The sequence below is a fragment of the Streptomyces sp. NBC_00647 genome (genome assembly GCF_045207245.1).
Taxonomy (GTDB): Bacteria; Actinomycetota; Actinomycetes; order Streptomycetales; family Streptomycetaceae; genus Streptomyces.
In genome coordinates this window covers 2865944-2922920 of sequence record NZ_CP109040.1, presented here as the reverse complement: position 1 = coordinate 2922920, position 56977 = coordinate 2865944, and the positions used below count along the sequence as shown (strand labels likewise).

The 56977-nt window shown below is 71.2% G+C and carries 53 protein-coding genes (2 of these 53 cut by a window edge); 33 read left to right on the top strand and 20 right to left on the bottom strand.

Features of this window, described 5'->3' with window-relative positions; all coding sequences use genetic code 11:
- The 6 genes from OG788_RS12900 to OG788_RS12875 all read right to left on the bottom strand — a co-directional run.
- Positions 1-126, bottom strand: partial view of a zinc-dependent alcohol dehydrogenase family protein gene (locus tag OG788_RS12900; protein ID WP_406370835.1) — the 5' end (the start) only. Its footprint begins 864 nt before the window's first position; the window shows 126 of its 990 coding nt (coding positions 1-126); its start codon is at positions 124-126; its stop codon lies off the left edge, out of view.
- A complete protein-coding gene (locus tag OG788_RS12895) occupies positions 123-974 on the bottom strand; it encodes a carbohydrate ABC transporter permease (RefSeq protein ID WP_406370834.1) in 852 nt (283 codons plus the stop codon). Before OG788_RS12895 ends, OG788_RS12900 begins: the two co-directional genes overlap by 4 nt.
- Entirely contained in the window at positions 974-1909 is a 936-nt protein-coding gene (locus OG788_RS12890) for a sugar ABC transporter permease (protein WP_351546217.1), read from the bottom strand. The genes OG788_RS12895 and OG788_RS12890 overlap by 1 nt, the downstream gene beginning before the upstream one ends.
- Positions 1906-3276, bottom strand: coding sequence for an ABC transporter substrate-binding protein (locus tag OG788_RS12885; RefSeq protein WP_406370832.1), 1371 nt, complete (start codon positions 3274-3276; stop codon positions 1906-1908). The genes OG788_RS12890 and OG788_RS12885 overlap by 4 nt, the downstream gene beginning before the upstream one ends.
- A 110-nt stretch (positions 3277-3386) precedes the next feature.
- On the bottom strand, positions 3387-4157 hold the full coding sequence (locus tag OG788_RS12880) for a DeoR/GlpR family DNA-binding transcription regulator (RefSeq protein ID WP_406370831.1): 771 nt from the start codon (positions 4155-4157) through the stop codon (positions 3387-3389).
- Between the two features lie 271 nt (positions 4158-4428).
- Positions 4429-5238: an NAD(P)-dependent oxidoreductase gene (locus tag OG788_RS12875; RefSeq protein WP_356471815.1), complete on the bottom strand. Its 810-nt coding sequence runs from the start codon at positions 5236-5238 to the stop codon at positions 4429-4431.
- Between the two features lie 266 nt (positions 5239-5504).
- Between OG788_RS12875 and OG788_RS12870 the strand changes: the two genes are divergently transcribed.
- Both OG788_RS12870 and OG788_RS12865 read left to right on the top strand, forming a co-directional pair.
- A complete protein-coding gene (locus OG788_RS12870; protein ID WP_406370829.1) occupies positions 5505-6446 on the top strand; it encodes a 5-dehydro-4-deoxyglucarate dehydratase in 942 nt (313 codons plus the stop codon).
- Positions 6443-7612 (top strand): hypothetical protein, encoded by a 1170-nt coding sequence (locus OG788_RS12865; RefSeq protein ID WP_406370827.1) that lies wholly within the window; start codon positions 6443-6445, stop codon positions 7610-7612. Before OG788_RS12870 ends, OG788_RS12865 begins: the two co-directional genes overlap by 4 nt.
- Positions 7613-7631: 19 nt before the next feature.
- On the opposite strand, the gene OG788_RS12860 is transcribed toward OG788_RS12865, so the two are convergent.
- A complete protein-coding gene (locus OG788_RS12860) occupies positions 7632-8915 on the bottom strand; it encodes an MFS transporter (RefSeq protein ID WP_406370825.1) in 1284 nt (427 codons plus the stop codon).
- A 291-nt stretch (positions 8916-9206) separates the two neighbouring features.
- Positions 9207-10382 carry a serine hydrolase domain-containing protein gene (locus tag OG788_RS12855; protein ID WP_406370823.1) on the bottom strand — a complete coding sequence of 392 codons (1176 nt, stop codon included), beginning with the start codon at positions 10380-10382 and terminating at the stop codon, positions 9207-9209.
- Between the two features lie 215 nt (positions 10383-10597).
- Here OG788_RS12855 and OG788_RS12850 point away from each other — a divergent pair, with 215 nt between their 5' ends.
- The 17 genes from OG788_RS12850 (at position 10598) to OG788_RS12770 (ending at position 29649) form a co-directional block, all read left to right on the top strand.
- Entirely contained in the window at positions 10598-11185 is a 588-nt protein-coding gene (locus tag OG788_RS12850) for a TIGR03086 family metal-binding protein (RefSeq protein WP_406370821.1), read from the top strand.
- A gap of 261 nt (positions 11186-11446) precedes the next feature.
- Positions 11447-12274, top strand: coding sequence for an MBL fold metallo-hydrolase (locus OG788_RS12845; RefSeq protein WP_406370819.1), 828 nt, complete (start codon positions 11447-11449; stop codon positions 12272-12274).
- 189 nt (positions 12275-12463) lie between these two features.
- A complete protein-coding gene (locus tag OG788_RS12840; protein WP_406370817.1) occupies positions 12464-13120 on the top strand; it encodes a GntR family transcriptional regulator in 657 nt (218 codons plus the stop codon).
- Positions 13117-14025 (top strand): dihydrodipicolinate synthase family protein, encoded by a 909-nt coding sequence (locus OG788_RS12835; protein ID WP_351537442.1) that lies wholly within the window; start codon positions 13117-13119, stop codon positions 14023-14025. Before OG788_RS12840 ends, OG788_RS12835 begins: the two co-directional genes overlap by 4 nt.
- Positions 14013-15743 (top strand): L-arabinonate dehydratase, encoded by a 1731-nt coding sequence (araD, locus tag OG788_RS12830; protein ID WP_406370815.1) that lies wholly within the window; start codon positions 14013-14015, stop codon positions 15741-15743. Before OG788_RS12835 ends, araD begins: the two co-directional genes overlap by 13 nt.
- 199 nt (positions 15744-15942) lie before the next feature.
- Positions 15943-16878, top strand: a complete 936-nt coding sequence (locus OG788_RS12825; RefSeq protein WP_351537455.1) for a sugar ABC transporter permease — start codon at positions 15943-15945, stop codon at positions 16876-16878.
- Complete coding sequence (locus tag OG788_RS12820; protein ID WP_406370812.1) at positions 16875-17780, top strand: carbohydrate ABC transporter permease; 906 nt, start codon at positions 16875-16877, stop codon at positions 17778-17780. Before OG788_RS12825 ends, OG788_RS12820 begins: the two co-directional genes overlap by 4 nt.
- Positions 17777-19006 carry a Gfo/Idh/MocA family protein gene (locus OG788_RS12815; RefSeq protein WP_406370810.1) on the top strand — a complete coding sequence of 410 codons (1230 nt, stop codon included), beginning with the start codon at positions 17777-17779 and terminating at the stop codon, positions 19004-19006. The genes OG788_RS12820 and OG788_RS12815 overlap by 4 nt, the downstream gene beginning before the upstream one ends.
- Positions 19003-19845 carry a PmoA family protein gene (locus OG788_RS12810; protein ID WP_406370808.1) on the top strand — a complete coding sequence of 281 codons (843 nt, stop codon included), beginning with the start codon at positions 19003-19005 and terminating at the stop codon, positions 19843-19845. The genes OG788_RS12815 and OG788_RS12810 overlap by 4 nt, the downstream gene beginning before the upstream one ends.
- Complete coding sequence (locus OG788_RS12805; protein WP_351537468.1) at positions 19845-21410, top strand: family 43 glycosylhydrolase; 1566 nt, start codon at positions 19845-19847, stop codon at positions 21408-21410. The genes OG788_RS12810 and OG788_RS12805 overlap by 1 nt, the downstream gene beginning before the upstream one ends.
- 178 nt (positions 21411-21588) lie before the next feature.
- Entirely contained in the window at positions 21589-22971 is a 1383-nt protein-coding gene (locus tag OG788_RS12800) for an ABC transporter substrate-binding protein (protein WP_406370806.1), read from the top strand.
- Between the two features lie 251 nt (positions 22972-23222).
- Positions 23223-24017, top strand: coding sequence for a rhamnogalacturonan acetylesterase (locus tag OG788_RS12795; protein ID WP_406370804.1), 795 nt, complete (start codon positions 23223-23225; stop codon positions 24015-24017).
- Positions 24018-24093: 76 nt separating this feature from the next.
- The gene (locus OG788_RS12790; RefSeq protein WP_406370803.1) at positions 24094-25422 is read left to right on the top strand and encodes a polysaccharide lyase family 1 protein; all 1329 of its coding nucleotides are present in this window, start codon (positions 24094-24096) and stop codon (positions 25420-25422) included.
- Between the two features lie 2 nt (positions 25423-25424).
- On the top strand, positions 25425-26567 hold the full coding sequence (locus OG788_RS12785) for a pectinesterase family protein (protein WP_406370801.1): 1143 nt from the start codon (positions 25425-25427) through the stop codon (positions 26565-26567).
- 1 nt (position 26568) lies between these two features.
- Entirely contained in the window at positions 26569-27588 is a 1020-nt protein-coding gene (locus tag OG788_RS12780; protein ID WP_406370799.1) for a pectinesterase family protein, read from the top strand.
- Positions 27589-27631: 43 nt separating this feature from the next.
- Complete coding sequence (locus tag OG788_RS12775) at positions 27632-28741, top strand: right-handed parallel beta-helix repeat-containing protein (protein WP_406370797.1); 1110 nt, start codon at positions 27632-27634, stop codon at positions 28739-28741.
- 113 nt (positions 28742-28854) lie between these two features.
- Entirely contained in the window at positions 28855-29649 is a 795-nt protein-coding gene (locus tag OG788_RS12770) for an HAD family acid phosphatase (protein WP_356754108.1), read from the top strand.
- Positions 29650-29825: 176 nt separating this feature from the next.
- Here OG788_RS12770 and OG788_RS12765 read toward each other — a convergent pair whose 3' ends face one another.
- A complete protein-coding gene (locus tag OG788_RS12765; RefSeq protein WP_406370794.1) occupies positions 29826-30656 on the bottom strand; it encodes a pectate lyase in 831 nt (276 codons plus the stop codon).
- 417 nt (positions 30657-31073) lie between these two features.
- On the opposite strand from OG788_RS12765, the gene OG788_RS12760 reads away from it, so the two are divergent.
- On the top strand, positions 31074-32276 hold the full coding sequence (locus OG788_RS12760) for an IS110 family transposase (protein ID WP_406376641.1): 1203 nt from the start codon (positions 31074-31076) through the stop codon (positions 32274-32276).
- A gap of 39 nt (positions 32277-32315) precedes the next feature.
- Here OG788_RS12760 and OG788_RS12755 read toward each other — a convergent pair whose 3' ends face one another.
- Together OG788_RS12755 and OG788_RS12750 are read right to left on the bottom strand one after the other, a co-directional pair.
- Positions 32316-33173, bottom strand: coding sequence for a hypothetical protein (locus OG788_RS12755; protein WP_406370792.1), 858 nt, complete (start codon positions 33171-33173; stop codon positions 32316-32318).
- Complete coding sequence (locus OG788_RS12750; RefSeq protein ID WP_356754112.1) at positions 33170-33736, bottom strand: SigE family RNA polymerase sigma factor; 567 nt, start codon at positions 33734-33736, stop codon at positions 33170-33172. Before OG788_RS12750 ends, OG788_RS12755 begins: the two co-directional genes overlap by 4 nt.
- Before the next feature lie 254 nt (positions 33737-33990).
- Here OG788_RS12750 and OG788_RS12745 point away from each other — a divergent pair, with 254 nt between their 5' ends.
- Positions 33991-35442, top strand: a complete 1452-nt coding sequence (locus OG788_RS12745; RefSeq protein WP_266757302.1) for an NCS2 family permease — start codon at positions 33991-33993, stop codon at positions 35440-35442.
- Between the two features lie 48 nt (positions 35443-35490).
- Here OG788_RS12745 and OG788_RS12740 read toward each other — a convergent pair whose 3' ends face one another.
- Positions 35491-36942: a peptidoglycan D,D-transpeptidase FtsI family protein gene (locus OG788_RS12740; RefSeq protein WP_406370790.1), complete on the bottom strand. Its 1452-nt coding sequence runs from the start codon at positions 36940-36942 to the stop codon at positions 35491-35493.
- Between the two features lie 155 nt (positions 36943-37097).
- A complete protein-coding gene (locus OG788_RS12735) occupies positions 37098-37871 on the bottom strand; it encodes an IclR family transcriptional regulator (protein WP_081223720.1) in 774 nt (257 codons plus the stop codon).
- 132 nt (positions 37872-38003) lie between these two features.
- On the opposite strand from OG788_RS12735, the gene OG788_RS12730 reads away from it, so the two are divergent.
- The 7 genes from OG788_RS12730 to OG788_RS12700 all read left to right on the top strand — a co-directional run bounded on the left by OG788_RS12730 (position 38004) and on the right by OG788_RS12700 (position 44698).
- Complete coding sequence (locus OG788_RS12730; RefSeq protein ID WP_406370788.1) at positions 38004-39533, top strand: aldehyde dehydrogenase (NADP(+)); 1530 nt, start codon at positions 38004-38006, stop codon at positions 39531-39533.
- 132 nt (positions 39534-39665) lie between these two features.
- Positions 39666-40274, top strand: a complete 609-nt coding sequence (locus OG788_RS12725) for a DUF1349 domain-containing protein (protein ID WP_351537505.1) — start codon at positions 39666-39668, stop codon at positions 40272-40274.
- A gap of 99 nt (positions 40275-40373) precedes the next feature.
- Complete coding sequence (locus tag OG788_RS12720; protein ID WP_406370786.1) at positions 40374-40940, top strand: GNAT family N-acetyltransferase; 567 nt, start codon at positions 40374-40376, stop codon at positions 40938-40940.
- A gap of 78 nt (positions 40941-41018) precedes the next feature.
- Complete coding sequence (locus OG788_RS12715) at positions 41019-41738, top strand: DsbA family oxidoreductase (protein WP_351537511.1); 720 nt, start codon at positions 41019-41021, stop codon at positions 41736-41738.
- Between the two features lie 124 nt (positions 41739-41862).
- Positions 41863-42912, top strand: a complete 1050-nt coding sequence (locus OG788_RS12710; protein ID WP_356754207.1) for an aminotransferase class V-fold PLP-dependent enzyme — start codon at positions 41863-41865, stop codon at positions 42910-42912.
- A 66-nt stretch (positions 42913-42978) separates the two neighbouring features.
- The gene (locus OG788_RS12705; RefSeq protein ID WP_406370784.1) at positions 42979-43575 is read left to right on the top strand and encodes an RNA polymerase sigma factor; all 597 of its coding nucleotides are present in this window, start codon (positions 42979-42981) and stop codon (positions 43573-43575) included.
- Between the two features lie 103 nt (positions 43576-43678).
- On the top strand, positions 43679-44698 hold the full coding sequence (locus OG788_RS12700; protein WP_406370782.1) for a maleylpyruvate isomerase family mycothiol-dependent enzyme: 1020 nt from the start codon (positions 43679-43681) through the stop codon (positions 44696-44698).
- A gap of 128 nt (positions 44699-44826) precedes the next feature.
- Here the strand turns inward: OG788_RS12700 and thpD are convergent, their stop codons facing one another.
- The 5 genes from thpD to OG788_RS12675 all read right to left on the bottom strand — a co-directional run bounded on the left by thpD (position 44827) and on the right by OG788_RS12675 (position 49635).
- Positions 44827-45714, bottom strand: a complete 888-nt coding sequence (gene thpD, locus OG788_RS12695) for an ectoine hydroxylase (protein ID WP_406370780.1) — start codon at positions 45712-45714, stop codon at positions 44827-44829.
- 7 nt (positions 45715-45721) lie between these two features.
- On the bottom strand, positions 45722-46126 hold the full coding sequence (locus OG788_RS12690) for an ectoine synthase (RefSeq protein ID WP_266757283.1): 405 nt from the start codon (positions 46124-46126) through the stop codon (positions 45722-45724).
- 50 nt (positions 46127-46176) lie between these two features.
- A complete protein-coding gene (ectB, locus tag OG788_RS12685) occupies positions 46177-47448 on the bottom strand; it encodes a diaminobutyrate--2-oxoglutarate transaminase (RefSeq protein ID WP_406370778.1) in 1272 nt (423 codons plus the stop codon).
- Positions 47449-47505: 57 nt separating this feature from the next.
- A complete protein-coding gene (gene ectA / locus OG788_RS12680) occupies positions 47506-48045 on the bottom strand; it encodes a diaminobutyrate acetyltransferase (RefSeq protein WP_351537525.1) in 540 nt (179 codons plus the stop codon).
- A 489-nt stretch (positions 48046-48534) separates the two neighbouring features.
- Positions 48535-49635 carry a pyridoxal-phosphate-dependent aminotransferase family protein gene (locus OG788_RS12675; RefSeq protein WP_406376736.1) on the bottom strand — a complete coding sequence of 367 codons (1101 nt, stop codon included), beginning with the start codon at positions 49633-49635 and terminating at the stop codon, positions 48535-48537.
- A gap of 173 nt (positions 49636-49808) precedes the next feature.
- Between OG788_RS12675 and OG788_RS12670 the strand changes: the two genes are divergently transcribed.
- The 5 genes from OG788_RS12670 to OG788_RS12650 all read left to right on the top strand — a co-directional run bounded on the left by OG788_RS12670 (position 49809) and on the right by OG788_RS12650 (position 54652).
- Positions 49809-50660, top strand: a complete 852-nt coding sequence (locus tag OG788_RS12670; protein ID WP_351537528.1) for a transporter substrate-binding domain-containing protein — start codon at positions 49809-49811, stop codon at positions 50658-50660.
- On the top strand, positions 50657-51490 hold the full coding sequence (locus tag OG788_RS12665) for an amino acid ABC transporter permease (RefSeq protein WP_351537531.1): 834 nt from the start codon (positions 50657-50659) through the stop codon (positions 51488-51490). Before OG788_RS12670 ends, OG788_RS12665 begins: the two co-directional genes overlap by 4 nt.
- Positions 51487-52275, top strand: coding sequence for an amino acid ABC transporter ATP-binding protein (locus tag OG788_RS12660; RefSeq protein WP_406370775.1), 789 nt, complete (start codon positions 51487-51489; stop codon positions 52273-52275). The genes OG788_RS12665 and OG788_RS12660 overlap by 4 nt, the downstream gene beginning before the upstream one ends.
- 89 nt (positions 52276-52364) lie before the next feature.
- Positions 52365-53456, top strand: coding sequence for an amidohydrolase family protein (locus OG788_RS12655; RefSeq protein ID WP_266757271.1), 1092 nt, complete (start codon positions 52365-52367; stop codon positions 53454-53456).
- A gap of 308 nt (positions 53457-53764) precedes the next feature.
- Complete coding sequence (locus tag OG788_RS12650) at positions 53765-54652, top strand: SCO1860 family LAETG-anchored protein (protein WP_406370774.1); 888 nt, start codon at positions 53765-53767, stop codon at positions 54650-54652.
- Positions 54653-55044: 392 nt separating this feature from the next.
- Here the strand turns inward: OG788_RS12650 and cobC are convergent, their stop codons facing one another.
- Together cobC and OG788_RS12640 are read right to left on the bottom strand one after the other, a co-directional pair.
- The gene (gene cobC / locus OG788_RS12645) at positions 55045-56193 is read right to left on the bottom strand and encodes an Rv2231c family pyridoxal phosphate-dependent protein CobC (protein WP_406370772.1); all 1149 of its coding nucleotides are present in this window, start codon (positions 56191-56193) and stop codon (positions 55045-55047) included.
- Positions 56183-56977: the 3' portion of a sirohydrochlorin chelatase gene (locus OG788_RS12640; RefSeq protein ID WP_406370770.1), read on the bottom strand. It continues 141 nt past the right edge of the window; only the last 795 of its 936 coding nucleotides appear in the window; its start codon lies beyond the right edge, outside the window; the stop codon is at positions 56183-56185. Before OG788_RS12640 ends, cobC begins: the two co-directional genes overlap by 11 nt.

The window sequence follows — 56977 nt, the reverse complement described above, 5'->3', positions numbered from 1 at the left end:
GTGCAGATCGGTGCCGCACAGGCCGCAGGCGGCGACCTCGACCACGACCTCGCGGGGGCCCGGCGTCGGGTCCGGGACCTCGGCGACGACGGCGCGGCCGACGGACTCGATGACTGCGGCCTTCATTTCACGGCTCCCAACGACAGGCCCTGGACCAGCTTGTCCTGGGCGGCGAACCCCGCGGCGAGCACCGGCAGGGAGACGACGAGCGACGCGGCGCACACCTTCGCCAGGAACAGGCCCTGGCTGGTGATGAATCCGGTCAGGAAGACGGGGGCGGTCTCGGCGACCACACCCGTGAGCACCCGGGCGAACAGCAACTCGTTCCAGCTGAAGATGAAGCAGATCAGGGCCGTCGCCGCGATACCGGGGAGGGCGATGGGGGCTACGACGCGGGCCAGCACGGTCGGCAGTCGCGCGCCGTCGATCTGCGCGGCCTCGATCACCGCGACCGGCACCTCGGCGAGGAACGACTGCATCATCCACACCGCGATCGGCAGGTTCATGGAGGTGTAGAGCACGACCAGCAGCCAGATGTTGTCGAGCATGCCGGTGTTCTTGGCGAAGAGGTAGATCGGGAGGAGGCCCGCCACCACCGGCAGCATCTTCGTCGAGAGGAAGAAGAACAGGACGTCCGTCCACTTCCTCACCGGTCGGATCGAGAGCGCGTAGGCCGCCGGGAGGGCCAGCAGCAGGACGAGGAGGGTGGAAGCCACCGACGCCACGGTGGAGTTGATCAGCGCGGGCCACGGGCTCGCGCCGCCGCCCGTGCCGAAGAACTCCCGGTAACCGTCGAGGGTCAGGGCCGCGCCGAAGGACGGAGGGTTCTTCGCGGCGTCCGACTCCGAGTGGAAGGACGTCAGCGCCATCCAGGCGATGGGCAGGAAGAACACGATGCCGAGTGCCCAGGCCGCCAGGCCCAGACCGGCGCCCCTGGTACCGCGGGGGCGGGCGGGTGTCGCGGTGGCGCTCATCAGCGGGATCCCTCCTCGCGGAACAGGGACGACACCACGCGCAGGGCGAAGGTCGCGATGACGATCGAGCCGATGACGACCAGGACGCCGGCGGCCGAGGCAAGGCCGTTCTCGTGGGCCTGGTAGAAGCTCTGGTAGACGGTGTAGGGCAGGTTGGCGGTGCCCAGGCCGCCGGATGTGAGGGTGAAGACCGCGTCGAAGTTCTGGACGATGTAGATCGAGCCGAGGAGCGCGCCCAGTTCGAGGTAGCGGCGCAGGTGCGGCAGGGTGAGGTGGCGGAAGACCTGCCAGTCGTTCGCGCCGTCCACCCGCGCCGCCTCGATCTGCTGGTGGTCGCGGCTCTGCAGGCCGGCGAGCAGGATCAGCATCATGAACGGCGTCCACTGCCAGACCAGGGATGCCTCGACCGCGAGCAGCGGGGTGTTGGAGATCCAGTCGGGCTGTGGCCCGCCGACGTAGTGCAACAGCCCGTTGAGCAGGCCGTATTCGGGGTTGTAGAGCACGTGCTTCCAGAGGAGGGCCGCGGCGACCGGGACCACCAGGAAGGGCGCGATCAGCAGGGTGCGGACGATGCCGCGCCCCCGGAACCTCCGGTCCAGGAGCAGGGCCAGGGCGAGGCCGAGGACCAGACTGACCAGGACCACGGTGACGGTCAGCAGGATCGTCGTCCAGACGGAGTGCCGCAGATCGGCGTCGGTCAGCACGTCCGTGTAGTTGCCGAGGCCGGTGAAGTGGCGGGCCTTCGGATAGAGCGCGTTCCAGTCGAAGAACGAGATCACCAGCGTTGCCACGAAGGGCAGTTGGGTCACCGCGATCATGAAGATCAGGGCCGGGAGCAGGGGGCCGCGTCGGGCCCAGGCGCGCAGCCGGGCGGACGGCTGCCGGAGGGTGCGTACGGGAGGAGCGGCCACGCGGGCCGTTGTCGTGGCGGTCATCGTCCCTCGTACTCCTTGGAGATCTTCTCGGCGAGTTTCTGGGACTTGCTCAGCGCCGTGTCGACGGACTGGCGTCCGGCGATGGCCGCGCTGATCTCCTGCGAGACCTTGGTGCCGAGGTCGGTGAACTCGGGGATGCCGACGAACTGGATGCCGGGCGCGGGGCGCGGCTGGACGCCGGGGTCACGGGGCCGGGCGCCCTCGATGGCCTCGCGGGTCATGTCCTGGAAGGCCCCGGCCTCCTCGCGGTAGGCGGCGTTGGTGTACGTCGAGGCGCGTTTGCCCGCGGGGACGTTCGACCAGCCGGTGGTGTCCCCGACCAGCTGCTCGTAACCCTTGCCGGAGGCCCAGGAGATGAACTTCCAGGCCTTGTCGGAGTTGTGCGAGGCCTTCTGGAGTCCCCAGGCCCAGGTGTAGAGCCAGCCGGAGGACCCGGTCTTCTCGACCGGCGCGGGCACGTAGCCGAGCTTGCCCTTGACCGGGGAGTCCTTGGCCTCCAGCAGGCCCGCGGCGGACGTGGCGTCGTACCACATGGCCGTCTTTCCCTGGGTCATGTTGTTGAGGCACTCGGCGAAGCCGGACTGGGCCGCGCCGGACTCGCCGTGCTCGCGCACGAGGTTCACGTAGAACTCGGTCGCCTTCTCGAACTCGGGGGAGTCCAGGCGTGCTTTCCAGTTCTTGTCGAACCAGGTGCCGCCGAAGGTGTTCACCACGGTGGTGAGCGGAGCCATGACTTCGCCCCAGCCGGGCAGTCCGCGCAGGCAGATGCCCTTCATGCCGGGCTCGGCGCCGTCCGCCTGGGCGGCGAGGTCGCCGACCTGCTGCCAGGTGGGGTGCGCGGGCATCTTCAGGCCCTTCGCGGCGAACACGTCCTTGCGGTACATCAGGAACGACGATTCGCCGTAGAACGGCTGCCCGTAGAGCTTTCCGTCGTCGGCGGTCAGCGACTGCCGCATGGGCCCCAGGATGTCCTGCTCGTCGTACGCGCTGTCCTGGGCGACGTACGAGTCCAGCTCGTGCAGCCAGCCGTTGCGGGCGTAGATCGGTATCTCGTAGTTGGACAGGGTGGCGACGTCGTACTGGCCCGCCTGGTTGGCGAAGTCCTGGCTGATCTTGTCGCGGACGTCGTTCTCCGGCAGCACGGTGAAGTTCACCTTGATGCCGGTCTCTCGGGTGAAGTGGGCCTTGGTGAGTTTCTGCAGCTCGACCATCTGCGGGTTGTTGACCATCAGGACGTTGATGGAGTTCCCGCCGGAGCCCGTCCCGCCCGCTCCGGTCCAGCAGCCGGAGAGGAGCGGGGTGAGCAGCGTCCCTGCGGCGGCCGCGGCGAGCAGCGCGCGCGGCCTCCGTCGGCTCGGGGTTCGCATGGATCACTCCTGGAGGAAGGGGGAGACAAAGGGCGGCGCGAGGCATGGGGGTGCCCCGGAGGGGGTGGATCGGGCCTTCACATGGGGTGGAGAGGGGAGTGGGTCGGGTTTCAGACGCGGATGACCTGCGGGCCCTGCAGCGAGTAGCGGTGTGCCTCGGACGCCGGGAGCAGCGTGCTCGTGACGATCGCCTCCAGGGCGCTGATGTCGGCGAACCGGCAGAAGCTGACGGCGCCGAACTTGGTGTGCACACCGGCGAAGACCGTGCGCCGGGAGGCCCTGATCGCCTGTGCCTTGACCTCGCTGACCGCCGGGTCGGGGGTGGTGAGGCCGTGTTCGCGGGAGATGCCGTTGGCGCCGATGAACGCCAGGTCGATGACGAAGCCGACGAGCATCTTCGTCGTCCAGTGGTCGACGGTCGCGAGCGTGCCGGGGCGGACCCGGCCGCCGAGCAGCAGGACGCTGGTGTTCTCGGCCTCGGCGAGCGCTCCGGCCGTGGCGAGGGAGGCGGTGACCACGGTCAACGGCCGGTCCCTGGGCAGTGCTTCGGCGATGAGCTGCGGGGTGAACCCCTCGTCGACGAAGACCGTCTCGGCGTCCCCGGTCAACTCGGCCGCGGCGGCGGCGATACGGCGCTTCTCGGGCACGTGGCTCGTGGTCCGGAAGGCGAGCGTCGTCTCGAAACCGGCGCTCTCCACGGGGTAGGCACCGCCGTGGGTGCGGCGCACCAGGCCGTGGTCCTCCAGGGTGCGCAGATCGCGTCGTACGGTCTCCTTGGCGACGCCCAGTTCGCCGGCGAGCCGGGTGACGTCGACCGAGCCCGTGCGGCGCGCGGCCCGGACGATCTCGCGCTGCCGTTCTTCCGCCGTCATCGCCGTCATGGCCGTCACCCGCTCCCTCGCGCTCCGTCGCGCACTGCCCGTTCGGGCCCGGTGGAGCCCTTGAGGGAAGTTCTACAGCGGGTATCGGCCACTGACCAGGCCTGTTGCATGCCCGATGCTGCCCGGCTGTGCCCGTTCGACGCCCTTGCTGCCCGCGGCGGACCTGGGGCGGAGCGGGTGGGGAGGGGGGATCGGGCAGGGCCCGTGCCCGAACACGGGAACGGGCGGGCCCGTTCGGTGCCCGCCCGCCGTCCCGCTTCCCGCCGCCGCGTCAGTACGGCCAGATCGGCGGGTGTGTCGTGAAGTGGCCGCCCAGGTGGGCGTGGTCCGGATTGTCGGGGTCGAGATCGCCCTGCTCGGCGATGAGCTTCTCGGCGTACGGCTCGGAGTCGTCGCGCGGTTCGTAGCCGAGGGCCCGCGCGGTCGAGAGGTCCCACCACAGACGGGTGTTGGCGGACGAGCCGTGGACGACCGTGTGCCCCACGCCGTCGGCGGTCAGGGCCGCGTGGAAGAGGCGGGCGCCGTCCTCGGGGCTCATCCAGACCGAGAGCATGCGGACGCTGGTGGGCTCCGCGAAGCAGGACCCGATGCGCACCGAGACGGTCTCCATGCCGTGCTTGTCCCAGTAGAACTGCGCCAGGTCCTCGCCGAAGGACTTGGACAGGCCGTAGAAGGTGTCCGGGCGGCGCGGGGTGTCGATCGGGATCAGGGGATCGTCGCCCTGCGGGCGGGGGGTGAAGCCCACCGCGTGATTGGAGGAGGCGAAGACGACACGGGGCACGCCCTCCTCGCGCGCCGCCTCGTACAGGTTGTACGTCCCCTCGATGTTCGCCTTGAGGATCTTGTCGAAGGAGGCTTCCAGGGAGATGCCCGCGAGGTGGATGATCGCGTCGACGCCCCGGACGGCCTCGCGCAGCGCCGCCCGGTCGGCGAGGTCCGCGGTGATCGCGTCGGGCTCGCCCTCGACCGGGAGCACGTCGAGCAGGCGCAGCTCGTAGCCGTACCGCGGCAGCAGCCCGCGCATCAGGGTGCCGAGTCCGCCGGCGGCGCCGGTGAGCAGAACGGTGCGGGGTGCGGGCATGCGGGGGTCTCCTCGGTGCGGGCCGATGCGCCATGGCGGGAACTCCGCCGGGCGGCCGTATGCGTGTACGACATTCACATCCATGGACACGCTAAGGATCGCTGACGTGCTGCGTCAAGTGTCGCGCGGAGGGGTGAAATCCGCCTCCGTGTTGCGGGTTTGCGTGCTTGACCGGCCCCGAGGTGGCGGCTTAGCGTGGGAGTGTTCAGAAATATAGACGTGGATCAGAAACGTGCACTCGGTGGGCACCTTTTTAGGGAGAGTCCGTGACGTCAGCCCCTCTTGCCGCTCGGCTGAGCATCCCCAGCGGGCCGCTGTTCTTCCCCGTCACCGCGTACGGCCCCGACGGCTCCGTCGATCTCGACGTCTACCGGGAGCATGTGCGGCGCGGCGTCGAGGCCGGAGCCGCGGCGGTCTTCGCGTGCTGCGGCACCGGCGAGTTCCACGCGCTCACTCCCGAGGAGTTCGAGCGTTGCGTGCGGGCGGCCGTGGAGGCGGCCGCGGGACGGGTGCCGGTGGTCGCGGGCGCCGGATACGGGACCGCCCTCGCCGTGCGCTACGCACGTCTCGCGGAGGCCGCCGGGGCCGACGGACTGCTCGCCATGCCGCCGTATCTCGTGGTGGCCGGGCAGGAGGGTCTGCTGCGGCACTACCGGGAGATCGCCGCCGCCACCTCCCTGGACGTCATCGTCTACCAGCGGGACAACGCGGTCTTCACCCCCGAGAGCGTGATCGAACTCGCGCGCACCGAGGGGATCATCGGCTTCAAGGACGGACTCGGCGATCTGGACCTGATGCAGCGGATCGTGAGCGCCGTACGCAGCGAGGTACCCGGCGACTTCCTCTACTTCAACGGCCTGCCGACGGCCGAACTGACCGGACTCGCCTACCGGGGCGTGGGCATCACGCTCTACTCCTCGGCGGTCTTCTGCTTCGCCCCCGAGATCGCGCTGGCCTTCCACCGGGCGCTGAACACCGGGGACGACGCGACGGTGAACCGGCTGCTGGACGGCTTCTACCGGCCCTTCGTCGACCTGCGGGCACAGGGGCGCGGCTACGCGGTCGCCCTCGTCAAGGCGGGTGTCCGGCTGCGCGGCCTGGAGGTGGGTGAGGTGCGGCCGCCGCTGAACGAACCGACCGAGGACCACGTCAAGCAGCTCGCGCAGCTCATCGACCGCGGGTACGCGCTCATCGAGGAGGACAAGTGAGGACCTCGGCGTTCCTGTACCCCTGGGATGTCAACGGGGACCCGGAGGCCGCCTCCAGGACGGCCGCGCTCGGCGTACGCCAGGTGACGCTCGCGTCCGCCTACCACTCCACCCGCGCGGCGACGCCCCGCCACCCCCGGCACCGGATCGTGACGGCCTCGCACGCCGCCGTGCTCTACCCGGTGGACGAGGCACGCTGGCAGGGGCGTGCCCTTCGCCCGTACCCGGCGGGGGACTGGGCGCCGGGCGACGCGTACGGCGAGGCCGCCGCCGCGCTCGCCGGGGCCGGTCTCGACGTCCACACCTGGGTGGTGCTCGCACACAACTCCCGTATGGGGGAGGAGCATCCGTCGACCTCCGTCGTCAACGCCTACGGGGACCGCTATCCCTGGGCCCCCTGCGTGGCCCAGTCCGCCACCCGCGCCTATCTCGCCGAACTCGCGGCGGAGGCCGCGGTCCGGCCCGGGGCGGCCGGCACGGAACTGGAGTCGCTCGGCTGGTACGGACTCGCCCATCTGCACGCCCACGACAAGATCGGCGGGGTGGCGCTCGGAGACGCCGGGCAGTACCTGATGTCGCTCTGCTTCTGCGCGGTGTGCGGGCAGGGCTACGAAAACCAGGGCCTCGACGCGGGGGAGCTGGCGGCCGCCGTGCGCGGGGCGCTGGAGCCGGTGTGGCGGGGGGCGCCGTCGGACGGGGGCTGGACCGGTGTCGAGAAGCTGCTCGGGGCCGAGACCGCCGGGGCCACCAGGGTGTGGCGTGACGGGGTGGCCCGGTCCCTCCAGGAAGAGGCGGTCTCGGCGGTCCGCGCCGCCGCGCCGGCCGGCTTCCAGGTGCTCCTGCACGCCGATCCGGTGTCCTACCACTGCGGTGCCAACGCCGGGGTCGACCCCCGGCACATCCTGTCCGTGGCCGACGGGGTGGTCGTGCCGTGCACCGCGGGCGCCGGGCCGCTGACCCCGTTCGCGGAGGCGGGCCCGAAGGGGCGGGTCCTGGCCGCCAACTTCACCGTGGTGTCGGGGATGGGGGGCCGTCCGGAGACCCTGGCGGCGGACGTGGCGCACGCGGTCGAGCTCGGGGCGACGGAACTGCGCCTGTATCACGCCGGGTTGGCCTCGGAGCGGGACCTCGAGACGGTGCGGGAGGTGCTGGCGGGGCTCGGCTAGCGGAGCTCCCGCCGCGCCCTCAGTCCGCCGTCCGGGCAGGGACGGCCCGGAGCAGCGGGCCCAGGGTCACCAGCCGGATCAGGCCCAGCGCGGGGAGCAGGACGCGATAGTCGACGAGTTCGACCAGGCCGGCCCCGAGGGCCAGACCGATGGCGTTCGGCGCGTACAGAAGCGTGTTCGCGGTGGCGGAGACGCGGCCCAGAAGATGGGCCGGTGTCTCCCGCTGGACCGCGGTGAACACGGCGATGAGCGGGCAGGGCAGCCCCGCCCCCACGGCCGCGCCGGCCGCGAGGGCCACCGCATCGTCCGGAACGGCCCGCAGGACGACCGCGACGGCGGTGAGGGCGATCCCGCAGACGGCGAAGCGCTGTTCGCCCAGCCGTCGCAGCAGCGTCCCGGACACCAGCCCGACGGCGACCGAACCGGCGCCCTGCGCGACGTACAGGACGCCGGCGTACGTGGGGGAGTGGCCCAGCCCCTCCGTCACGGCGTAGACCGTCGCGCCGTTGATCCCCGCGAGGAGCATGGTCGTACCGCCGGCCAGGACCAGGACCCGGAGCCGGGGGTTCCGCCGGAGGTGGCGGACGCCTTCCGCGGTGCGGATGCGCGGGCGCCCGGCGCGGGGGCGGCTTCGGCGGCGGTCGCCGCGGGCACGACCTCCCGCTCGCCGTGCACCATCACGCGGCCGTTCGCCGACAAGGACGGCGGACGTCCGGACCGGTGGGGTCTCGCGGACTCTCAGCAGCGCGTACACCCCCGCCGCCAGCGCGAAGGTCACCGCGTCCAGGAGCGCCACCCGCGCGCCGCCGTACGCGGCGTAGAGACCCGCCCCGGTGAGCGGGGCCACCAGCTTCATGCCCTCGTTGGCGGTCATGCGCAGACCGTTGAGGTCGCCGAGGAGACGCTCGTCGATCGCGCCGGCCAGCAGCGCGGACTCGGCGGCGTCCTGGACCACCCCCGCCGTGCCGTAGACCAGGAGCACCGCGAACAGGATCCACAGGCGGCCCTGCCCGTCCACGGCGAACAGGACCGGCAGGAGCGCGGCCAGGACCAGATTCGTCCCGATGAGCAGGGGGCGGCGGCGGGTCCGGTCGGCCAGGGTGCCCAGGGCGGGGCCGATCAGGGTGGGGGCCCAGAGAGCGAAGACGCAGAGCGCCGCCAGACCGTCCGAGCCCGTCAGATCCTTGACCCAGATGCCCGAGACCAGCCACATCGCCGACGTCCCGAAGCCGGAGACGACCACTCCGGTCAGATACAGACCGGCGGTGCGATCGCCCAGAACCCGCGTCACTGTCCATGTCATGGCAGGTGATCGTGGTTCTAAGGCGGGCCCGAGGGGATCGGGCAACCGCCTTAGACACGGGTGCTGCCGGGGCCCGTCGACGGACGACGGCTCGGCCGCTCGCCCCATGGACGGGGGTGTCGCCGTGTCTGCGGGGCCCGGCGCGGGGCGGCGCGCCGGGCCCCGGGCGAGGGGCGGCCGCTCGGCCGAGCGGCCGCTGAATCCGCTCGGGAGGTCGGCCGCCGCGCCCGCTCGGCCGGCCCCGGTCCCGGCAGCCCGCACCTTCGCGATCCTGCGGGCGCCCGGGGCTTCTCAGTCCTTCAGCAGCGCGCAGACGAAGTTCTCCTCGACGTCGCGCAGCTCCTTGAGCAGCTCCGGCTTGGTCTCCTTGTTCACCTGGGTCGTGAGCGAGAAGGTCAGTGACCGCCGGCCGTCCGGGGTGGCGGCGATCAGCTGGGTGTAGCCGGGGAAGTTGCCGGTGTGGCCGAGGACCACTCCGCAGCGGGTGGAGTAGCGGAAGATCGCCGCTCCCGCCTTGTTCTTGCCGGGTCCCGCCGGTTCCGAGGCCCCGTCGATCCAGCGGCGCTGCTCGCGCAGGGTGGCCTTGGAGATCAGGGCGCCGCCCGCGTAGCCGCGGATGAAGCGGGTCAGGTCCGCAGGAGTCGAGACGATCCCGCCCGATGCCCACACGCCCGACGCGCTGAGCACCTCGCTGACGTCCTCCGGGGGGTTCGGCGGCTGGACGTCGTAGCCGTGCATGTACGGCTCGGGCAGCTCGTAGCCCTGCGGGAGGCTCGTGTCGCGCAGGCCGAGCGGCCGGTAGACGAGTCCGCGCAGCAGCTGCTCGTAGCGCTTGCCGGTCGCCGCCTCGGCCATCAGCGCGACGGCGATGTTGTCGGAGTTCGAGTACATGTACCGCGAGCCCGGCCGGAACAGCAGCGGCTCGTCGGCCACGTAGTCGAGCAGCCGGCGCGAGTCGAAGTGGTGACGCGGATCGGCGGTGAGGATCTCGAGGAACTCGGGACTCCTCGTGTAGTCGGGCAGCCCGCTGGTGTGGTTCAGCAGCTGGCGGAGCGTCACGGCGCGCCACTTCCGCGGCAGGGACGGCAGCAGGCGGCCGATGGTGTCGTCGAGGGAGAGTGCGCCCCGGTCCACCAGACCCAGCGCCACGGCGCCGCTGAACGCCTTCGCGGTGCTGGCGATCCGTGTGTGGTCGTCCGGCCGGATCGGACGTCCGCTCTCGAGATCGGCGACTCCGGCGCGCAGGACGCGCGACACGCCCTCCCGGCGCAGGACGGCGATGACACCGGGCGGGCCACCGGGGCTGCGCACCAGCTCCTCGAGCTGTTCGCGCAGCGCACGGTCCTGGTCGCGGCCGGCGGAGGTGGCATCGGCGTCGGCCGGTGCGGACACGATGCCGGTCAGGCAGGCGGCGGCCAGCAGAGCGCTGAGCGGCAGACGCAGCCGGGGGCGGCGGGGCAGGTGCATGGGGTTCTCCCGAGTCGGACGGTGGCCGGGGCACGCCCAGCTTCGGCCCCGGGCGATCCACCCGCCTGCGCCGCTGCTGCATACGGAGGAGCGGGCCGCCCGGTGTTGGGCCGTCCGGCTGTCCTGGTGCGGGGGCCCGCGGGTCGGGGAACCGATGAGTTTCGGGTGCGGGCGCGGTCTACCCCGCAGTGGACACGAGTTCTGAGGAGAATCGGATGACCGGCCAGACTTTCGACCTCGGGCCGCAGGCCCTGATCGTGGCGCGGCTCACGGACGCGGTCACGGACGACCGGCTCGACGGGGCGACCCCGTGTCCGGACTACGCGGTGCGCAACATCCTGGGGCACCTGGCCGGGCTGTCCGTCGCCTTCCGCGACGCGGCGCGCAAGGACCTGGGCGCGACGACCGACACGAGCCCGGACTCCGCCGTGCCCGACATCGGGCCCGGGTGGCGCGAGGCTCTGCCGAAGGCGCTCGACGAACTCGGCGACGCCTGGCGTGACCCGGCCGCCTGGACCGGGATGACCCGGGCGGGCGGAGTGACGCTGCCGGGCGCGGTCGCGGCGGCCGTGGCCGCCGACGAACTGGTGGTGCACGGCTGGGACCTCGCGCGGGCCACGGGCCAGGGGTACGAGCCCGACGCGGTCGCCCTGCGGGCCTCGTACGAGTTCCTCAGCGCCGCGGCCGAGGACCCGACCCGGGGCGGCGGCATCTTCGGCCCCGTCGTCCCGGTACCGGACGAGGCGCCCCTCCTGGACCGCGTGATCGGCCTCAGCGGCCGCGACCCCGGCTGGAAGCCGTAGCGGGGCAGCGGGAGCGTCGCCGTGACGGCGGGGAGCCGAGCGGCGGACAACGACCGGCCGGCCCCCTGAAGTCCGGCCGCAGACCGGGAGCCGAAGGCCGGCAGCCGGTGCTCGCGCCTTGTACCCACGTGCCGCACGGCCTCGTGGGCGCGCCGCCGTACGGCCGCAGCTCGTCCGCGTGCGGGTACGGCCGCAGACCGGAGTGGTGCGCGAGGCGAAAGGCAGGCGCCCCGGCCGTCACGGGGTCCGTACGCTTCCCGTATGGCCTCCGCCTCCCCCGCATCCGACGACGCGCCCGCCCCGGACCCCGTTTCCTCTCCCGCTCCCGGATCGGTCCTCACCTTGACCGTGCTGGGTACCGGGTCCCCCCACCCGCGGCCCGGGCGCCCCTGCTCCGGGTACCTGCTGCGCGGCGGGGGCGCCGAGGTATGGGTCGACGCGGGTCCCGGGACCTTCGCCGAGTTGCAGAGGCACACCGATCCGGCGCGGCTGGACGCGATCTGGATCTCCCATCTGCACGCCGACCACTGCGCCGACCTGCTGCCCGCGATGTACGGGCTGGCGTACGGAGGGCTAGCCCCCGCGGCGCCCCTGCCCGTCTACGCGCCGCCGGAGCTCGGACCCCGCCTCGCGGGGTTCTTCGGACAGCGTGATCCCGGGTTTCTGAGCGGCGTCTTCGACCTCCGACCCCTGTACGACGGGCACGAGAGCCGGGTCGGCGGCCTGGTACTCGACACCCGTGCCGTCGTGCACGACACCGAGGCGTACGGGCTGCGCGCCGAGTGCGGGGGGAGCGTGCTGGCGTACTCCGGGGACAGTGGGCCCTGCCCCGCTCTCGTCGAACTCGCCACCGGAGCCGACCTGTTCCTCTGCGAGGCCGACGTCGACCGGCATCGCGAAAGTGAACGCCCGGTGCACCTCACCCCCGAGGACGCGGGAGCGGTCGCCGAGGAGGCGGGCGTGGGGGAGTTGCTCGTCACCCACGTGGGGCCCACGCTCACGCGCGAGTCCGCGACCGGGCGCGCCGCGGCCGTCTTCGTCGGCGGCCGGACCTCCACCGCGCGCGAGGGCGAGACCCGGACCGTCTGAGGCCCGCGCCCGGCACTTCACTTCAACTTCCTTTGTCGGAAGCGTTGACGAAACACGGTCACGCTCCTACCTTCAACGCGTCGTACTTCGTACGTCATATATGAGACGCGATATGCGAGATCCGAGATCGATGTCCGCGATTCGATGCCCGGCTCCCGTGATCCGAGACGTGAGACCAGAGAGGCGCGCATGACCTCTGTGCCCACCCCGATCCCGTCCCGCACGCAGTTCGTGCTGGAGGGGATCAAACACCGCATCCTCACCGGGCAGTTGACCCCGGGGCAGGCCCTGGTCGAGACCGACCTCGCCGCACAGTTCGGAGTGTCGAAGACACCCGTGCGCGAGGCGCTCAAGACCCTGGCCGGCACCGGGCTCGTCGTGATGAACCAGTACAAGGGCGTCACGGTGCGCATGGTGGACGCGGACATGGCGCGCGAGGTGTACGACGTACGGCTGCTCCTCGAACCCGAGGCGCTGCGCCGGGCGGTGCGCCGCGGAGCCTCCCTCGACGCCGCCCGTGACGCGCTCAACCGTGCCGACGACGCCGCCGACACCGCCGAACGATCCCTGGCCAACCGGGAGTTCCACCGCGCCCTGTACGTGCCCTGCGGCAACCCGCTGCTCGCCCGGATGCTCGACGAGGTGCGCGACCAGGCGGCGCTCGTCTCGGCGGTCGCCTGGGCGGCCGATCCCTCCTGGGAGCGGGAGGCGAGCGAACACCGGGAGATCGTGAGGCTCGCCCTCGCCGGCGACGCCGACGGCGCGGCGGCGGCACTGCACGCGCACATCGCGTCGTTCGTGCAACGGGCCTTCCCCCAGGGCCAGGAAGAGGACGGACAGGAATGACAGCGACGTTCGAGACCCAGCGGGCGGCTCTCGCCGAGGTCGTGGCGATCCCGGTGACCCCGTTCGCCGAGGACGGCACGATCGACCGCGACACCCACCGGGCCCTGCTGCGCCGGCTGATCGACGGCGGCGTCCGCACCCTCACCCCCAACGGCAACACCGGCGAGTTCTACGCCCTCACCCCCGAAGAGCGTCAGCTCGTCACCGAGTTGACCGTCGAGGAGGCCGGCGACCGGGCGGTGGTCCTCGTCGGCGTCGGGCACGACGTGCCGACCGCGGTCGCCTCGGCGCGGCACGCCCGCGCGCTCGGCGCACCGATGGTGATGGTCCATCAGCCCGTGCATCCCTACGTCTCGGAGAGCGGCTGGGTCGACTACCACCGGGCCATCGCCGAGTCCGTGCCGGAGCTGGGTGTCGTGCCGTACATCCGCAACCCGGGGCTCGCGGGTTCGCGGCTCGCCGAACTCGCGGACGCCTGTCCGAACGTCATCGGCGTGAAGTACGCCGTTCCCGACGCCGCGCGCTTCGCGTCCTTCGCGCGGGACGCCGGGCTCGAACGGTTCGTCTGGGTGGCCGGACTCGCGGAGCCGTACGCTCCGTCGTACTTCTCGGCGGGTGCCACCGGCTTCACCTCGGGCCTGGTGAACGTCGCTCCGGCCGTCTCGCTGAACATGATCGAGGCGCTCCGGTCCGGCGACTACCCGGCCGCGATGAAGGTCTGGGAGCAGATCCGCCGCTTCGAGGAGCTGCGCGGCGCGAACGCCTCCGCGAACAACGTCACGGTGGTCAAGGAAGCCCTGTCGTCGCTCGGCCTGTGCCGCCGCGACGTCCGCCCGCCGAGCAGGCCGCTGCCCGAGAGCGAGCGCTCCGAGGTCGCCGCGATAGCCGCCGGATGGTCGCTGTGAAACGGCCCGAGGACCTCCGGAGCCATCAGTGGTACGGCACCGACGGGCTGCGTTCGTTCAGCCACCGGGCCCGGACCCGGCAGCTCGGCTACCTCCCCGAGGAGCACCTGGGCAAGCCGGTCATCGCGATCCTCAACACCTGGTCCGACATCAACCCGTGCCATGTGCACCTGCGCGACCGCGCGCAGGCCGTGAAGCGGGGCGTGTGGCAGGCCGGCGGATTCCCGCTCGAGTTCCCCGTGTCCACGCTGAGCGAGACCTTCCAGAAGCCGACCCCGATGCTCTACCGCAACCTCCTCGCGATGGAGACCGAGGAGCTGCTGCGGTCGTACCCGGTGGACGGGGCCGTGCTGATGGGCGGCTGCGACAAGACCACGCCCGCGCTGCTCATGGGGGCCGCCTCGGTCGATCTGCCGACCGTGTTCGTGCCCGCCGGGCCGATGCTCCCGGGCCACTGGCGCAACGAGGTCCTCGGCTCCGGCACCGACATGTGGAAGTACTGGGACGACAAGCGCGCCGGTCTCATCGGGGACTGCGAGATGACCGAGCTGGAGAGCGGGCTCGCCCGGTCGCCGGGCCACTGCATGACGATGGGCACCGCGTCCACGCTGACCGCGGCCGCCGAGGCGCTCGGGGTCACCGTGCCGGGCGCGTCGAGCATCCCCGCCGTCGACTCCGGACACGACCGGATGGCCGCCGCGGCGGGGCTCAGGATCGTCGAACTGGTCCACCAGGACCGGACGTTGTCCGACATCCTCACCGCGGAGGCCTTCGCGGACGCGGTGACGACGGTGCTCGGTCTCGGCGGATCGACGAACGCCGTGATCCATCTGATCGCCATGGCAGGGCGCGCCGGTGTCACCCTCACGCTCGACGACTTCGACCGGACCGCCCGGACCGTGCCCGTGCTCGCGAACGTCAGGCCCGGTGGACGGACGTACCTCATGGAGGACTTCCACTTCGCCGGCGGCCTGCCCGGGTTCCTGTCGCGGATCACCGATCTGCTGCACCTGGACCGGCCCACGGTGTCCCACGACAGCATGCGCGAGCAGCTGGAGAGCGCCCGGGTGCACAACGACGACGTCATCCGCACCCGGGAGAACCCGGTCGCGGCCGAGGGCGGAGTGGCCGTCCTGCGCGGCAACCTCTGTCCCGACGGCGCCGTCATCAAGCACATCTCCGCCGAACCGCATCTGCTCAAGCACACCGGTCCCGCGGTCGTCTTCGACGACTACCGCACGATGCAGCGGACCATCAACGACCCGTCGCTCGGCATCACCGCGGACAGCGTCCTCGTGCTGCGGGGCTCCGGCCCCAAGGGCGGGCCGGGCATGCCCGAGTACGGGATGCTGCCCATCCCCGACCACCTGCTGAAGCAGGGTGTCCGGGACATGGTGCGGATCTCCGACGCCCGGATGAGCGGCACCAGTTACGGCGCGTGCGTGCTGCACGTGGCGCCCGAGTCGTACGTCGGCGGCCCGCTCGCCCTCGTCCGGAGCGGGGACACGATCACCCTCGACGTCGAGGCACGGTCACTCCAGCTCAACGTGGACGACGCGGAGCTGGAGCGCAGGCGGGCCGAATGGACACCGCCGATCGTCCGGTACGAGCGCGGCTACGGCGCGCTCTACACCGAGCAGATCACCCAGGCCGACACCGGCTGCGACTTCGCGTTCCTGGCCCGGCCGGGCAAGGTGCAGGACCCGTACGCGGGCTGAACGACCCACGGCCGCGCTCCACTTGGCCCGTGTCATGAACGACCGGTATCACGAACCACCGGCATCACGAACGGCGAGCAGGACGAACGGCCCGTATCCCGAACACCGTACGCGAAGCGCTCGACCTCTGAGCATCGAGCAAGCGCTTCCTACGGACCACGCACGTGCTCCACGGCACCCGCTAGAACGGAGAACTGTCATGGCCCAAGCCGCAGCCGTGGCGAAACCGCCCGCGCCACCCCGGCGGCGCCGTGCTTCCGCGACCCCGCGCAGGCTTCCGTATCTGCTGATCGCCCCGGCGGCGCTGCTGATGCTGGGCTTCATCGCCTACCCCGTCATCAGCGTCTTCTACTACAGCCTGCAGAACTACAACCCCACCAAGCCGTGGCGCAACGGCTTCGCGGGTTTCGACAACTTCGTGCACGCCTTCACCGACGACCCCCAGTTCTGGGACACGCTGACGTTCAGCGCGAAGTGGGTCTTCGTCGAGGTGGGCCTCCAGCTGCTGTTCGGTCTGGCACTCGCGCTGATCGTCAACCAGACCTTCGTCGGGCGGGCGGCCGGCCGCGCGCTGGTCTTCTCGCCGTGGGCCGTCTCCGGGGTGCTCACCTCGGCGATCTGGGTGCTGCTCTACAACTCCCAGACGGGCATCACCCGTTACCTCGCCGACGCCGGCATCGGCTCGTACGGGACCAGCTGGCTCTCGGACACCTCGACCGTCTTCCCGGCGGCCGTGGTCGCCGACCTGTGGCGGGGTGTCCCCTTCTTCGCGATCCTGATCCTCGCCGATCTCCAGTCCGTCTCCAAGGACCTCTACGAGGCCGCCGAGGTCGACGGAGCGAGCCGCGTCCGCCAGTTCCTGCACATCACGCTGCCGCACCTCAAGGACGCGATCATCCTCTCCACACTGCTGCGCGCGGTGTGGGAGTTCAACAACGTCGACCTGCTCTACACCCTGACCGGCGGCGGACCCGCGGGCGAGACGACGACCCTCCCGCTCTACATCGCCAACACCAGCGTCGACGCCCACAACTTCGGCTACGCGTCGGCCCTCACCACGGTCGCGTTCGTGATTCTGCTGTTCTGCTCGATCGTCTATCTGCGGCTGAGCAAGTTCGGAGGCGGGGACAAGTGATCACCAAGGACGCCGACACGGCCGCTCCGGCCGCCCCCGCCCCGCCGGCCGACGAACCCCGCCCGGACGAGCGGAAGAAGAAGCGCCGCGCCTGGGACGAGGCCCCGCGCTGGCAGATCTACGTCCCCCTCGGCATCTACCTGCTCTTCACCCTGATCCCCTTCTACTGGATCCTGCTCTTCGCTCTGCGCCCGGCCGGGTCCACCTCGCTCGTGCCCTGGCCCATGACCTTCGAGCACTTCGACAAGGTGTGGACCGAGCGCAGCTTCGGGACCTACTTCCAGAACAGCGTCCTCATCGCCGTCGCCACGCTGGTGATGACCACGCTCGTCGCCCTCGCCGGCGGCTACGCGCTCGCCCGCTTCGACTTCAGGATCAAGCGCGGCTTCATGCTCGCGCTGCTCTGCTCGCAGTTCGTGCCGGGCGCACTGCTCCTGGTCCCGCTCTTCCAGATCTTCGCCGAGCTCCGCATGATCAACTCACTGGCCAGTGTCATCATCGCCGAGACGGTCTTCCAGCTGCCGCTGTCGATGATCCTCATCAGCGGCTTCATCAGGAACGTGCCGTACTCCCTGGAAGAGGCCGCCTGGGTCGACGGCTGCAACCGCTTCGACGCCTTCCGGATCGTCGTCCTCCCGCTGCTGCGCCCCGGGCTGATCGCCGTCGGCTCCTTCGCCTTCGTCCACGCCTGGAACCACTTCCTGTTCGCCCTGATGTTCCTCAGCGACCAGAGCAAGCAGACCATCCCCGTCGGCCTCAACACCCTGATGAGCTCCGACAGTGTCGACCTGGGCGCGCTCGCCGCGGGCGGCATCATCGCCGCCGTCCCCGTGGTCGTCGTGTTCGCCTTCATCCAGAAATGGCTGATCACCGGATTCAGCGCGGGGGCGGTGAAGGGATGATGCCCGCCTCGCCCTCCGACCGTGCCGGGCACCGAGCCGGTCCGCGGAACGCCCCCGCGGGCCGCCCGGCGAACACACCGCCCGGCGCACTCCCGCTGCCCGTCGTCCTCGCGGGCGCCCGGGGCCACGGCGGCTGGCACCTGAACAACATCCGCCGTCTCCAGGACAAGGGCCTGGTGCGCCTCGCCGGCGTCTGCGAGCTGACCCCGCTCTCCCTGGAGGAACTGGGAGGGCAGCACGTCGAGCAGTCCGCCGACTTCGGGGCCCTGCTCGACTCCACCGGCGCCGCGGTCGCGGTGATCTGCACGCCCATCCCCACCCACACCGACCTGGCGCTGACCGCCGCGCGCAGAGGCGTACACCTGCTCCTGGAGAAGCCGCCCGCGCCCTCCTACGCCGAGTTCCGGCGGATGGCCGACGGGGTCGCGGCGGCCGGAGTGGTCTGCCAGATCGGCTTCCAGTCGCTCGGCTCGCACGCCGTGCACGCCATCAGGAAGCTGATCGGCGAGGGCGCGCTCGGCCGGGTGACCGGCATCGGCGGGGCGGGGGCCTGGGCACGCGACGAGGCGTACTACCGGCGCGCGCCCTGGGCGGGAAAGCGCCGGCTGAACGGCGTGGACGTGGTCGACGGTGTCCTGACGAACCCGCTGGCCCACGTCGTCGCCACGGCCCTCGCGCTGGACGGCTCGACCCGTGCCGAGGACGTCACCGGCATCCGGACCGAGCTGCTGCGCGCCAACGACATCGAGTCCGACGACACCTCGTGCGTGCGGATCACGACCACCGGGGGCCGGATCACGGTCGCCGCGACGCTCTGCGCCGAGCGGCCCGGCGAACCGTATGTCCTGGTGCACGGCACGGGCGGCCGGATCACCTTCTGGTACAAGCAGGACCGGGTGCTCGTGCAGCGGTCCGGGCGCGGCCCCGAGGAGATCGAGTACGGCCGCACGGACCTGCTGGAGAACCTGGTCGGGCATCTGACGGACGGCGCCGAACTGCTGGTCCCGCCCGAGTCGACCGGCGCGTTCATGAAGGTCGTCGAAGCGATCCGGCAGGCCCCCGACCCGGTCGAACTGCCCCCGGACATCTGGGAGCTGCTCCCCGGCGAGCGGCGCCGCGCGGTGCGCGGCATCGACGGATTCGTCGCGGCGGCCGCCGACACCCTCGCCCTCTACTCCGAGCTGGGCGCCTCCTGGGCGCTCCCGAACGAGGTGAGCACCCGATGAACAACGAGTCGCTGGTCCTGAGGGTCACCGGCCGTCCCGTCGGCCGCTACGTCACCCGGCCCGCACTGCCGGCCCGGCTCTCCCCGCGTCCGTATCTGCACCCCGTCACCACCCTGGCCGGCACGGCCGTGACCGAGCTCAGCCCCGCCGACCACGCACACCACCTCGGCGTCGGTGTCGCCGTACCCGACGTCGAGGGGCACAACTTCTGGGGCGGGCGCACCTACGTCCGCGACCAGGGGCCGACCGAGCTCGACAACCACGGCGCCCAGCGGCACTCCGCCTTCCAGCTGCGCGACCCCGACGGCTTCGTGGAGGAGCTGCGCTGGGTGGCCGCCGGCTCCGAGCTGCTGCGTGAACGCCGTACGGTCGCGGCCGTCGAACTCACCGACTCCGCCTGGGCGCTGGACTTCACGTTCTCGCTCACGAACGTCACCTCGCGCGCACTGTCCCTCGGCAGCCCGGCCACCAACGGCCGGCCCGGCGCCGCGTACGGCGGCTTCTTCTGGCGGGCCCGCAAGGAAGCGGACACCCCGCGCGTGTTCACCGCCGACGCCGAGGGCGAGGAAGCGGTGCACGGACGCCCCGCCGACTGGCTCGCCCTCGTGGGCGCCGGCTGGACGCTCGTCTTCGCCGGGGCCACCGGCACCACCCGCCGCGACCCGTGGTTCGTCCGCACCGCCCAGTACCCGGGCGTCGGCTCCTCCCTCGCGTACGAGAACCGGCTCACCGTCGAGGCGGGCGACACGCTCGTACGCCGGGTCGTCACCGTCGTCGCCGACGGCGTCCTCGACCGGGACGGGGCGGCCGCCCTGGTGCGCAAGGCGGTGAGCCCCTGATGGCCCTGCCCTCCGCCGACCTGGGTGACGGCACCTACCGCAACCCGGTCCTCGACGCCGACTGGTCCGACCCCGACCTGCTGCGCGTCGGCGACGACTTCTACCTCACCGCCTCCAGCTTCGGCCGCGCCCCCGGTCTGCCCCTGCTGCACTCCCGGGACCTGGTCAACTGGACGCTGGTCGGACACGCCCTCCAACGCCTGGAACCCGTCGCGGAGTTCAGGAGCCCCCGGCCCGACTGCGGTGTGTGGGCGCCCTCCCTGCGCCATCACGACGACCGCTTCTGGATCTTCTGGGGCGACCCCGACCACGGCATCTTCCAGGTCAACGCGCCCGAGATCAGAGGCCCTTGGACCCGGCCGCACCTGGTCAAGGAGGGCAAGGGGCTCATCGACGCCTGCCCGCTGTGGGACGAGGAGACCGGCGAGGCGTATCTCGTGCACGCCTGGGCCAGATCCCGGTCGGGCGTGAAGAACCGGCTCACCGGACACCGGATGCGCCCCGACGGCACCGGGCTGCTCGACGAGGGCAAGGTGATCGTCGACGCCGACCGGATTCCCGGCTGGTTCACCCTCGAAGGCCCCAAGGCCTACCGTCACGACGGCTGGTTCTGGATCTTCGCGCCCGCCGGGGGAGTCGAGACCGGATGGCAGGGCGCCTTCCGCTCGCGCGGCTTCTTCGGGCCCTACGAGGAGCGGGTGGTCCTGGAACAGGGGAACACCCGGGTCAACGGCCCGCACCAGGGCGGCTGGGTGCGCACGGCGGCGGGTGAGGACTGGTTCGCGCACTTCCAGCAGCGCGGACCCTACGGACGGGTGGTCCACCTCCAGCCGATGCGCTGGGGAGCGGACGGCTGGCCGGTGCTCGGCGACCGGGGCGCCCCCGTCGCCGTACACCGGAAGCCGGACCTGCCGTCCCAGGCGCCGTCCGCGCCCGCCACGGACGACGACTTCCCCGGTGGCCGCTTCGGGCGCCAGTGGCAGTGGACCGCCAACCCCGAGGACGGCTGGGCCACCCAGCACTCCGGCGACGGACTCCGGCTGAGCTGCGTCCGCACGACGGACGCGTCCGACCTGCGCGCACGTCCCCATGTCCTCACCCAGCGGCTGCCGGGTGCGGCCGCCACCGTCCGGGTCGACCTGCGCCTGGACAGCGAGGAGCCCGGGGCGCGGGCCGGGCTCGTGGTGCTCGGCGACGCGTTCAGCTGGATCGGGCTCCAGCGGGAGCCGGACGGATCGGTTCGGCTCGTGCACCGGTTCGCCGAGCCGGTCGCCGGGGGAGCACCCCCCGCGTCCCCGGAGCCGGGCGGGAGCGAGCGCGAGGCCGCTCCGGCACGGACCGCGCCCGAGGGCCGGGCCCGGCTGTGGATCGAGATCGGCGCGGGGGCCCGCTGCCGCTTCTCCTACGACGTCGGTGGCGGCCGGCAGCCCTCGGGGCAGGTCTTCGCCGCGACCGGCTGGCGCTGGGTCGGCGCCCTGCTCGGCCTGTTCGCGCAGGCACCGGCCGGCGGGGGCCACGCCGGCGCCGCCACGTTCACGCGTTTCCGTGTCACCGCGACCCGCTGAGGGTCGATTCCTGCCGTTCGTCCGCCTGTTGGGAGCCGCAATGACGCACCTCCGTAGCAAGCGCTTGCCGGATGCGGAGGGAAGGGCACGCCCCTTCCGGAGGCAGCCGGATGCCGATCTCCGAGAACGACTCACCGACCCCACAACCCCGTTGGATCCAGAAGAAGAGAGCCGACCAATGAAGATCAGCCCACAGAAGATCAGCCCACTGGGGACCGGCCCGATCGGGACCGGCGTCCGTGGAGCCAGGCGGGCGGCCATGGCCGTCGCCCTCGGTTCCGTGCTCGCGCTGACCGTCACCGCCTGTGGTGACAGCGGCAGCGGCAGCGCGGGGGACAAGGGCACCGAAGGCTCCGGCAAGGGCGAGATCACCTTCTGGGACAACAACGGCGGTGTCCGCACCGACATCTGGAAGCAGATCATCGCCGACTTCGAGAAGAAGTACCCGGACATCAAGGTCAAGTACGTCGGCATCCCGGCCGCGAGCGCCCAGTCCAAGTACGACACCGCCATCCAGGGCGGCGGCCTGCCCGACGTCGGCGGCGTGGGCACCGCGATGCTCGCCGAGGTCGCCGTCCAGGGAGCGCTGGAGCCGCTGGACGGCCGGATCGAGAAGAGCGCGCTGAACGGCAGACTGAGCCAGAACCTGCTCGACGTCAGCCGGGCCGCGGGCGGCGGGGACACGCTGTACCAGGTGCCGACCTCCGCCAACAACGGCACGCTGTGGTACCGCACCGACCTCTTCAAGTCGGCCGGCCTGGACGCGCCGACCACCTGGTCGAAGTTCTACGACGCCGCCGACAAGCTCACCGACAAGGGCAAGAACAAGTTCGGCTTCACCATCCGCGGCGGCGAGGGTTCCATCGCCCCGGCGCTGGACGCGGCTTACGGCCAGACCGGGATCACCTCCTTCTGGAACGGTGACAAGACCACCGTCAACGACCCGAAGAACGTGGCGGCCCTGGAGAAGTACGTCGCCCTGTACAAGAAGGTCACCCCGTCCGCCGACGTCAACAACGACTTCACCAAGATGGTCGCGCAGTGGGACAGCGGCACCATCGGCATGCTGAGCCACAACCTCGGCTCCTACCAGGACCACCTGAAGGCGCTGGGCGCCGGCAAGTTCCGCGGGGTCCCGAACCCCACGATGGACGACGGCACGCGTGTACAGATCTCCAACCCGGTCGACGGGCTCAGCCTGTTCAAGTCCGGCAAGAACAAGGCGGCCGCCTGGAAGTTCATCGAGTTCGCCGTCTCGGCGGCGGAGAACTCCAAGTTCAACGAGTCCGCGGGCCAGGTACCGGCGAACACCGACGCCGCCAAGGACGCCTGGATCCAGCAGGCCGAGCCGACCAAACTGGCCGCCGAGGCGCTGAACGGCACCGGCACCAAGATCGTGCAGCTGCCGTACTACCTGCCCGACTGGAACACCATCTCCAAGGCCGACAACGAGCCGAACTTCCAGAAGGTGCTCCTCGGCAAGATGAGCGCGAAGGACTTCCTGGACACGCTGGCCGACCAGCTGAACAAGGCCCAGGCGGACTGGAAGGCCCACAACTAGTCCCGTGCGCCCGCGGAGGCCGGCTGTGGTGTGCGTCGCTCCGTGCCACGGCCGGTCCGGGTCGCCCCGCGGTCGGTCCGGGTCGCTCCGCGGTCGGTCCGGGGTCGCAGGGAGTCCTGCGGCCACGGGCCGACCCGGCCGGTGGCTCCCGCGGCCCGCGGCGGAGCCGCACATCGAAGCAGCCACGCGTCCCGTGGGGCGCGTCCCCTCACCCCTGTCGAAGCGAAACCTCTGTCGAAAGGCACACGCCCGTGTCCCTCACGCGCAGACAGGTCACCTCGGCGGCCGTGGCCGCCGTCCCCCTCGCCGTCGCCGCGACGGCACCCGCCTCGGCCCGCCCGAGCCGCCGGCCGCGCACCGTCCACATCGCCGGCGACTCCACCGCCGCCCAGAAGTACGCCGGCGCCGCACCCGAGACCGGTTGGGGCATGGCGCTCCCGTTCTTCCTGGGCCAGGACATCGTGGTCGCCAACCACGCGGTGAACGGCCGCAGTTCGAAGAGCTTCATCGACGAGGGGCGCCTCGGCGCGATCCTCGAGGTGATCCGGCCCGGCGACCTCCTGCTCGTCCAGTTCGGGCACAACGACGAGAAGACCGCCGATCCGACGCGGTACACCGAGCCGTGGACGACGTACCAGGACTGCCTGCGGCAGTACCTCGACGGGGCGCGGGCCCGGGGCGCGCGGCCGGTGCTCGCCACCCCGGTGGAGCGCAGAAAGTTCGACGCGGACGGCAACGCGGTGCCGACGCACGGCGACTACCCGGTGTCGGTGCGCGCGCTCGCCGCGGACGAGCACGTGGCGCTTCTCGACATCCAGGCCCTGTCCATCGCCCTGTGGCAGCGGCTCGGCGTCGAGGAGACGAAGAAGTACTTCAACTGGACCGCGACCGAACAGGACAACACGCACTTCAACCCGCCCGGCGCGATCGCCGTGGCCCGCCTCGTCGCGGCCGGACTGCTGCACCGCCGGGCGCTCGCGCCCCGGGACGTACGCCGCCTCGACGCGGAGATCCCCGAGTCCTGGATCACCTGGCCGACCGCCTGAACCGCTGATTTCCTGAGCCCCCGAATCCCTGAATCCCTTGAGTCTTTGAGTCCCTGAGCCGAAAGAGAGCCGCACCGTGAACACACAGAACTGGCATGCCCATGCCACAGCGCTGAGCGCGACCGCCGCACGGAGAGCGGCCGTGCTGATCGGCTGCACCGCCCTCGTGCTCGCCGTCACCGGCACCACCGCCCAGGCCCAGTCCCGCGAGCTCGGCCGCCAGACGCTCGCCGCGGGCGACGGCTGGGCCTCCGACGGGACCGGCACCACCGGTGGCTCGGCCGCCAAGGCCGCCCAGGTCCACACGGTCACGACCTGGGCGGAGTTCAGGGCCGCGCTCGCCGCCGACGGCAGCGCGCCGAAGATCATCAAGGTCAAGGGCACGATCGACGCGAACGCCGACGGCTGCGACTCCTTCGCCGCGCCCGGCTACGACTTCGACCGCTACCTCGCCGACTACGACCCCGCGGTGTGGGGCTACGACCAGGTGGTGAGCGGCGAGCAGGAGGATCTGCGCGCCGCCTCCGCCGCCAACCAGGACACCGCCATGAAGGCGTACGTCCCCGCCAACACCACCATCGTCGGCATCGGCCGCGACGCCGGCATCAAGGGCGCGAGCCTGCAGATCAAGGACGTCGACAACGTCATCGTCCGCAATCTCGCCTTCGAGAGCCCCCTCGACTGCTTCCCGCAGTGGGACCCGACCGACGGCGACACCGGCAACTGGAACTCCGAGTACGACAGCGCGGTGGTCTACGGGGCCACGCACGTCTGGCTCGACCACAACACGTTCACCGACGGCGACCACCCGGACAGCTCGCTGCCGACCTACTACGGCCGTATCTACGAACAGCACGACGGCGAACTCGACATCGTCAAGGGCGCCGACTACGTGACCGCCTCCTGGAACGTCTTCGCCGACCACGACAAGACCATCCTGATCGGCAACAGCGACAGCGCGGCGACCGCCGCCGTGGACCGCGGCCACCTGAAGGTCACCCTCCACCACAACCTGTTCACCGGCCTCGTCGAGCGCGCACCGCGCGTCCGCTTCGGACAGGTGGACTCCTACAACAACCACTTCGTCGCCGACGCCACCTACTCCTACAGCTTCGGCATCGGCATGGAGTCCCAACTCGTCGCCGAGCACAACGCGTTCACCATGCCGGACTCGGTCAGTGCCGCGAAGATCCTCAAGAAGTGGAAGGAGGCGCCGCTCACCGCAGCCGACAACTACGTCAACGGCGTACGGACCGATCTGATCGCCGTGCACAACGCGGAGATCCCCGCCGAGACGCTCCAGTCCGGTGCCGGATGGACACCGGCCCTGCGGACGAAGGTCGACGCGCCGAGGGCCGTTCCCGGCATCGTCGACCGTCGCGCGGGCTCCGGAAAGATCTGCTGACCATGGCCGGACACGCCTTCAGCAGAAGGGCGTTCGTCGCCGCGAGCACCGGAGCCGCACTGGCTCCCGTGCTCGCGGCCCCCGCCCGCGCCACCGGGCGCCCGCCCTTCGGGCGCCACGGCTCGCCGTCCGCGCGGCTCGACGCGCGGACGCTGTACGTCCACCCCGGCGGCCTCGGCGACCACACCACCGTGCAGGCCGCCGTGACCGCCGCGACCGGCGCCGGATTCACCCTGGTCATCGCACCCGGCGTGTACCGCGAGACGGTCTCGGTCGGAGCGGTCGACCCGGCGACCGGTCTGCCCGGCGCCGCCGGGTCCGAGATGACCTGGATCGGCGCCTCCGACGACCCGCGCGACGTCGTCGTCGTGTACGACAACGCCAACGGCACGCCCAAGCCCGACGGTTCGGGCAGCTACGGCACCACCGGGTCGGCGACGACCACCGTGCGCACCGACGGCTTCACGGCCCGATCGGTCACCTTCGCCAACGACTGGCTGCGCGCCGACCACCCCGGGACCACCGGCACCCAGGCCGTGGCGATCAAGGTGCAGGGCGACCGCTCGGCGTTCCACCGGTGCCGGTTCCTCGGTCACCAGGACACGCTGTACGCCGACTCGATCGCGCTGGGCACCTTCGCGCGGCAGTACTACCGGGACTGCTACATCGAGGGGGACGTGGACTTCGTCTTCGGGCGGGCCACCGCGGTCTTCGAGTCCTGCCACTTCCGCACACTGAACCGGACGGACCTGGCCGGAGCCCCGTACGGCTTCGTCTTCGCGCCGTCCACGGCCGTCGCCGCCCCGCGCGGATACCTGGTCACCCGCAGCCGGATCAGCAGCGCGGCACCCGACGCGTACTACAAGCTGGCCCGCCCCTGGGTGCCCGGCTCGGACACCACCGCCCGCCCCATGCTGACCGTCCGCGACACCCGGCTGGACGCCGGGATCGACGCGGTCGCGCCCTACGCCGACATGTCCGCCGCCTATCCCTGGCAGAGCCAGCGTTTCGCCGAGTACCGCAACACGGGCCCCGGCGCGGTGATCAGCGTCCCGGAGAACCGGCCCCAGCTCACCGAGGAGGAGGCCCGGTCGGCGAACCGTGCGGCGTACCTCGGTGACTGGACGCCGGGGAGGGGATGCTGAGATGCGCAGGCGCGCGCTCCTCGCCGGCATGGCCGGGGGAGTGGTGGCCGTCGCCGCCACCCCGGCCGCCGCCCGCGGCCGCCGGGTCCTGCACGTGTGTCCCGGCGACTCGGTCCAGGCCGCGGTGGACGCGGTGGACGGCCCCGGGCAGACGATCGTGGTCCACCCGGGAACGTACCGCGAAGTGGTCGACATCCCGGCCGGGAAGGGGGAGCTGACGCTTCGCGGTGCCACCCGTGACCCTCGTGACGCCGTCATCGTCTTCGCCCGGGCCAACGGCACGCCGAAACCGGACGGCTCCGGCACCTACGGGACCGCGGGCTCCGCCACGCTCACCTCGGCGGCTCCCGGGCTGACCGTGCTCGGGCTGACGATCGCGAACGACTGGCTGCGCGCGGACCATCCGGAGACCACCGGCACGCAGGCGGTCGCGGCCTACGTCACCGGCGACCGCTCGTGCTTCGCACGGGTGCGTCTGCTCGCCCACCAGGACACGCTGTTCGCGGACACCACGGACCTGGCGGCCTTCGACCGTCACCTCTACCGCGACTGCCACATCGAGGGCGACGTCGACTTCGTCTTCGGCCGGGCCACCGCGGTCTTCGAGCGATGCCACTTCCACACCCTCGACCGGGACGTCGCCTTCAGACCCGAGGGAATGGTCTTCGCGCCGTCCACGGCCCGCGCGAATCCCCGCGGTTTCCTGGCCGCCGGCTGCCGCGTCACCTCCGGCGCCGAGGACGCGGCGTACAAGATCGCCCGGCCCTGGGTCCCCTCGTACGAGACCACGGCGTGGCCCTCGCTCGTGGTCCGCGAGACGGAACTCGGGCCCGGCATCGACGCGGTGGCGCCCTACACCGACATGCGCGCGGCCTATCCGTGGCAGTCCATGCGCTTTCGCGAGTACCGCAACACCGGACCCGGCGCGGTGATCACCGTCCCGGAGAACCGTCCCCGGCTCACGGACACGGAGGCCGAGCAGCACACCCGTGCCGCCTACCTCGGCGACTGGTGCCCGTGATTCCCCCGTTCGATCCCCCAGCACGACGAAAGGACCGCAATCCATGTCTCGTCGTACCGCTCTCGGCTTAGGCGCCACCCTGGTGCTCGGCGCGGGCCTCGCCGCCCTCCCCACCCAGGCGCAGGCCGCCACCGTCGTCGTCGACACCACCGCCGAACTGACCAGCGCGATCTCCGGCGCCACCGCCGGGACCGTCATCCAGGTGCGCGGCGGCACCTACTACCCGACGGCCACCCTCCAGTCCACGGCGAACGGCACGTCGTCCTCGCCGGTCACGCTCACGGCGTACGGCTCGGAGACCGTGAAGATCGACGGCTCCTCGCTCCCGTCCGGCGCTTGGATCTTCAAACTCACCGCCGACTACTGGAACGTCTCGAACCTCACCTTCCAGAACTCCCCGGACAGCGCGGTCGTCTGCCAGTCCTGCACCGGCACCACCTGGAACACCGTCAAGACCATCAACGGCGGCGACTCCGGCTTCACTCTGACCGGTGACGGCACCGTCAACAACACGGTGAAGAACATCGACTCGTACGGCAACTACGACGCAGCCAATCACGGGGAGAACGCGGACGGCGTCGCCGTGAAGTTCGGCTCGGGCACCGGCAACCTGATCACCGGGGGCCGTCTGTACAACAACTCCGACGACGGCATCGACTTCTGGTCCTTCTCCTCGCCCGTCACTGTCGAGCACACCTGGTCCTTCGGCAACGGCAAGAACCGCTGGAGCGACTCGGCCTTCGCGGGGGACGGCAACGGATACAAGCTGGGCGGCGACGGCGAGGTCGTCGCGCACGTCGTCAACAACTCCGCCGCCTGGGACGACGCGGGCAACGGCTTCACCGAGAACTCCAACACCGGTGCCATCGTCATCAACCGCACCACCGCCTACGCCAACGGCAAGTACGGCTACTACTTCGCCACCGGTGCCGCCAAGCTCGGCAAGAACCTCGCCGCGAGCAACGGCACGGCGGTCTCCAAGGGTTCCTCGGTGACGTCGGCCGGCAACAACTGGGACTCCGGCATCTCCACCCCGGCCTTCAAGTCGACGGACGCCACGAGCACGTACAAGGCCCGGCAGACCGGCGGCGCTCTGCCTGTCACCACCTTCCTGACGACGGGCAGCACCACCATCGGCGCCACGATGAACTGACCGGCAGGCCCCGTCGCCTCCCGGGCGCTTGACCCGATTTTTGCCTGTGAAGGAGGTATCGATCAGGCAACGGGTCTCGCGTCGGGTCGGGTGACGCGCGTAGAACTCCTGTCATGCATAAGCCACTGCGCATCGCGGCCGTCGCCGCCACCTGTGTCGTCGCCGGTGCCGCCCTGTACGGCACCGGCGTCGCCACCGCCGGTCAGTCGACGGCGAACTCGACGCACGAGCCCTACAACATCGGGCTCCTCGTCAAGGACATCGACACCTACTACGGCACCACGCTCGACAGCAACGGGGTGTACCAGGCGTCCCCCGACAGCCAGTACGCCAAGGACCTCGCGCGGATCGACGCCGCCGCGAAGAAGGACATCGACAAGGCGGCCCGCAAGGCCCACCACCGGCACCAGAAGCCCGCGGTCGTCTTCGACATCGACGACACGCTGCTGCTCTCCCTCGACTACGAGAGGAAGACCAACTACACGTACAACTCGGCCTCCTGGGCCACCTACGTCGCCCAGGCGAACCGGCCCGCGGTGTTCGGCAGCCCCGAACTCGTCGCGTACGCCGAGTCCAAGGGCGTCGAGGTCTTCTACAACTCGGGCCTGAAGGAGTCGCAGCGCGTCTCCGCGGTCGACAACCTGAAGAAGATCGGCGTCGACGTCAACCTCGACTCCGAGCACATGTTCCTCAAGGACGCGGCGAACCCGCCCGCGTACCTGAGCGACTGCGCCACCGCCGCCGCCTGGAACTGCACGACGGTGCAGTACAAGGCCGGCACCCGCGAGCACATCGAGTCGCTCGGGTACGACATCGTCGCCAACTTCGGCGACCAGTACTCGGACCTCGAGGGCGGCTACGCCGACAAGACGTACAAGCTCCCGAACCCGACGTACTTCGTGAGCTGAACTTCGTGAGCTGAACGCGCCCGTCCGTATCCGCACGGGCGAACGCCCCCGCCGGTCGTCACCGGCGGGGGCGTTCTTCTGCCGGCCGAGGGGGGCTCAGGCCGACAGGTCCACACAGTCGATGACGTCAAAAACGAACGTGTGGTTGTTTCCGGGGTGCCGGCGAATCGCCGGACTCAGTCGTACGTGACGTCCGACGCCGTGAACCGGCACGACGTCCCGTCCGGGCCCGTGCCGATCTCCTTCGGCTCCTTGCCCGTGTTGTTGCCCTGGAAGCGGACACACGTCTTGATCTTCTTCTTGGTGTCGCCGTGGACGCGGATGTTGCGCAGCGAAGCCGTGTCGCCGTAGTTGGAGTTGATGCCCGCGATCGCCTTGCCCGGCGCCGTCACATCGACGTCGGCGATGACGACCGTCCGCTTGAACTGCGTCTTGCAGTTGCCGCAACTGCGCACCAGCTTGCCGAAGTTCTCGACCTGGAACTTGCTGACCACCAGTTTGCCCGCGCCGTTGAACTGCAGGACCTTGTCGTCCGCGCCCTTGGCGCCGCCGCCGTAGACCTTGTAGACGGCCGAGGACGACGTGCCCTTGAAGCTCGCCGCGTCCTCGCCGACGTCCAGCCACCACACGTTCTGCAGGGTGCAACTGCCAAGGCAGTGGACGCCGTCGGCGGCGGGGGTGCCGATGACGACGTTCTTGAGGACAGCGCCGTCCGCGAGCTCGAAGATCGGTCCCTGGTCCTCGTCCTGGCCGCCGGTCCCGAGGGCGCCGCTGCCGTAGAACTTCGTCAGCTTGCCGTCGTAGGTGCCCGACACCGAGATCGTCGACGACACGGCCTTGCTGCCTTTGGCCTCCGGCCAGGTCGTCGCCGCGCCCGCCGAGCCCAGCGCCGAGGTCGTGACGATCGCCGCGCCGGTGAGGGCGAGGGCGGACACGCCACCGATCACGGCACGCCGTCCGGTGACCCGGCGGCGGTGGCGGACGGGCTGTTCAACTCGTGCAGTCATGAACCGAGTTCCTTGAGTGGTGAGGAGATCTTGCCTCTCCTGGTCGCCACCGCCGGGGAAAGGGTTGCCGCGCCCGCGGATCTTTCTCGCGGGGGTCCGTCACGGGCCGCCGTGGCGACGGGGTCCGCCGCAGGCCGCCGCCGGTCGTCCGCCGGACGGCGGACGCGGGCCATGAGCCCCCCCCATTACCGTTTTGGTAGCCCCGCAATGGGGCGCCCGGCCTTCGGAGTGGGCATGACTTTCTCCCCCTGTCGATCGCATGTCTTGGGGGGTGGTGTCACCGGCTTCGAAGGCATCGACAGACCGCTGATTAGGGGCATGACCACCGGCTTCTTCGCAGGTCGGGAGGCTCTTCGTAATGTGGATGTGGCGATCGGTGCCGTGGGACGGCCGGGCGAGGACGACCGAAGGACGCACGTGATCGACGTCAGTGACATCGGCGCTTTCCTCGGCCTGGACGTCGGCAAAGGCGAACACCACGCCACCGCCGTCACCCCAGCCGGAAAGAAGGCTTTCGACAAGCGGCTGCCCAACAGCGAGCCAAAGCTCCGCGAAGTATTCGGCAAGCTGCAGGCCAAGCACGGGACCGTGCTCGTTGTGGTCGACCAGCCGGCCTCGATCGGGGCTCTGCCGCTGGCAGTGGCCCGGGACATGGGCTGCGAAGTCGCCTATCTGCCCGGGCTGACGATGCGGCGGATCGCCGACCTCTATCCCGGCGAGGCCAAGACCGATGCCCGGGATGCGTTCGTCATCGCCGACGCGGCCCGCGTCATGCCTCACACACTCCGCTCGGTCGCCCTCGAGGAAGAGACCATCGCCGAGCTGGAGATGATCGTCGGCTTCGACGACGACCTGGCCGGCGAAGCAACCCGCATCAGCAACCGCATGCGGGGCCTGCTGACGCAGATCCACCCGTCGCTGGAACGGGTACTGGGCCCGCGCGTCCAACACCCGGCCGTGCTCGAACTCCTCGACCAATTCGGCTCCCCGGCCCAGATCCGCAAAGCCGGACGGCGCCGGCTCGTGACGCTGATACGTCCGAAGGCACCGCGGATGGCCGAGCGACTCGTCGACGACATCTTCACCGCACTGGACGAACAGACCGTTGTCGTCCCAGGCACCGACGCGGCCGCTCTGATCGTCCCCAGCCTCGCCAACTCGCTCCGAGCGGTGCTTGACCAGCGGAAACTCTTGGCCACTCGGATCGAGGAACTGCTGGAGAACCACCCTCTTTCGAAGGTCCTGACGTCCATGCCGGGGATCGGCGTCAGGACCGGAGCCCGCATCCTCATCGACGTCGGCGACGGCAGTTCGTTCCCGACCGCCGCCCACCTCGCCGCCTACGCCGGCCTCGCCCCAACAACCCGCAGCTCGGGCTCCTCGATCCGCGGCGAACAACCCTCCCGACGCGGAAACAAGCAGCTCAAACGGGCCTTCTTCCTGTCCGCGTTCGCGGCTCTGGCCGACCCTGCCTCCCGGACCTACTACGACAAGAAGATCAGCCAGGGAAAGCACCACACCCAGGCCCTCCTCTGCCTCGCCAGACGACGAGCCGACGTGCTCTTCGCGATGCTCCGCGACGGCACCTTCTACGACCCACAGCCCGCCACATCAGCTTGACGAAACCCATAGGGGCACCCCCCCCGCGGCGCCCGTCCGCTACGAGTCGTCGTCGCCGTGCGCCGCGAAGTCCCCCGCCACGGTGGACCGTTCGCCGCTCTTCACGGTCGCCGTCACCGTGTAGCCGTCGTCCTTCGCGTCGCGGCCGCCGCGGTCGTGGTCGTACTGGCCCGCGAAGACCCACTCGCCCGGCCAGACCGTGTGCCCCGCCTTGAGCACCCAGGTGTAGACGAGGAAGCCGTCCCGTTCGGCGACGGTCGTCGTGAAGTCGCTCTCGGGCGCCGAACGCCAGGCGCCCGCGTCGCTCACCCCGCCGGTCTGCCGGATCTTCAACTCGACGGTGAGCGCGGTGAGTCGCTCGCCCGTCTTCAGGGTGACATCGCTCTGCGCCCAGAACTCGTTGCTGTGCGGGTCGACCGAGCCGTCCGACCACAACGGCCCGTCCGCGGTCTTCCCGGAGGGCGCCCGGGTCGCGGTGGGTGCGGTCGCCGTGGGGGTGTCCGAGGGCGACGGACCCGGCTCGTCGGACTCCCTCGGCGTACCGGAGCGACGGCTGGGTTCGGGTGCGACCGGCGCCCGCCCGGTCGGGTCCGGCGAGGGGTCGGGGGTCGGCGAGACCGCGACGGTCCGCTGTGGCGGGGCGTCGTCCCGCACCGCCGAGGCGACCGCGTAGCCACCCACCGCGAGGACGCTCGCGACCGCGGCCGTGGCGCCCACGACACGGGCCCAGCCGAGCAGGGGCGGGCGGGCCGCGCGTCGCGAGGGCCGCCGCTCGCCGACGCCCGCCATGCCCCGTTCCACGCGGGCCAGGATGTACGCGCGGTCGGGCTCGTGCGCCTCGGCCGCCTCGCGCAGCCGGGCGCGCAGCTCGTCGTGCACGTCCCGCGCCTCCCTCATCGGTCTCGCCCTCCGGCTCCGCCCAAGGGCAGCACTCCCGCGCGCACCCGCACCGACGCCTCCTCGGTGCCGAGCAGCCGCTTCAGTTCGGTCATGCCCTTCGATGTCTGGCTCTTCACCGTACCGACGGAGATCCCGAGGGCGAGCGCGGTGTCCTTCTCCGACAGATCGAAGGCGTGCCGCAGCACGACACAGGCGCGCTTGCGGAACGGCAGCCGGCGCAGCGCCTCCTGCACGTCGACCGTGCCCGGTACGTCGGGGTTCTCGGCCCTGTCCTCGCGCTGCGACCAGAAGAGCGTGATCCGTCTGCGCTCGCGCACCGCGGCGCGGATCCGGGTGCGGGCGAGATTGGCGACCACACCGCGCGCGTACGCCACCGGATGGTCGGCGGCCCGCACCCGGTCCCAGCGGTGCCACAGCGCGAGCAGCGCGTCGGCGGCCAGATCGTCCGCGGCGTCCGGCTCGCCCGTCAACAGCTGTGCCAGACGGGCCAGTTCGTTGTAGTGCCGCTCGAAGAAGGCGTGGAACTCCACGGAGGCGGCGTCGTCGACGACAGTGCCCACGGGGTACCTCTCCTCGCTCGGCGGTGGCACCGGTGCGGGTGCGGCGTATACGGCCCCTGTGATTCACCTGTGGGAAAGGGCGTTCCGGTGGGGCGAGTTGCGTGAGCGTACCAGCCGGTCGTACGGGCCTTCGAACAGCGTATGGCGGGCCGAACTCGATTCCGTAACACGGGGAAAACCTGAAAGCGGTTGATCGGGGGAACAATCCAGCCAGCATCCGCACACCAGGCACGCAGGTAACGAGGAGTATCGCCATGTCCGAAGCGCAGAAGGTGGCCGACCGGCCAAGTGCCGCACCCCCGGCGGCAGGCAGAGTCGACGGGTTCTTCAAGATAGCCGCGAGGGGCTCCACCTTCGGCCGGGAGATACGCGGCGGATTCGCCACGTTCTTCACGATGGCCTACATCCTCGTCCTGAACCCGATCATCCTGGGCAGCGCCAAGGACAAGTTCGGCCACCAGCTCGACGCCGTCCAACTGACCACCGCCACCGCCCTGGTGGCCGCGGTCATGACGATCATCATGGGCGTGGGCGGCAACCTCCCGCTCGCACTCGCCGCCGGCCTCGGTCTCAACGCGGTCGTCGCCTTCCAGATCGCCCCGCTGATGAGCTGGGACGACGCGATGGGCCTGATCGTCCTGGAGGGCCTGCTCATCTGCGTGCTGGTGGTGACCGGTCTGCGGGAGGCCGTCATGCACGCGATCCCGCAGCCGCTGAAGCAGGCGATCAGCGTCGGTATCGGCCTGTTCATCGCCTTCATCGGCTTCGTGGACGCCGGTTTCGCCACCCGTATCCCGGACGCGGCGAACACCACCGTGCCGGTGCAGCTCGGCGGCACGGGCGCGCTCGCCGGCTGGCCGATTCTCGTCTTCTGTCTCGGTGTCCTGCTGACCATCGGTCTGCTCGCCCGCAAGGTCAAGGGCGCGATCCTGATCAGCATCGTCACCATGACGGTCGTGGCGATCGTCATCAACTCCGTCGCCGACATCAAGAGCTGGGGCCTGACCACGCCCAAGGTGCCCGACGACGTGGTGGCCTCACCGGACTTCGGGCTGCTCGGTCACTTCAGCCTGTTCGGCGCGTTCGGCGAGACCAGCGCGATCACCGTCGTCCTGCTGGTCTTCACCCTCGTCCTGTCCGACTTCTTCGACACCATGGGCACGGTCGTCGGCATCAGCGCCGAGGCGGGCCTGCTGGACGAGGAGGGCAAGGTGCCGAACCTCGGGCGGGTGCTGCTGATCGACGGCGCCGCCGCGGTCGCCGGCGGCGCGGCCTCGGCCTCGTCCTCGACCTCGTACATCGAGTCGGCCGCGGGCGTCGGCGAGGGCGCGCGCACCGGGTTCGCCAACCTCGTCACCGGTGGGCTGTTCGCCCTCGCGCTCTTCCTGACGCCAATCCTCACGATCGTCCCGCTGCAGGCCGCGGCGCCCGCGCTCGTCGCCGTCGGCTTCCTGATGATGACCCAGGTCAAGCACATCGACTGGGACAAGTACGAGATCGCCATCCCCGCGTTCCTGACCATCGCCGTGATGCCGTTCACGTACTCGATCACCAACGGCATCGGCGCGGGGTTCCTGGCGTACGTCCTGATCAAGACGGTGCTGGGGAAGGCCAAGGAGGTCCACTGGCTGCTGTGGGCGGCCTCCGCGCTGTTCCTGGTGTACTTCGCGATCGACCCGCTGGAGCAGCTGCTCGGGGTGAAGTAGCCGGACCTCATGGCCCCGCGCTCGCAGGAGCGCGGGGCCGTCGGCGCGTCAGTCCTGCAGCGCCGCCCGCATCATCGCCTTGGCCACCGGCGCGGCCAGTCCGTTGCCGCTGACCTCCGAGCGCGCCGCGTTCGACTGCTCGACCATCACCGCGACGGCGACCTCCTTGCCGCTGGTGTCGGACTTCGCGTAGGACGTGAACCAGGCGTACGGCGTCTTGCTGTTCTTCTCGCCGTGCTGGGCCGTGCCGGTCTTGCCGCCCACGGTCGCGCCGGGGATCAGGGCGTTCGTGCCCGTGCCCTCCTCGACGACCGTCTGCATCGCGGACCGGAGCTGCCGGGCCGTGTCCGAGCTGACGATCCTCTCGGTCGACGTGCTGTCGTCGTAGTTCTTCAGCACATCGCCGTCGGCGTCACTGGTCTGCGACACCATGTGCGGCGAGACCAGCTTGCCGTCGTTGGCAATAGCGGCGGACACCATCGCCATCTGGAGCGGGGTCGCGGTGACGTCGAACTGACCGATACCGGTCAGTGCCGTGGACGACTTGTCCATGTCCGAGGGGTACACGCTGGTGTACGCCCGCACCGGCACGTCCTGGGCCGTGTCGTTGAAGCCGAACTTCTCCGCAGTCGCCCTGACCTCGTCCTGACCCAGGTCGACGGCCATCTTGGCGAAGACGTTGTTGCAGGAGTACTGGAGCGCGACCCGGATCGAGGCGTTCTCGCACGGCGCGGACGTGTTCTCGTTCTTCAGGACGGTCGTCGTGTTCGGCAGCGTGTACGGGTCAGGACTGTCCGTCTTCGCGTCCACGTCCGAGTACAGACCGTTCTCCAGCGCGGCGGCGGCCACGACCAGCTTGAACGTCGAGCCCGGCGGCAGCGGCTGCCGCAGCGCGCGGTTGACCAGCGGCTTGTCGGCGTCCTTGGTCAGCCGCTGCCAGACGCTGGTGTTGCCCGCGCTGATCGACGTCGGGTCGTACGACGGTGTCGAGACGACCGCGAGGATCTTGCCGGTCTTCGGGTCGATCGCGACGGCGGCACCCTTGTTGTTCCCGAGCGCCTCGTACGCCGCCTTCTGCACGGCCGGGTCGATCGTCGTGATCACATCACCGGGGTCGGCGCGCTTGTTCGTGAGGGAGTCCAGCGGGTTCTTCAGCTGGATGTCCGAGCCGTCGAGCAGGTCCCGGTAGATGCCCTCCAGCTGGGTCGCCCCGTACACCTGCGAGCTGTAGCCGGTGACCGCCGCGTACAGGCTGCCGTCCGTGTACGTCCGCTTGTACTTGAGGTCGCCGCCCTTCGTCTTCGCGGAACCGGTGATCGCGTCTCCGGCCACGATGATGTTCCCGAGCGGATTCGCGTACAGCGAGATCGCGTTCCGTCGGTTGTCCTTGTCGTCCGCGAGTGCCCGGCCGTCGTAGAACTGCACCCATGTCGCCCTGACCAGCAGGGAGAGCACGAGCAGCAGACTGAAGACGGCGGCACGCCTGATCGTCTTGTTCATCCCGCACAGAAGGACGAGCGGACAGGAGCGAATCGTTCCCATCCGCCCGGATTTCTCATGAGTCCTTCATGAAGCCGCCGTCGTGCCGGCCGCCCCTCGTGAAGCCGCCGTCGCACGGACCCGCCGGAGTCCGGACCGGTCGGAGCCGGGACCGGTCAGAGCCTGCGGGTGGCCAGGGTGAGACGGTCGCGGGCGTCGAACAGGGCGTCCTTGACCATCTGCTCGTGCGCGGGGGTGAGCCGCGCCACAGGCACCGAGCAGCTGATCGCGTCACGGGCGGGTGTGCGGTACGGGATCGCCACACCGAAGCAGCGCAGTCCCAGCGTGTTCTCCTCGCGGTCCACCGCGAAGCCCTGCTCCCGCACCTGGCGCAGCTCCTCGATGAGCTTCTCCCGGTCCGTGATGGTGTGCTCGGTCAGCGCGGGCAGCGTCTCGGGCAGCATCTTGCGGACCTGCTCGTCGGTGTGCGTGGCCAGCAGCGCCTTGCCGAGCGAGGTGGAGTGGGCGGGGAGCCGGCGGCCGACCCGGGTGAAGGGGCGCAGGTAGTGCTGCGACTGCCGGGTGGCCAGATAGACGACGTTCGTGCCGTCCAGGCGCGCGAGGTGGATGGTCTCCGTGGTGTCGTCGGAGAGGCGGTCGAGCGTGGGGCGGGCCGCGGCGACCACCTCGTCGCCGTCGATGTACGAGGTGCCGACCAGCAGGGCCCGTACGCCGATGCCGTACCGCGTGCCCGTCGCGTCCGTCTCGACCCAGCCGAGCTCCACGAGCGTCCGCAGCAGCATGTAGAGGCTGGACTTGGGATAGCCGACGGCCTCCTGGACCGCCGCGAGGGAGTGCATTCCGGGCCGGCCGGCGAAGTACTCCAGCAATTCCACGGTCCGTACCGCGGACTTGACCTGCGCCCCGCCGCCTGTCTCGCCTGCCGACATCGCCCTTGACCCCTTCGTTGGACGGGAAATAGTCTCCAACAGGATATTCACCATCAGAGACAGCGTTCAGCATATCGAACACCCCTGGTGAGTGACACAAGAACTGTGGCATCACATCTGAAGGGACCCGCGGTGGCAGCAGCACCAGTCTGGAGTGTCGACCCCCGAACCGGGAAGCAGCGGGAACAGGTTGCGGTGGAGGCCACAGCCCAGGAGGTGGACGAGGCCGTCCGCGCCGCGCACGCCGCGCGCCCCGCTCTCGTCGACCGCACCGTCCGCGCCGCGTTCCTGCGCACCGCCGCCGACCTGCTCGAAGGCGCGAAGGACCAGCTCGTCGAGGCCGCCGACGCCGAGACCGCGCTCGGCCCGGTCCGGCTCACCGGTGAACTCGCCCGCACCTGCTACCAGTTGCGTGCCTTTGCCGGAATCGTCGACGAGGGCGCCTTCCTCGACGTCGTCATCAACCACCCCGACGGCACGGCCACCCCGCCGATCCCGGACCTGCGCCGCTACAAGGTGGCACTGGGCGTCGTCGCCGTGTACTCGGCCTCGAACTTCCCCTTCGCGTTCTCGGTCGCCGGCGGCGACACGGCGAGCGCGCTGGCCGCGGGCTGCCCGGTCGTCGTCAAGGGCCACCCCGACCACCCGGCGCTCTCCGAGCTGGTCGCGGCCGTCCTGCGCCGGGCCGCCGCCCGGCACGACATCCCCGACGGCGTCATCGGCCTCGTGCACGGCTTCGAGGCCGGCGTCGAGCTGGTCCGGCACCCGCTGATCGCGGCGGCCGGGTTCACCGGCTCGATCCGCGGCGGGCGCGCGCTGTTCGACGCGGCCTCCGCGCGTCCGGTGCCGATCCCGTTCCACGGCGAGCTGGGCTCCCTCAACCCGGTCGTCGTGACCGAGGCCGCGGCCGCCGAGCGCGCGGAGGAGATCGGCGCGGGTCTCGCCGGCTCGATGACCATGGGCGTCGGCCAGTTCTGTGTGAAGCCGGGCCTGGTGCTCGCGCCGGCCGGCGCGGCGGGCGACCGTCTGCTGAAGTCGCTGACCGACGCGGTGAGCGACACCGCCTCCGGGGTCCTGCTCGACCACCGGATGCGCGACAACTTCATCGCCGGGGTCGCCGAGCGCGCCGGACTCCCGGACGTCCAGGCCCCGGTGACACCGGGCGCGGGCGGCGAGCACACGGTGAGCCCCGGCTTCCTGACCGTGCCCGCGAGCAGGCTCGCGGGCGAGGGCGAGCACGATCTGCTCCTGGAGGAGTGCTTCGGGCCGCTCACGGTCGTGGCGCGCTACGAGGACGATTCCGAGGCCGGCGCGGTGCTCTCCCGGCTGCCGGGCAACCTCACGGCCACGGTGCAGCTCTCCGCCGAGGAAGCGGCGGGCGAGGGGCGCGGTGCGGAGATCCTCGCCGAGCTGACCTCCCTCGCGGGCCGTGTGCTGGTGAACGGCTGGCCGACGGGTGTCGCCGTCGCTCCGGCCCAGCACCACGGCGGGCCGTACCCCGCGACGACCTCGACGTCCACGTCGGTCGGCGGCAGCGCCATCGAGCGCTGGATGCGGCCGGTGGCCTATCAGGGTGTGCCCGAGGCGCTGCTGCCGCCCGAGCTGCGGGACGACAACCCGCTGGGTCTGCCCCGGCGTTACGACGGACGTCTGGAGCGGTAGTGCCCCGGGCGTGACCTTCGCGGGCCGCGGGGTGCCGCGTGACCGATCACGCGGTTTCCCGCGTCCCCCAGGGGCGGACGCGGTTTCCCGCGTCCCCCAGGGGCGCGGCCACCGACCTGAGAGACTCGGACCATGGACGTCGAACTCCCCGAACTCCCCTTCCCCCTCCGCACCTACGGCCCCGGCGGGCACTGGTCGTACGAGGACGGAGCGCTCACCGGCTGGGCCGGTCCCCGGCAGGACCGCTTCGTGCCGCCCACCGGTGAGGGGCTCGACCCGGCCTCGGACGCGCCGCGGCTGCTCGGGGCGCCGGAGGGAGACTTCCAGCTGATCGCCCGCGTGACGGTCGGCTTCAGGGGGGCCTTCGACGCGGGCGTTCTCTACGTCCACGTCGGGGAGCGGGCCTGGGCCAAGCTGTGTCTGGAGTACTCCCCGGACGTGCCCACCGTCTGCACGGTGGTCACTCGCGGACACTCCGACGACGCCAACTCCTTCACCGTCGACGGCAGTTCCGTCTGGCTGCGGGTGAGCCGCACGGGTCGCGCCTTCGCCTTCCACGCCTCCCGCGACGGCGAGCGCTGGACCTTCGTCCGCCTGTTCACCCTGGCCGACGAGAAGGAGACCGGGGCGGCGCTGGTGGGCTTCATGACGCAGTCGCCGATGGGGGAGGGCTGCGTGGTGACGTACGAGAGCATCGAGTTCCGTCCGGCCTGGCCGCTCGACCTGCGCGACGGCAACTAGCGACCCCGGGTTCCCGGGGCCCGGGTCCGTCCGGGTTTCCTGGCCCCCGGGACCACGCCGTCCCGGAACCGCACCGTCCGCAATCACGTCCTCACGTGCGTGATCGAGGACCGTGTGAATCATGTGCGCCGGGTGATCAGGACCGCGCTGCCCGCCGAGGCGGCCGTCGTCGCCGACCTGCACGCCCGGGCCCGGGCGACGTACTACCCGGACGGGGTGCCGCGGGACGGCACGGACTGGCTCGCCGCCTGGCGGAGCGCCATCGAGCGCCCGGACGGCCATGTGCTGTGCTGCGTGCTGGACGGCCGGATCGCGGGCATCGCCTCCTTCCGCACGGCCGAGGGCGCACCCGCCGACATGGTCAAGCTCTACCAGTTCCATGTCGACCCCGACCGCTGGCGGGCCGGCATCGGAACGGAGCTGCACGCGGCCTGCGTGGAGGAGTGGCAGGCGGACGGGAAGCGCACGGCGACGCTCGACGTGCACGTCGACAACCGGCGCGCCCAGGCCTTCTACGCCCGCCTGGGCTGGGTACCCGACCCGGAGAACCCGCCCGCGGAGGACGATCACCACCGGTATCTGCGGTACGAGGTGCCCCGGGCCGCGCCCCGTGCGGCGACCGGGACGGGGACGGCGACCGGGGCCGGAACCGCGACCGGGGAATGACCCGAGCCGTTTGAACGTTCACACAACGACGTCCCTGGAGGGTGTCCCGTATCCGTACGACCTGGAGAGAGCCGAAGAATGCGCGTCGAGATCTGGAGCGACATCGCCTGCCCGTGGTGCTATGTCGGAAAGGCCCGCTTCGAGAAGGCGCTGGACGCCTTCCCGCACCGTGACCAGGTCGAGGTCGTGCACCGCTCCTTCGAGCTCGACCCGGGCCGCGCCAAGGGCGACATCCAGCCGGTGATCACGATGCTCACCAAGAAGTACGGCATGAGCGAGGCGCAGGCGCAGGCGGGTGAGGAGAACCTCGGAACGCAGGCCGCCGCCGAGGGCCTCGCGTACCGCACCCGGGACCGCGACCACGGCAACACCTTCGACATGCACCGTCTGCTGCACCTCGCCAAGGAGCGGGGCCGCCAGGACGAGCTGATCGGCCTCTTCTACGAGGCGAACTTCGCCGAGGAGCGGACCGTCTTCGGTGACGACGAGCGGCTCGTGGAGCTGGCCGTCGCCGCCGGGCTCGACGCCGACGCCGCCCGCGCGGTGCTCGCCGACCCGGCCGCCTACGCCGACGACGTCCGCGCCGACGAGCGCGAGGCCGCCGAGCTGGGCGCGAACGGCGTCCCCTTCTTCGTCCTCGACCGCACGTACGGCGTCTCCGGCGCGCAGCCCGCCGAGGTGTTCGCGCAGGCGCTGGCCCAGGCGTGGGGCGAGCGGCCGCAGCTGAAGCTGATCCAGGACGGAGCCGCCGACGCCGAGGCCTGCGGTCCGGACGGGTGCGCCGTTCCCCAGGGCTGAACGGCGCAGGTCGGAGCCCCGGCACGGAAAAGCGCAGGTCGGAACCGATTCATAAGCGCTCCTTGGGGAAACTGCGTAAAAATCCGCAATGGACTTGGACATCGTCTGGGCCCACAGTGGTCCCATGGAGACCTTCGAGACCCTCGTCCGTACCGAGTTCGCCCCGAAGAACACCTATCTGAACACCGCCAGCACCGGTCTGCTGCCGGCCCGCACCGTGACCGCGATGCGGGCCGCCGTGGACTCCGTGGCCGCCGGGCAGCCCGCCGACATGTTCGCGGACGTCGAGGCGGCCCGCTCGTCGTTCGCCCGGCTCGTCGGGGTGCCCGACCGCCGGGTGGCGGCCGGGGCCTCGGTCGCCGTGTACAGCGGACTGATCGCCGCCTCGCTGCCGCCGGGCGCCGAAGTCCTCACCGCGGAGGCCGACTTCAGCTCCGTCGTGACGCCCTTCCATGTCCGCGGCGACCTCAAGGTCCGCGCCGTACCGCTGGAGCGGATCGCCGAATCCGTGCACTCCGGCACCGCGCTCGTCGCGGTGAGCGCCGCACAGTCCGCCGACGGCCGGATCGCCGGACTGGAGGCGATCCGGGAGGCCGCGCGGGAGCACGGCGCCCGTACGTACATCGACGCGTCCCAGGCCGCCGGATGGCTGCCGCTGAACGCCGACGCCTACGACTACGTCTCCTCCGTCGCCTTCAAGTGGCTCGTCTGCCCGCGCGGCGTGGCTTTCCTGGTCGTCCCGGAGGATCTCGGCGGACTCACCCCGGTGTTCGCCGGCTGGGTCGCGGGCGAGGTCCCCTGGGACAGCTGCTACGGCCCCGTCGAGGAACTCGCCCACTCCGCACGGCGGTTCGACGAGAGCCCGAGCCTCTTCGCGTACGCCGGAGCCCGGCATTCGCTGGAACTCCTCGAGGAACTGGGCGTGGAGCGGGTGCGGGACCACGACCTCGCGCTCGCCGACCGCTTCCGCGCCGGCCTGCTCGAACGCGGCCACGAACCGGTCCCCGCCCCCGGCTCCTCGATCGTCTCCGTGCCCGGACTCGGCCGTCTCCAGGGCGAGTTGAGCCGTGCCGGAGTCGAAGTCTCCGACCGTTCGGGCAACTTGAGGGCGGCGTTCCATCTGTACAACACCCCGGACGACGTCGACCGGCTGCTCGACGTGCTGCCCGGCTGAGCGTCCGCGCGCCGCACCGGCCCTCTGGCGCCGGGTGCGGCGGGGCGCTAGGAAGGGCACCACGAGGTGGTGGTGCCGGTGGAACCGACGCTCGCTGACGCCGAGTTGCACCGGCGGCTGGTGTACGGCGACGAGTCCGCGCTGGGTGAGGTGTACGCCGCGTACGGCGGGCTGGTCCGGCGGGTCGCCGTCCGGGTCACCCGCAGCCCGGCGGCCGCCGAGGACGTGGCGCAGGAGGTCTTCGCCCAGCTCTGGAGCAGGCCGTACGCCTTCGACGCCCGCCGCGGCACGCTGCGCACCTGGCTGTCCATGCTCGCCCACCGGCGGGCGGTGGACTGGGTGCGCGGCGAGGCCCGGCACCGCAAGGACGCCCGCGCCGACGACGCGGCGCTGCACGCCATCCCCGACGCCGCGCCGGGCCCCGACGAGACGGTCGTCGACCGAGAACGCTCACTGCTGCTGCACACCGCGCTCGCCGAACTCCCGCAGCCCCAGCGCGAGGTGGTCCATCTCGCCTACTTCGCGGGCCGCACCTACCGGCAGGCGGCCGTGGAACTGGGCATCCCGGAGGGCACCGCGAAGACCCGGCTGCGCGCCGCCCTGCGCAGACTCGCCGAGACCCTCGCCGACCCGCCCGATCCCGCGTTGGAGCGGGGCGCGTGATGACGTCACGGGTGGCACCGGCCGGAGGGCGCGTGCGTATGGTGGGAGGAGGGAGGCCGGGCGCGGCCGGCATGCCGGACCCGGCCCGGAAGGGCGGCGGACGATGAGCACGCACCACGAACGGATGCGGGACCTGCTGGCGGCCTGGGCCGTCGGCGCCCTGACGCCCGCCGACGAGAAGACCGTCCCGCTCCATCTGGCCGAGTGCGAGTCCTGTGCCGCTGAGGCGGAGCGGCTGCGCGAGACGGTACGGCTGCTGGACGGACCGCGGCGCCCCTCCCCGGCGAACGGCACCGCCGACGGCGTACTGGCCCTCGCTCTTCGGTCCCGTCCGGCCGCTCCCCGGGTGGCCCGGCACGCCGCCCCCTACGCCGCGGCGGTCGCCGGACTCCGGTCGCTGCTGCGGGAGGTGGAGGGCCGGGGGCCCTGGGGCACGCCGGTCGTGCACGACTGGGACGTGCACGCCACCGTCGCCCATCTGATCGCGGCGGACGAGCCGTTGGCGCGGCATCTCGGCCTCGTGGCGCGGACGCCGGAGCCGGCGGGAGCGGGGGAGACGCCGTGGCGGGACGCCTGGGCCGCCCGGACCGCCGAGGTGATCGCCCACGAGCACCGGCGCCCGCCCGAGGAGACCGTCGCCGCGTGGACTGCGCAGGCCGCCGCGCTGCTGGCCGCACCGGAGGCGACCGATCCCGAACGGGCCGCGCACGCCACCACGTTGATGGGTGCCCGGCTGCCCGTCGCGGACCACTTCGTCGTGCGCGCCTTCGAGACGTGGATCCACACCGACGACATCGGGCGGGCCCTCGGACTCGTCGTGCCCCCGCCGCCGGACCCTCACCTGTGGCAGCTCGTCCGCCTCGCGGTGCGTGTCCTCGGAACGGCCCTCGGCCCCGCGGCGCCTCCGGTGCTGTTCGCGGTGGCCGGCGGGGGATCCGACGCACAGTGGGTGCTGGGCTCCGAGGACGAGCCCGTCCGGGCCGAACTCGTCCTGGAACCGGTCGACTTCTGCCTGCTGGTCGGCGGCCGGTACGCGCCCGGCGAGGTGCCGCGCGGCGCGACGGGGGACGCCGCCGCGATCGACGCCGTACTGGAAGAGGCCGCGGCTCTGGCCTGGCTGTAGGCACCGGGCGCGGCGCCGGAACGCCGAGGGCCGGGCCCTCACCCGTACATGAGAGTGAGGACCCGGCCCGAGCCGGAACCGGCGAAGCCGCGACCCCGTACCGGCGGGCTCCGTACCGCCGGAGGACGTCACCGCACCGGCGTGAAGTCCCGTGCCCCGATGAATTCCGGCCTGCGCACCGGAGCCGCGAAGGGCTCCACCGCGGTGTTCTCCACGCTGTTGAACACGATGAAGACGTTGCTGCGCGGGAACGGCGTGATGTTGTCGCCCGAACCGTGCATGCAGTTGCAGTCGAACCAGGTCGCCGAACCGGCGCGGCCCGTGAAGAGCTTGATGCCGTGCCGGGTGGCGAACCGGGTGAGAGCCTCGTCGGACGGCGTGCCGGCGTCCTGCATCTGCAGCGACTTCTTGTAGTTGTCCTTCGGCGTGGCCCCCGCACACCCGAGGTACGTCTTGTGCGACCCCGGCATGATCATGAGGCCGCCGTTGCTGTCGTAGTTCTCGGTCAGCGCGATCGAGACGGACACCGTCCGCATGTTCGGCAGACCGTCCTCGGCGTGCCAGGTCTCGAAGTCCGAGTGCCAGTAGAAGCCACTCGCCCCGAAGCCCGGCTTGACGTTGATCCGCGACTGGTGGACGTACACGTCGGAGCCGAGGATCTGCCGGGCCCGGCCGACGACGCGCTCGTCGCGCACGAGCCGGGCGAAGATCTCGCTGATCCGGTGCACCTCGAAGACGGACCGGATCTCCTGCGTCTGCGGCTCGATGATCGAGCGGTCGTCGGCACGGATCGCCGGGTCGGTGACGAGCCGTTCCAGCTCCTGCCGGTAGACGGCCACCTCGTCCTCGGAGATCAGCTCCTCGACGGGGAGGAAGCCGTCGCGTTCGTACGCCTGGAGTTCGGGCGAAGTGATCGGGCCGGGATCGCCCGGCGCGCCCCAGACGACCGGGTCCTGTCGGGGCACGGCCACTTCGGTGGCGCCTCGGCTGGGGTACAGATCGGTGAGTGTGGTCATCGGTGTGTCACACCTCCTCGGGTTCGGTGAGCAGCGGGTAGACGCCGTTCTCGTCGTGGTCCTCCCGTCCGGTGACGGGCGGGTTGAAGACACAGACGCACCGGAAGTCGGTCCTGGGACGCATGGTGTGGCGCTCGTGACCGTCCAGCAGGTACATCGTCCCGGGCGTGATCCAGTGCTTCTCGCCGGTCTCGTCGTTGGTGAGTTCGGCTTCGCCCTCCACACAGAGCACGGCCTCGATGTGGTTCGCGTACCACATCTGCGTCTCCGTACCCGCGTACAGGATCGTCTCGTGCAGGGAGAAGCCGACCTTCTCCTTGGCGAGGACGATGCGCTTGCTCTCCCAGGTGCCGGTCGCCGCCTTCACGTGCCGGTCGGTGCCTTCGACATCCTTGAACGAACGGACTATCACGGTGGTGCGATGCCTCTCTCTCGTGCTTCTGGTGGTGTGCGGCGGTCTGGTCAGACGGTCTCGCGGACGGCGCGGGCGAGGGTGCGCAGGCCCTCGTCGAGCTCGTCGGGGGTGATCGTGAGCGCGGGCAGCAGTTTCACGACCTCGCTCTCGGGGCCGGACGTCTCGATGAGCAGACCGAGTTCGAAGGCGCGCTGCGCGACCCGCCCGGCGCGTGCCTTCTCCTTGAACTCGATGCCCCAGACGAGCCCGCGGCCCCGGTACTCCTTGATGTCGGCGAGGTTCTCCTCGGTGATGGAGATCAGCGCCTGCTCGACCTGCTCGCCACGGGCGCGAGTCTGCTTCTCCATCGCGGAGCCGTCGGCCCAGTAGGCCTCCAGGGCGGCGGCGGCCGTGACGAACGCCGGATTGTTGCCGCGGAAGGTGCCGTTGTGCTCGCCCGGCTCCCAGATGTCCAGCTCGGGCTTGAACAGGCACAGCGACATCGGCAGCCCGTACCCGCTGATGGACTTGGAGACGGTCACGATGTCGGGCACGACCCCCGCCTCCTCGAAGGAGAAGAACGCGCCCGTGCGCCCGCAGCCCATCTGGATGTCGTCGACGATCAGCAGCATGTCGCGGCGCTCGCACAGGTCGGCGAGGGCCCGCAGCCACTCGGGCCGCGCGACGTTGATGCCGCCCTCGCCCTGCACGGTCTCGACGATCACCGCGGCGGGCTGGTTGAGGCCCGAGCCCTGGTCCTCCAGGAGTCGCTCGAACCACAGGAAGTCCGGGACCTGGCCGTCGAAGTAGTTGTCGAACGGCATCGGGGTCCCGTGCACCAGCGGGATGCCGGCGCCGGCCCGCTTGAAGGCGTTGCCGGTCACGGCGAGCGAGCCGAGCGACATCCCGTGGAAGGCGTTGGTGAACGACACGATCGCCTCGCGCCCCTTCACCTTCCGCGCGAGCTTCAGCGCGGACTCGACGGCGTTGGTGCCGGTCGGGCCCGGGAACATCACCTTGTACGGCAGATCGCGCGGCCGCAGCACCAGGTTCTGGAAGGCCTCCAGGAAGCCGCGTTTGGCCGTCGTCGACATGTCGAGTCCGTGGGTGACGCCGTCGCGCTCCAGGTAGTCGATCAGGGCCCGTTTGAGCACGGGGTTGTTGTGCCCGTAGTTCAGGGACCCGGCACCGGCGAAGAAGTCGAGGTACTCGTGTCCGTCCTCGTCGTACATCCGGCTGCCCCGGGCGCGGTCGAAGACGGTGGGCCAGTTGCGGCAGTAGCTGCGCACCTCCGACTCCAGGGTCTCGAAGATGCTCAGGTCGGGCGGGGTGATGGTCACGGCGAATGGCTCCTCGAAGCGTGGGGGGAGGAAGAAGGGGGGCGGGGGAGAAGAGGTTCAGCGGGAGAAGGGGCCGATGCGGTACAGCACTTCGGGGTCGTGCGGCCCGTCGGGGAACTGCCCCGTCTCGAACAGCACCTCGCGCTCGACGGCCGCGCCATGGCGCTGTGCGTACGACAGGAACAGGCGCTCGGACGCGGTGTTGCCCGGCGTGATGGTGGTCTCGACGACGGAGAGTCCGCGCTCGGCCGCCACCCGCGCGGTCAGCCCGTCGAGCAGCCGAGCGGCCAGTCCGCGGCCTCGGTACGCCGCGTCGACGGCCACCTGCCACACGAGCAGGGTGCGCGGACGCTCGGGGCGCACGTACGCGGTCACGAAACCGACGGGCCGCCCGTCGGCGTCGCGTGCCACCGCCGAGGTGCCGGCGAAGTCACGGCACCACAGCAGATAGCTGTACGAGGAGTTCAGGTCGAGGGTTCGGGAGTCCTTGGCGATACGCCAGAGGGCGGCCCCGTCGGCGACCTCCGGACGGTCGATCCGAAGGCCCTCCGGCATTTCCAGGAATTCCGCTGACAAGTCTGCGTGTGCGGCGGTCATGCGGATTGAATTTACCGACGGAAAGTTCAAATTGCATCGTCGGGCGGGGTTACGCACGGCGCATCCATGTGTTATCACGCGCCCGTGAAGGGGCGGCGATATGGACGGCTCTATGACCGCTTTTGCCCGGAAAATACCACAGAAAAGGGGCGCACTGTGGAGTGTGTCACAGCGACGAAATGTGCGGGATATCTGCCCGTATCGCGCCGTTCGGTGTTCGCGAAATCTTTGCGTTTAGGTACAGAGAAAGCGGGCAGAAGAATGCGGGAAGCTGTGCGGAGCCAATTCGGTTCCGTATTAACGGCAGGATAAGCGTGTGGAGAGGATGTGCAATTCCCGCCGCATCACCGTTCGGAGTCCCGTGGGCTCTCCGGGCTGTTCGCGTTCTTCGGGGCACACCGGGGCCTCGGGGGTTCTCCGGGCTCCCGCTTTCTCGTCGGCCTTCTCCGCCCGGCGGAGGCGCGGACGCCCCCGCCGGGTGCGCCCGGATCAGTCCCAGGCCAGCGCCACGGCCCGGCGCGCCGCTTCCAGGTCCACCGGGAAGCCGGACTCGGTGAGCGCCGCGCCCAGGCCCGCGAGGCTGGAGTGGACGACACCGCGCGTGGCGTCGGGGCCGTAGTGGTTCACGCGGATCATCGACCGCGCGAGAGCGCCGCCCCCCGCGGCGAGCGGCAGCGCGGGATCCGCGGCCAGCGCCTTGGCGACCACGGCGGACGCGTCCACCTCCTCGGGCACCTGCAGTGTGGTGGCGACGGGCGCGGCGTCGGAGGTGGCGTGCACGAACGGCTTCAGCCCCCCGCCGAGTGCCACGGCTCCGGCCCGGGTGGCCGCGGCGGCCGAGGCGTGCCGGGTCATCACCGCGTCGAGACCCTCGCCCTCGATCCGCTCGACACACGCCTCCAGCGCCAGCATCTCCAACTGCGCCGGAGCGTGCAGCAACGCCGTGCGGCCACCGTCGACCCACCGCTCCTTCCAGTCCAGCAGGGAGAGGTAGGAACGGCGCGGCGCGGCGGGGTTCGAGGCCATCCGGGCCCACGCCCGCTCGCTCACCGACACCGCCGACACCCCGGCCGGGCCGCCCATCGCCTTCTGGGCCCCGATCACGCACAGGTCGACACCCCAGGCGTCCGGCAGCACCGGCTCGGCGCCGATCGACGCGACCGCGTCCAGGTAGAAGAGCGCGCCGTGCTCGCGGACGACCTCGCCGATCTCCGCGACCGGGTTGGTGTTCCCGGTGGCGGCCTCCGCGTGCACGAGCGACACGAAGTCGATCGAGGGGTGCTCGGCGAAGGCCTCGCGGATCTGCTCGGCGGTGACCGCGGCGTGGAACGGCACGGCCAGGTCGATCACGGTCGCCCCGCAGTCCCGCAGCCAGTTCCCGAAGGTCTGCCCGTAGGGGCCGGTGATGACGTTCAGGGCGGTGGTGCCGGGGCCGGCCGTGCCGCGGATGGCGCCCTCCAGGGGCAGCAGCGCCTCGCCCTGCATGATCACGACGTCCTGCTCGGTGGAGAGCAGCCGGGCGACGCGGTCCTCGATCGACGCGAAGTGCGCGGCGCTCAGCGGCGCCAGGTCAAGAAGGGGGTGGGTCACGGCGCTGCTCTCTTCGTTCACGGGAGTCGACGATCAGAGCGTAACTGTCGGTCGCCGACGCACACGGACCGGCGAGTTCTGAGGCCAGACGGCCCAGTGACCATCGGATTGATTTGAGCAACCCAAACCTTTCCTTATAATCGGAACCCTCAGTTCCCTCACAGGAGGTCTCCGTGAACTCGGTCCTCGGACGCCGGACACGCATTCTGGCCGCCACCACCGCCACGGCCGGGCTGCTGCTCGTGGCCGGCTGCTCCTCGGACGACGGTGGTGGCAAGACGACCGCCTCGGGCGGCGTCCCGCTGGTCAAGAGCGGCCAGCTCACGACCTGCACCCACCTGCCGTACCCGCCCTTCCAGTCGGAGATCGACGGCAAGGTCCAGGGCTTCGACGTGTCGCTGATCGACCTCGTCGCCGACGACCTGGGCGTGAAGCAGGCCATCGTCGACACGCCCTTCGAGAACTTCAAGACGGGCGCGTTCCTCAACTCCGACCAGTGCGACCTCGCCGCCGCCGGTATGACGATCACCGAGGAGCGCAAGAAGAACGTCGACTTCTCCGACCCGTACTTCGACGCCACCCAGGCCGTCCTGGTCGACAAGAACAGCGGGATCACCTCCCTCGCCGACGTGAAGGCCAAGGGCAAGAAGCTCGGCGCCCAGGCGCAGACCACCGGCGAGGACTACGCGAAGCAGCAGGGCTTCGACCCGGTCTCCTTCGAGTCCTCCGACGCGGTCCTCAGCGGGCTGCGCAGCGGTCAGGTGCAGGCCGTCGTCATCGACTACCCGGTCGTCCAGGGCTGGCTCAAGGACAAGGCCAACGCCGACGCCTTCGAGGTGGCCGACAACATCAACACCGGTGAGCAGTACGGCTTCACGGTGAAGAAGGGCAACACCAAGCTCGTCGCCGCCATCAACAAGGCCCTCGCGGACGCCAAGGCCGACGGCACGTACAAGAAGCTCTACGAGAAGTGGATCGGCCCGTACGACGCGGCCGCGGCCTCCGCCTCTCCGTCGGCCTCATGAGTGATGCCGGCGCACCCGTCCAGCCCCGCCGGTCCGGCCTGAGCCGGCGCCAGAAGCGCTCGCTGTCGCGCGGCGCGCAGTACGTCGTCTTCGCCGCCGTCGTGATCGCCTTCGCGGTCACGGCGGACTGGGGCCGTCTGCAGAACCAGTTCTTCCAGTGGGACCTGGTCAAGCAGATGTTCCCGGACGTCATCACGCTGGCGCTGAAGAACACCGTCCTCTACACGACGTTCGGCTTCGTCGTCGGTCTCGTGCTGGGCATCGTCATCGCCCTGATGCGCCTGTCCTCGGTGGGCCCCTACCGCTGGTTCGCCGGAATCTACATCGAGGTCTTCCGCGGGCTGCCCGCCCTGGTGATCTTCATCTTCGTGGGCGTCGCGGTGCCGCTCGCGTTCCCGGGCACGGAGATCCCGGGCGGAACGTATGGAAAGGTCGCCATCGCGCTCGGGCTCGTGGGGGCCGCGTACATGGCCGAGACGTTCCGCGCGGGCATCCAGGCCGTGCCCAAGGGACAGATGGAGGCGGCCCGTTCGCTGGGCTTCTCGCACGCGCGGGCCATGGTCTCGATCATCGTCCCGCAGGCGTTCCGGATCATCCTCCCGCCGCTCACCAACGAACTCGTGACCCTCTTCAAGGACTCGTCGCTGGTGCTGTTCCTCGGCGTCACCCTGGAGGAGCGCGAACTGTCCAAGTACGGCCGCGACCTGGCGAGCACGACCGCCAACTCCACGCCGATCCTGGTGGCGGGCCTGTGCTACCTGCTCGTCACGATCCCGCTCGGCTTCGTCGTACGGCGTCTCGAATCGAAGTCGGGGGAGGTCTCCAAGTGAGCACGCCCGAGATCCAGGTGAAGGACCTGCACAAGTCCTTCGGCGACAACGAGGTCCTGCGCGGCATCGACCTGGAGGTCGCCCGGGGCGAGGTCGTCTGTGTCATCGGCCCGTCCGGCTCCGGCAAGTCGACCCTGCTGCGCTGTGTGAACCTCCTGGAGGAACCCAGCAAGGGCCAGGTGTTCGTGGGCGGCACGGAGGTCACGGACCCCGACGTCGACATCGACGCCGTACGCCGTCGTATCGGCATGGTCTTCCAGCAGTTCAACCTCTTCCCCCATCTGTCGGTGACCGGCAACCTCACGCTGCCGCAGCGCCGGGTGCTAGGCCGGGACAAGGCGGAGGCGGCCCGGATCGCGGCCGAGAACCTCACCCGGGTGGGCCTCGCGGAGAAGGCCGAGGCCTATCCGGCCTCCCTCTCCGGCGGCCAGCAGCAGCGCGTCGCGATCGCCCGCGCGCTCGCCATGGGGCCCGATGTGATGCTCTTCGACGAGCCGACGTCGGCGCTCGACCCCGAACTGGTCGGCGACGTGCTCGCCGTCATGCGGATGCTCGCCGACGAGGGCATGACGATGATGGTGGTCACCCACGAGATGTCCTTCGCGCGCGAGGTCGCCGACCGGGTCGTCTTCATGGACGGCGGTGTGATCGTCGAGGAAGGCGCCCCGGCGCAGGTCATCGGCGACCCGGCCCACGAGCGGACACGGCACTTCCTGTCCAGGCTGCTGGACCCGGCGATGGCGGACGTCGAGGACGGGACGCCGGACGCGACGGACCAGGAGTAGGACCGGGCGGGGCGAGGGGGAGGACCTGCCCGGGGAGGAGCGGGACCGGGCGGGCGAGCAGGGGGAGCCGCCTCACTAAGGTGCTTTCCATGAGCGATCACCCGGTACTGCACGTGAAGGGGCGGGTCCTCGTCGGACCCGACGACGTCCGCGACGAGCTGTGGGTCGTCGGCGGCCGGATCTCGTACGAGCGCCCCGGCGGCGCCCGTGACCTCCGCACCGTCGAGGGCTGGGCGCTGCCGGGCCTGGTCGACGCGCACTGCCATGTCGGGCTCGACGCCCACGGCCCGGTCCCCGCGGACGTCTCCGAGAAGCAGGCGCTGACCGACCGCGACGCCGGCACCCTCCTCGTGCGGGACGCCGGCTCGCCCTCCGACACCCGTTGGGTCGACGACCGCGAGGACCTCCCGAAGATCATCCGTGCGGGCCGGCACATCGCCCGCACCCGCCGCTACATCCGCAACTACGCCCACGAGATCGAGCCCGAGGACCTCGTCGCGTACGTCGCCCAGGAGGCCCGGCGCGGCGACGGCTGGGTCAAGCTCGTCGGGGACTGGCTCGACCGGGGCACCGGCGACCTGGGCGCCTGCTGGCCCCGCGAGGCCGTCGAGGCGGCGATCGCCGAGGCACACCGGCTCGGCGCCCGGGTCACCGCGCACTGCTTCGCCGAGGACTCGCTCCGCGACCTGGTCGAGGCGGGCATCGACTGCGTCGAGCACGCCACGGGCCTCACGGAGGACACCGTCCCGCTCTTCGCCGAGCACGGCGTCGCCATCGTCCCCACCCTCGTGAACATCGCCACCTTCCCGCGGCTCGCGGCCGGCGGCGACGCGAAGTTCCCCCGGTGGTCGGCCCACATGCGACGCCTCCACGAACGCCGCTACGACACCGTGCGCGCCGCGTACGACGCCGGAATCCCCGTCTACGTCGGCACCGACGCGGGCGGCTCCCTCGCGCACGGGCTCGTCGCGGGCGAGGTCGCCGAGCTGGTCACCGCCGGTATCCCGCCCGTCGAGGCGCTCTCCGCCACCACCTGGGGCGCACGGCGGTGGCTCGGGCGGCCCGGCCTCGACGAGGGGGCGCCCGCGGACCTCGTGGTCTACGACGGGGACCCGCGTGCGGACGTACGGGTGCTGGCGGCTCCGCGGCGGGTGGTCCTCAACGGGCGGGTCGTCGGCTGACACGGCCGGCGCGGGCGTGGTTGACGGAGCGTGACGAAAGGGGTGGCGCGCTCGTTACGCACCGCCGGGTGCGCTCCGGCGCGTCGGCCGGCCGCTGACCGGCGCGTCAACCAGCGTGTTCTCTCTGGAGTGTTGACCGAGTGACGTGGGGAACACCCGTGCCTCGGGATTCGAAGGCGTGCGCTAAGGACCCACGTAGGAGTGAACTCACGTCAGGTGGCTGACTGTTCACTCTCAGTGCGTAATTCTTTCCGGGTCCCAGGCTTTCTCCTATGGGGGTCCCACCCTTGAACAGCATCAACCACCGCATGCCCGCACGCCGTCTCGCCGTCACCGCGGCCGCCACCGTCCTCGCCGCGGGTCCCACCGCGCTGGCCGGCGCGGGCTCGGCGCACGCGACCACCGACCACGGTCGCGCGAGCGCCGTCGTGCTCCGGACCGGACTCGACGTGTCCCTCCTCAACAAGACCGTGAACGTCCCGCTCGCGGTCTCCCTGAACGAGGTGCAGGCACCGGACAGTGCCGAGAAGACCGCGCTCACCGCCCGCTTGGACGGCGTCGACGGCGGACGTCCGTTCAGCGTGCTGCGCGCGGACGTCGCCACCGCCAAGGCCACCGTCTCCGCCGGGAAGGCCGAGGGCGCCACCCGCCTCGCGCACGCCGCCGTCCATGTCCCCGGGCTGCCGCTGCTGTCGCTCGTCGAGGTCGAGGAGGTGACCTCGAAGGCGACCTGCGAGGCGGGGAAGAAGCCCGTCGCCACCGCCAACCTGCTGGGATCCGTCACCGTTCTCGGCAAGAAGGTGACGCTGTCGACGGGCGGCCCGACACACGTGAAGGTCCCCGGGGTCGGCGAGGTGAGGCTCGACCTCTCCAAGACCGAGACCACCACCCGTACGGCCGCCGCGTCCGCGCTCGAACTCAAGGTGTCCATCAACCCGTTGAAGCTGAACGTGGCCGAGGTGGAGGGCACGCTGAAGCTGGCGAGCGCGACCTGCGAGTCGCCGGAGGAGCCCGTCGCCCAGGAGGCCGCACCCGCCGACCCGGTGGCCGAGGTGACCCCGCAGGGCGCTCCCGCGGAGGAGGGCCTCGCCGAGACCGGGGGCAGCTCCACGACGCCGTACCTGGCCGCCGGCGCGGTGGCGCTGCTCACCGCGGGCGGCGGAGCGGTCGCCCTCTCCCGCCGCCGCCGAAACTGACGGCCCACCCCCCGGTGCGCTGCCCGGCCCACCGCTCGGAGCCTCACACGGGGCTCCGCCCGGCTCACCGTCCGGGGCCTGGCACAGGGCTCCGCCCGGCTCACCGCCAGGGGCTCCGCCAGGGGTCTTGTACGGGGCCTCGTCCGGCTCACTGTCCGGGGCCTGGCACAGGGCTCCGCCCGGCTCACCGCCAGGGGCTCCGCCCGGGTCTCGTACGGGGCTCCGCCCGGCCCACCGCACAGGACCGCCAGGGCCTTGCTCGCGGCTCCGCCCGGGGGCCTGCACGGGGGCCCGGGGCTCGGCCCGGAGGCTCCGCCCGGTCACCGCTCCTCGGGTGCCGGGCGGGCTGAGGGGGGCTCAGCCTGTCCGGCACCCGAGGACGGCAAGGCCGTTCAGGTCGAGGCGGGGGACCGGGGCGGTAGCCCCGGGCGGGGGTCGGGCGGGGGCGGAGCAGCTCCCGCCTGGCCCCCGCTCAACGTCATCGCCCGGTCCAGCGCCTGCAGGAACCGGTTGACCGTCGTCCGGTCCCGCACCGCGATCCGCAGCCACTCGTCCCCGAGCCCGGGAAACGTGTCCCCGCGCCGCACCGCGAACCCGAGACCGCGAAGCGCCCGCCGCACACCGGCGGCCCGCGGCAGTCGGACCAGGACGAAGGGACCCTCCGCGGGCTCCACCACGCGCAGCCCGTCGGAGCAGGTGAACTCCCGCAGCCCCGCGACCAGATGGGCCCGGTCCGTGGCGATCCGGTGTGCCGCGTGCGCCGCCTCGGCGAGCGCCTGCGAGGACATACAGGCCTCGGCCGCCGCGAGGGCGGGTGTGGAGACCGGCCAGAGCGGCTGGGCGCGTTCCAGTCGCGCGATCGTGCCGGGGTCGGCGAGCACGTAGCCGATCCGCAGCCCGGCGAGACCCCATGTCTTCGTGAGGCTGCGCAGCACGACGAGACCGGGCACGTCCGTCCGCCCGGCCAGGGCCTCGCGCTCACCCGGCACCGCGTCCATGAACGCCTCGTCGACCACCAGCACCCGCCCTGGGCGGGCCAGTCCGGCGATGGCCGCCGCCGGGTGCAGGACCGACGTCGGATTGGTCGGATTGCCGATCACGACGAGGTCGGCGTCCTCGGGGACGGCGGCCGCGTCGAGCCGGAAGCCGTCCTCCTCGCGCAGCAGCACGCGGCCCACCGTGTGGCCGGCGTCCCGCAGCGCCGCCTCCGGCTCCGTGAACTGCGGATGCACGACGACCGGCCGCCGCACCCTCAGGGCGCGCGCGAGCAGCACGAAGGCCTCGGCCGCGCCCGCCGTGAGCAGCACCCGCTCCACCGGCAGCCCGTGCCGCGCCGCCACCGCGGCCCGCGCGGCCCGCCCGTCCGGATAGGCGGCGAGCCCGGTCAGCGACGCGGCGATCCGTTCGCGCAGCCACCCGGGCGGTGTGTCCGCGCGGACGTTCACGGCGAGATCGGTGAGCGCCGAACCGTCGTCCCGCACCTCGGCGTCTCCGTGGTGCCGCAGATCGTGCCCGCCCTCGGCGGCCTCTTCAGTGCGCATGGGAGTGGGTGTGTCCCCCGTGATGGTGGTGCCCGTGTCCGTCGTGGTGGCCGTCGTCGTCCGGATGGAAGTGCGGCTGCTGGGGGAGCCCCACCTTGTCCTCGAAACCGGGCAGCGCGATCCGGTAGACGCAGGAGTCGCAGTTCATCCGCAGGTCGCCCTGGACGGCCTCCCGGTAGCGCTCCATGACCAGGTCGAGCAGCTCGGGCTCGGGGCCGATGACGTCGGCGGAGCGCACCTCGACCTCCGGGTGCGCGGCGGCCCAGCCCTCCGTCTGCCGCCGCACCCGGTCCGGAAGGATGCCGGTGAACAGGAAGTAGGGCAGGACCACGATCCGGCGCGCGCCCAGCTTGACGCAGCGGTCGAGGCCGGACGGCACGTCGGGGGCGGCCAGCGACACGAACGCCGTCTCGACGCCCGCGTACCCCCGGCCCTCCCACAGCAGCCGGGCCGCCTTGTGCACCTCGGCGTTGGCGTCCGGGTCGGTGGACCCGCGGCCCACGAGCAGCACCGTCACATCGGCCCGGTCCTCGGGCGTGCGGGTGGTGCCTCCGAGGGCCTCGTCCAGCCGCCGCTCCAGCACGGCGAGCAGCGACGGATGCGGGCCCAGCGGACGCCCGTACGTGTACGAGATCCCGGGGTGCCGCTCCTTCTCGCGGGTCAGGGCCGCCGGGATGTCGCCCTTGGCGTGCCCGGCGGACACCAGCATCAGCGGTACGGCGGCGAAACGCCGTACCCCCCGCCCGACCAGTTCGCTCACGGCGTCGCCCAGCGGCGGCGGCGA

What these genes read in the sequence shown, in the direction of transcription:
- OG788_RS12785 (WP_406370801.1), top strand. Translation starts at nt 25,425, where the DNA reads ATGGCCGGACACGCCTTCAGCAGAAGGGCGTTCGTCGCCGCGAGCACC.
- OG788_RS12885 (WP_406370832.1), bottom strand. Translation starts at nt 3,276, where the DNA reads ATGCGAACCCCGAGCCGACGGAGGCCGCGCGCGCTGCTCGCCGCGGCC.
- OG788_RS12895 (WP_406370834.1), bottom strand. Translation starts at nt 974, where the DNA reads ATGAGCGCCACCGCGACACCCGCCCGCCCCCGCGGTACCAGGGGCGCC.
- OG788_RS12715 (WP_351537511.1), top strand. Translation starts at nt 41,019, where the DNA reads ATGCGCGTCGAGATCTGGAGCGACATCGCCTGCCCGTGGTGCTATGTC.
- OG788_RS12735 (WP_081223720.1), bottom strand. Translation starts at nt 37,871, where the DNA reads ATGTCGGCAGGCGAGACAGGCGGCGGGGCGCAGGTCAAGTCCGCGGTA.
- OG788_RS12650 (WP_406370774.1), top strand. Translation starts at nt 53,765, where the DNA reads ATGCCCGCACGCCGTCTCGCCGTCACCGCGGCCGCCACCGTCCTCGCC.
- OG788_RS12710 (WP_356754207.1), top strand. Translation starts at nt 41,863, where the DNA reads ATGGAGACCTTCGAGACCCTCGTCCGTACCGAGTTCGCCCCGAAGAAC.
- OG788_RS12775 (WP_406370797.1), top strand. Translation starts at nt 27,632, where the DNA reads ATGTCTCGTCGTACCGCTCTCGGCTTAGGCGCCACCCTGGTGCTCGGC.
- OG788_RS12665 (WP_351537531.1), top strand. Translation starts at nt 50,657, where the DNA reads ATGAGTGATGCCGGCGCACCCGTCCAGCCCCGCCGGTCCGGCCTGAGC.
- OG788_RS12780 (WP_406370799.1), top strand. Translation starts at nt 26,569, where the DNA reads ATGCGCAGGCGCGCGCTCCTCGCCGGCATGGCCGGGGGAGTGGTGGCC.
- OG788_RS12850 (WP_406370821.1), top strand. Translation starts at nt 10,598, where the DNA reads ATGACCGGCCAGACTTTCGACCTCGGGCCGCAGGCCCTGATCGTGGCG.
- OG788_RS12740 (WP_406370790.1), bottom strand. Translation starts at nt 36,942, where the DNA reads ATGAACAAGACGATCAGGCGTGCCGCCGTCTTCAGTCTGCTGCTCGTG.
- OG788_RS12765 (WP_406370794.1), bottom strand. Translation starts at nt 30,656, where the DNA reads ATGACTGCACGAGTTGAACAGCCCGTCCGCCACCGCCGCCGGGTCACC.
- OG788_RS12725 (WP_351537505.1), top strand. Translation starts at nt 39,666, where the DNA reads ATGGACGTCGAACTCCCCGAACTCCCCTTCCCCCTCCGCACCTACGGC.
- OG788_RS12815 (WP_406370810.1), top strand. Translation starts at nt 17,777, where the DNA reads ATGATGCCCGCCTCGCCCTCCGACCGTGCCGGGCACCGAGCCGGTCCG.
- OG788_RS12825 (WP_351537455.1), top strand. Translation starts at nt 15,943, where the DNA reads ATGGCCCAAGCCGCAGCCGTGGCGAAACCGCCCGCGCCACCCCGGCGG.
- araD (WP_406370815.1), top strand. Translation starts at nt 14,013, where the DNA reads ATGGTCGCTGTGAAACGGCCCGAGGACCTCCGGAGCCATCAGTGGTAC.
- OG788_RS12745 (WP_266757302.1), top strand. Translation starts at nt 33,991, where the DNA reads ATGTCCGAAGCGCAGAAGGTGGCCGACCGGCCAAGTGCCGCACCCCCG.
- thpD (WP_406370780.1), bottom strand. Translation starts at nt 45,714, where the DNA reads ATGACCACACTCACCGATCTGTACCCCAGCCGAGGCGCCACCGAAGTG.
- cobC (WP_406370772.1), bottom strand. Translation starts at nt 56,193, where the DNA reads ATGCGCACTGAAGAGGCCGCCGAGGGCGGGCACGATCTGCGGCACCAC.
- OG788_RS12890 (WP_351546217.1), bottom strand. Translation starts at nt 1,909, where the DNA reads ATGACCGCCACGACAACGGCCCGCGTGGCCGCTCCTCCCGTACGCACC.
- OG788_RS12855 (WP_406370823.1), bottom strand. Translation starts at nt 10,382, where the DNA reads ATGCACCTGCCCCGCCGCCCCCGGCTGCGTCTGCCGCTCAGCGCTCTG.
- OG788_RS12840 (WP_406370817.1), top strand. Translation starts at nt 12,464, where the DNA reads ATGACCTCTGTGCCCACCCCGATCCCGTCCCGCACGCAGTTCGTGCTG.
- OG788_RS12755 (WP_406370792.1), bottom strand. Translation starts at nt 33,173, where the DNA reads ATGAGGGAGGCGCGGGACGTGCACGACGAGCTGCGCGCCCGGCTGCGC.
- OG788_RS12810 (WP_406370808.1), top strand. Translation starts at nt 19,003, where the DNA reads ATGAACAACGAGTCGCTGGTCCTGAGGGTCACCGGCCGTCCCGTCGGC.
- OG788_RS12860 (WP_406370825.1), bottom strand. Translation starts at nt 8,915, where the DNA reads ATGACATGGACAGTGACGCGGGTTCTGGGCGATCGCACCGCCGGTCTG.
- OG788_RS12880 (WP_406370831.1), bottom strand. Translation starts at nt 4,157, where the DNA reads ATGACGGCGATGACGGCGGAAGAACGGCAGCGCGAGATCGTCCGGGCC.
- OG788_RS12845 (WP_406370819.1), top strand. Translation starts at nt 11,447, where the DNA reads ATGGCCTCCGCCTCCCCCGCATCCGACGACGCGCCCGCCCCGGACCCC.
- ectA (WP_351537525.1), bottom strand. Translation starts at nt 48,045, where the DNA reads ATGACCGCCGCACACGCAGACTTGTCAGCGGAATTCCTGGAAATGCCG.
- OG788_RS12835 (WP_351537442.1), top strand. Translation starts at nt 13,117, where the DNA reads ATGACAGCGACGTTCGAGACCCAGCGGGCGGCTCTCGCCGAGGTCGTG.
- OG788_RS12770 (WP_356754108.1), top strand. Translation starts at nt 28,855, where the DNA reads ATGCATAAGCCACTGCGCATCGCGGCCGTCGCCGCCACCTGTGTCGTC.
- OG788_RS12805 (WP_351537468.1), top strand. Translation starts at nt 19,845, where the DNA reads ATGGCCCTGCCCTCCGCCGACCTGGGTGACGGCACCTACCGCAACCCG.
- OG788_RS12875 (WP_356471815.1), bottom strand. Translation starts at nt 5,238, where the DNA reads ATGCCCGCACCCCGCACCGTTCTGCTCACCGGCGCCGCCGGCGGACTC.
- OG788_RS12655 (WP_266757271.1), top strand. Translation starts at nt 52,365, where the DNA reads ATGAGCGATCACCCGGTACTGCACGTGAAGGGGCGGGTCCTCGTCGGA.
- OG788_RS12700 (WP_406370782.1), top strand. Translation starts at nt 43,679, where the DNA reads ATGAGCACGCACCACGAACGGATGCGGGACCTGCTGGCGGCCTGGGCC.
- OG788_RS12800 (WP_406370806.1), top strand. Translation starts at nt 21,589, where the DNA reads ATGAAGATCAGCCCACAGAAGATCAGCCCACTGGGGACCGGCCCGATC.